This is a genomic window from Flammeovirga agarivorans (assembly GCF_012641475.1).
GTDB classification, from domain to species: domain Bacteria; phylum Bacteroidota; class Bacteroidia; order Cytophagales; family Flammeovirgaceae; genus Flammeovirga; species Flammeovirga agarivorans.
Window position 1 is genome coordinate 613,660 of the sequence record NZ_JABAIL010000003.1, and the last position, 57,671, is coordinate 671,330.

At 35.7% G+C, this 57,671-nt stretch carries 28 protein-coding genes (2 of these 28 only partly in view); 25 read left to right on the forward strand and 3 right to left on the reverse strand.

The window, feature by feature from the left end:
- Positions 1–3,570: the 5' portion of a hybrid sensor histidine kinase/response regulator transcription factor gene (locus HGP29_RS11495; RefSeq protein WP_168882551.1), read on the reverse strand. Its footprint begins 618 nt before the window's first position; the window shows 3,570 of its 4,188 coding nt (coding positions 1–3,570); the start codon lies at positions 3,568–3,570; the stop codon falls past the left edge of the window.
- 575 nt (positions 3,571–4,145) lie between these two features.
- Here HGP29_RS11495 and HGP29_RS11500 point away from each other — a divergent pair.
- From HGP29_RS11500 to HGP29_RS11515, 4 genes are all read left to right on the forward strand, one after another.
- Entirely contained in the window at positions 4,146–5,738 is a 1,593-nt protein-coding gene (locus HGP29_RS11500; protein WP_168882862.1) for an alpha-L-fucosidase, read from the forward strand.
- Positions 5,739–5,842: 104 nt separating this feature from the next.
- On the forward strand, positions 5,843–7,366 hold the full coding sequence (locus HGP29_RS11505) for an alpha-L-fucosidase (protein WP_168882552.1): 1,524 nt from the start codon (positions 5,843–5,845) through the stop codon (positions 7,364–7,366).
- A gap of 6 nt (positions 7,367–7,372) precedes the next feature.
- Positions 7,373–8,494 (forward strand): aldose epimerase family protein, encoded by a 1,122-nt coding sequence (locus tag HGP29_RS11510; protein WP_168882554.1) that lies wholly within the window; start codon positions 7,373–7,375, stop codon positions 8,492–8,494.
- 203 nt (positions 8,495–8,697) lie between these two features.
- Positions 8,698–11,754 carry an immunoglobulin-like domain-containing protein gene (locus HGP29_RS11515; RefSeq protein ID WP_168882555.1) on the forward strand — a complete coding sequence of 1,019 codons (3,057 nt, stop codon included), beginning with the start codon at positions 8,698–8,700 and terminating at the stop codon, positions 11,752–11,754.
- Between the two features lie 418 nt (positions 11,755–12,172).
- On the opposite strand, the gene HGP29_RS11520 is transcribed toward HGP29_RS11515, so the two are convergent.
- Positions 12,173–14,665, reverse strand: a complete 2,493-nt coding sequence (locus HGP29_RS11520) for a glycoside hydrolase family 2 TIM barrel-domain containing protein (protein WP_168882556.1) — start codon at positions 14,663–14,665, stop codon at positions 12,173–12,175.
- 353 nt (positions 14,666–15,018) lie between these two features.
- Here HGP29_RS11520 and HGP29_RS11525 point away from each other — a divergent pair, with 353 nt between their 5' ends.
- From HGP29_RS11525 to HGP29_RS11570, 10 genes are all read left to right on the forward strand, one after another.
- Positions 15,019–16,530 carry a sulfatase family protein gene (locus HGP29_RS11525; protein WP_168882557.1) on the forward strand — a complete coding sequence of 504 codons (1,512 nt, stop codon included), beginning with the start codon at positions 15,019–15,021 and terminating at the stop codon, positions 16,528–16,530.
- A 399-nt stretch (positions 16,531–16,929) separates the two neighbouring features.
- Positions 16,930–18,483 carry a sulfatase family protein gene (locus HGP29_RS11530; RefSeq protein ID WP_211093273.1) on the forward strand — a complete coding sequence of 518 codons (1,554 nt, stop codon included), beginning with the start codon at positions 16,930–16,932 and terminating at the stop codon, positions 18,481–18,483.
- A gap of 167 nt (positions 18,484–18,650) precedes the next feature.
- Positions 18,651–20,597: a right-handed parallel beta-helix repeat-containing protein gene (locus tag HGP29_RS11535; RefSeq protein WP_168882558.1), complete on the forward strand. Its 1,947-nt coding sequence runs from the start codon at positions 18,651–18,653 to the stop codon at positions 20,595–20,597.
- A gap of 207 nt (positions 20,598–20,804) precedes the next feature.
- Positions 20,805–21,863, forward strand: a complete 1,059-nt coding sequence (locus tag HGP29_RS11540) for an L-rhamnose/proton symporter RhaT (RefSeq protein ID WP_168882559.1) — start codon at positions 20,805–20,807, stop codon at positions 21,861–21,863.
- A gap of 86 nt (positions 21,864–21,949) precedes the next feature.
- On the forward strand, positions 21,950–23,110 hold the full coding sequence (locus HGP29_RS11545; protein WP_168882560.1) for a mandelate racemase/muconate lactonizing enzyme family protein: 1,161 nt from the start codon (positions 21,950–21,952) through the stop codon (positions 23,108–23,110).
- Positions 23,082–24,527 (forward strand): aldehyde dehydrogenase family protein, encoded by a 1,446-nt coding sequence (locus tag HGP29_RS11550; protein WP_168882561.1) that lies wholly within the window; start codon positions 23,082–23,084, stop codon positions 24,525–24,527. Before HGP29_RS11545 ends, HGP29_RS11550 begins: the two co-directional genes overlap by 29 nt.
- Positions 24,528–24,529: 2 nt before the next feature.
- Positions 24,530–25,480, forward strand: coding sequence for a 2-dehydro-3-deoxygalactonokinase (locus HGP29_RS11555; RefSeq protein ID WP_168882562.1), 951 nt, complete (start codon positions 24,530–24,532; stop codon positions 25,478–25,480).
- Positions 25,473–26,126 (forward strand): bifunctional 4-hydroxy-2-oxoglutarate aldolase/2-dehydro-3-deoxy-phosphogluconate aldolase, encoded by a 654-nt coding sequence (locus HGP29_RS11560; protein WP_168882563.1) that lies wholly within the window; start codon positions 25,473–25,475, stop codon positions 26,124–26,126. The genes HGP29_RS11555 and HGP29_RS11560 overlap by 8 nt, the downstream gene beginning before the upstream one ends.
- 4 nt (positions 26,127–26,130) lie before the next feature.
- Positions 26,131–27,309 carry an alpha/beta hydrolase family protein gene (locus HGP29_RS11565; RefSeq protein WP_168882564.1) on the forward strand — a complete coding sequence of 393 codons (1,179 nt, stop codon included), beginning with the start codon at positions 26,131–26,133 and terminating at the stop codon, positions 27,307–27,309.
- Positions 27,310–27,736: 427 nt separating this feature from the next.
- Positions 27,737–29,638 (forward strand): endo-1,3-alpha-glucanase family glycosylhydrolase, encoded by a 1,902-nt coding sequence (locus tag HGP29_RS11570; protein ID WP_168882565.1) that lies wholly within the window; start codon positions 27,737–27,739, stop codon positions 29,636–29,638.
- 172 nt (positions 29,639–29,810) lie between these two features.
- On the opposite strand, the gene HGP29_RS11575 is transcribed toward HGP29_RS11570, so the two are convergent.
- Positions 29,811–30,698 (reverse strand): AraC family transcriptional regulator, encoded by an 888-nt coding sequence (locus HGP29_RS11575; RefSeq protein WP_168882566.1) that lies wholly within the window; start codon positions 30,696–30,698, stop codon positions 29,811–29,813.
- A 293-nt stretch (positions 30,699–30,991) separates the two neighbouring features.
- Between HGP29_RS11575 and HGP29_RS11580 the strand changes: the two genes are divergently transcribed.
- From HGP29_RS11580 to HGP29_RS11630, 11 genes are all read left to right on the forward strand, one after another.
- Positions 30,992–35,110 carry a right-handed parallel beta-helix repeat-containing protein gene (locus HGP29_RS11580; protein WP_168882567.1) on the forward strand — a complete coding sequence of 1,373 codons (4,119 nt, stop codon included), beginning with the start codon at positions 30,992–30,994 and terminating at the stop codon, positions 35,108–35,110.
- Positions 35,111–35,455: 345 nt separating this feature from the next.
- Entirely contained in the window at positions 35,456–38,635 is a 3,180-nt protein-coding gene (locus HGP29_RS11585; protein ID WP_168882568.1) for a SusC/RagA family TonB-linked outer membrane protein, read from the forward strand.
- A 15-nt stretch (positions 38,636–38,650) separates the two neighbouring features.
- The gene (locus HGP29_RS11590; protein ID WP_168882569.1) at positions 38,651–40,291 is read left to right on the forward strand and encodes a RagB/SusD family nutrient uptake outer membrane protein; all 1,641 of its coding nucleotides are present in this window, start codon (positions 38,651–38,653) and stop codon (positions 40,289–40,291) included.
- Positions 40,292–40,343: 52 nt separating this feature from the next.
- A complete protein-coding gene (locus tag HGP29_RS11595; protein ID WP_168882570.1) occupies positions 40,344–42,317 on the forward strand; it encodes a hypothetical protein in 1,974 nt (657 codons plus the stop codon).
- 354 nt (positions 42,318–42,671) lie between these two features.
- Complete coding sequence (locus HGP29_RS11600) at positions 42,672–44,237, forward strand: sulfatase (RefSeq protein WP_168882571.1); 1,566 nt, start codon at positions 42,672–42,674, stop codon at positions 44,235–44,237.
- 15 nt (positions 44,238–44,252) lie between these two features.
- Positions 44,253–47,183: a glycoside hydrolase family 2 protein gene (locus tag HGP29_RS11605; RefSeq protein WP_168882572.1), complete on the forward strand. Its 2,931-nt coding sequence runs from the start codon at positions 44,253–44,255 to the stop codon at positions 47,181–47,183.
- 100 nt (positions 47,184–47,283) lie between these two features.
- Positions 47,284–51,090, forward strand: coding sequence for a GH39 family glycosyl hydrolase (locus tag HGP29_RS11610; RefSeq protein ID WP_168882573.1), 3,807 nt, complete (start codon positions 47,284–47,286; stop codon positions 51,088–51,090).
- Positions 51,091–51,218: 128 nt separating this feature from the next.
- On the forward strand, positions 51,219–52,655 hold the full coding sequence (locus HGP29_RS11615; protein ID WP_168882574.1) for a sulfatase-like hydrolase/transferase: 1,437 nt from the start codon (positions 51,219–51,221) through the stop codon (positions 52,653–52,655).
- An 85-nt stretch (positions 52,656–52,740) separates the two neighbouring features.
- Complete coding sequence (locus HGP29_RS11620) at positions 52,741–54,183, forward strand: arylsulfatase (protein WP_168882575.1); 1,443 nt, start codon at positions 52,741–52,743, stop codon at positions 54,181–54,183.
- Entirely contained in the window at positions 54,184–56,067 is a 1,884-nt protein-coding gene (locus HGP29_RS11625) for a sulfatase family protein (protein ID WP_168882576.1), read from the forward strand.
- Positions 56,068–56,071: 4 nt separating this feature from the next.
- A protein-coding gene (locus HGP29_RS11630; RefSeq protein ID WP_168882577.1) for a glycoside hydrolase family 2 protein crosses the window boundary here: on the forward strand, positions 56,072–57,671 show its 5' portion. The gene runs 1,094 nt beyond the window's last position; 1,600 of the gene's 2,694 nt are visible here — the first part of the coding sequence; it begins with the start codon at positions 56,072–56,074; its stop codon lies beyond the right edge, outside the window.

A 57,671-nucleotide genomic window follows, 5' to 3' on the forward strand; every position in this document is an offset into this window, starting at 1 on the left:
ATCCATAATCGGCATCATAATATCCGAAAGAATTAAGTTAGGCATTACCTCTTTTGCTAATTGAAAAGCCTTTTCGCCATCTTCTGCTTTATACACCTTGAAAGTATCTTTCAAAAGATCATAAAGAAGATCAAGTATTGCAGGGTTATCGTCTGCAATAACAATTTTCGGTTTTGTTGTTAGGCTTAGTTCTTCTTCTTGAGCTGTTAATTCCTCTTCTTCTTCATTTTCAATCACTACAGCTTCTTCTGAAATGCTTTCAATTTTTACATCATCTTGATAAGCAACTTCATCAAGAGGGAATTGAATTTTGAAAGTGGAACCAGCATTTTGTTTACTTTCTACCTCAATAGTACCATGGTGTAACTCCACTAAACTCTTTGTAAATGATAGGCCAATTCCAGTTCCTTCACTTTTTGATTTTGTCTGATTATCTACTTGATAGAACGGTTCGAACAAATACTTTAGATGCTCTTCAGAGATACCAAAACCTGTATCTTTTACTTCGATAACGACATGGTTATTTTCTTGCTGAATAGTCATTTTTACCTGACCTGCATAGGTAAACTTAAAGGCATTGGAAAGTAAGTTGTTCAAGATTTTCTTTAGTTTATCCTGATCAAATAACCCCTTAATAGAGTGCGTTTTGATATCCAAAGAAAAGTCTACTCTTTCATGATTGGCAAACTCTTTAAACGAATGGTAAATCTGCTCCGTAAACAATACCCAATCTCCTTGTTTTACTTGAAGTGCGGTATGCCCTTGTTCCATTTTTCGGAAGTCTAGTAGCTGATTGACCAGGTTCATTAAATGGTTCACATTTTTATGAATCAGCTTGTAATACTTTTCTTTTTCCAATGAAGAATAAGCATTCCCTTTACTCATTAATTGTTCAATTGGTGTATGAATGAGTGTCAAAGGAGTTCTTAATTCATGAGAGATATTCGTAAAGAATTGCAACTTCATTTGACTTAGGTGCTCCAGTTTTTCTCTTTCAAACTGTTCCAACTCTAATTGATGTCTCTTTTTTACAGTAATTAGAGAGAATCTAGAGAAGAGGTAAATGAAACCAACGATGGCAATCACATAGAGTACCTTTGCCCATAAAGTAGCCCACCAAGGAGCTGCTATTTCAATATCGAGATATAATGATTTAGGGTTCCAGATATTATCTCCATTAGATGCTTTTACTTCTAAAGTGTAGTTGCCGGGAGATAAGTTGGTATACTTTGCTATTCTGAAATCAGCGTTAGTTGTAATCCAGTTCTCATCAAATCCATTAAGCTTATACTTGTATTTGTTCTTGAATGGAGATCCATAATGTAAGCCTGCAAATTGTACAGCAAAGCTATTTTGATCATGGTTAAGCTGTATTTTTTGTGTGTATTGAATATTCTTTTTTAGAATAACATTCCCATCTAAAGTATCATTGACATGGATATTTTTATTCAGAACACTTAGTTCAGTAAATACTAAATCTCCAACTAGATAATCATCGACAATTTCATGAGGAGTGAAATAATTGATACCATTCACGCCGCCAAACATCAGGTCGCCATTTTTTAGTTTGCAAGCAGCCAGATCACTGAACTCATTATCTTGAAGGCCATCACTTATGTTGTAATTTTTTATTTCTCTGGAATCCAGATTTATTCTTGTGATGCCATTGTTACTTGCAATCCATAGGTTTTGGTAGTCATCTTCTAATATAGATTTGATGATATTACTAGGTAGTCCATCATCAATTTTAATATGTTCGAAAGAAATACCATCTCCATTAACTTTTTCTGGGTTGACGATATTTAGTCCTCCGCCCATTGTTCCGATCCAGATCTCACCGTTTGATGCTTCAAAAACGGGTAGTAAATAGTTGTAGGAAAGGCTGTTTTTTTGATCTTCATGATGTTGATAGATCTCAAATGCGGGTCTGTCTTTTAATTTCTCTTCTTTTGAAATAAATACTAAACCATCTGATGAACCTACCCATAAATTGCCATAACTGTCGATAAGAATATTGCGGATAAGTTTTACTTTTCCCTGTTGAAGATCTTTTTGATTGGAAATATTGGTCCATTCAATTTTACCATTATTCTTTATGCCTCTGATCAGTCCTTTACCATAAGTACCCAACCAAATCACATCATCCCCATCACTTTGAATCGTAAAAGACGGGGCATCCTCATTTTCAGTTAGAAGGAATTTAGCATCAATATCAGTTAGTGTTTCAAGGTTCGTATCAATATCCATTTGATAAACCTTTCCTTTTTTTCTGATCCCAAACATAAGTTGATCTCCCCATTCGGTAATATCAAAAGTGGTGTTTGGTTTAAGGTTTTCGATAGTGAATGATTTGTACCCTACATTCATACCTTTACTACTATTCTCTAAGACATTTAAGGCTCCCCCTTGAGTACCCACCCAAATTCGACCTTTACTGTCTTCGTAAATTGATCTTATTTTATTGTAGGAAATACTACTTGGATCATTGGTTTTATAGATGTCTTTAAAACGTTTACCGTTTGGATTGTATTTGATAACACCCCCACCTTTAGTACCTATCCAAATTACACCTAATTTATCTTTGTATACTTCAGTAATGATATTTATTTTTAAGGCATCAAAGTTTTCACTATGAATATGTTTCTTTTGAATATAGGTCCCTGAAACCTCATCGTATTCCATAAAAAGTAACCCTTTTCTAGTACCACCAATCATGTACTTATTAGGATCAATACATAAAGTGTTGAACCTTGAGGTAGATACTTTTCTTAAAGATGATTTCTCTTCATTAAATAGCTGTATGCCATGAGGTCCTGAAAAGAATACTCCATCTTCCGATTCTGTGATATCCTTTACTGGAGGAATCTTCGTATTTGATATTTCTTTAAATGTATAAGACGGTTGATTATTGGAAGGCTTGATGGCGATTTGTAACCCTTTTTTTGTCCCTACCCATAGATTTCCATTTCTGTCATTAAATAATTTAACGACACCATTGGATAAAATACTTTTAGAATTATGGTGGTTAGCGTAATATTTTTGAACCTTCAATTGGTCTTTTGTTAACTCATCAGCAGGTATTCGATTCAACCCCTTTGTGGTGCCCACCCATAGGTTGCCTTCATCATCGAGAGCTAAGGAATGCACATTGTTAGAGCTAAGTATTTTTGAGTCTTGAACGTTACGAAAGGAGGTCATTTCACCCGTCTCCAAGTTTAATCTACAGATACCAGAATTTAATAATCCTATCCAAAGGTTATTGAATTGATCTTCTTGAAAACAACTAATGATATTAGAAGTAAGCTGATGGGTATCCATGCTATAGTTGGTAAAACTATACCCATCGAATCTACTGATTCCTGCGTTGGTACCGAACCACATGAGCCCCTTACTATCTTGATAGATGCTAGTGATATCATTTTGTACTAGACCATTTTTAGTAGAGTACAATTGTATATCAAAAACAATTTCATTCTCTTGTGCATGCAACTGATGCGAAAATAAAGAGAAAAGTAATAGGGTAATTTTAGCAATTATAGTACTGTTGGTTGTGAAGTAGTAATTTTTCATAAGTTCATTTCATTGTGGTGGATATAGTATCAAAAAAATCCTCTCCAGAGTACCTTAATAGTCCCTTTTGAAGTGCTAGTGATTTAAATGAAAATCAAATAGAGTAATTATTTACTAGGGTGAAATTAGTATTATTTATCCCCATTTTTTGCCCAATAGGGTAGTTTTTCAAAAAATCACCCGCTAATAAGGACTAAAATCAAGTGGTTGTTTTTTCAAGGGTAGTAAGTGATAAGTTTAAAAAATGATTTGACTACAAAAATAACGCTTTAGTTTTAAAATTATTCATTGATGTATTGAATCAGTAGGTTGTTAAATGACAATTTATGCTAAAAACGACTACTTCTCTCGTCTCTATTTTCAAAAAGGTCAATCCCACACTAAAACCGCTTGTTTTTTCATCTATGGATTATTACCCCAATTGGTTTACTAAAATTCTCTAATCAACTCATAGTATCCCTATACATTTGTTTCAAGCAAGAAGAAATCGGTCAATAGTTACTGATCACTTTGTTGGCTTTTGAAATCAAATCTAAAAGTCTTTGACTTACATAAAATAGGATAGTATGAAATTAATGAAGACATTTTCTCTGTCTGTGATGTGTGCTCTAGGAGCTTGCCAAATGCAACCAAGACAGCAAGAACTAAAATCAACTGAAAAATACACAGAAGACTGGAAGTCGTTATCGAAGGTAAATAAATCTCCAGATTGGTTTAGAGACGCCAAGTTTGGTATCTATACTCACTGGGGACCAATTTCCGGTGCATTTGTAAATATGAAGCCAAAGCAAAAACTTGCAGGATGGCATGGTATGATGATGTATGGAAAAAATGGTATCCCTAACTGGAGAACTGGTGAGTTACCAAAGCATAAAGATGGAAGTGTCAACAACGACCCAACATCGAACTATTTACATCATGTAGAACAATTTGGTGATCCTGCCGAATTCGGTTACAAATACTTGATCGAAAACTTTAAGCCTACAGGTTTTGATCCACAGAAATGGGCAGAGCTTTTTGAAAAGTCAGGTGCTAAATATGCAGGCCCAGTGGCAATGCACCATGATAACTTTGCGATGTGGGATAGTAAAGCGACAAGATGGAACTCTGTAAATTATGGAGGAGTAGATGTTTCTAAAGAGTTAAAATCTGAAGTTGAGAAAAGAGGGATGAAGTTTATTGCTTCTTTTCACCATGCATTTACTTGGAAGTATTTTGCACCTGCTCATGAATATGGTGGAGTAGATCCAAAAGATTATGATCTATATACTGATCCTCATGATTATTACAACAATGAACCAACAGAAAGATTCTATAAAGAATGGTGGGCTAAACTAAAAGAATATATCGATACCTATCAGCCTGATATTATTTGGTTCGATTGGTGGTTGGAAAATATGAATGAAGAAAGTAGAAAGAAATTCTTAGCCTATTACTATAACAAGGGTATCGAATGGAACAAAGAAGTGGCTGTTCTTTTTAAAGAAGAGACTTTCCCCGAGATTACTGCTGTTCGTGACTATGAAAGAGGAAGACCGAACCAGCCAAAAGAAGATGTTTGGATTACTGATACGTCTCCAGGTACTTGGTTCTATAGATCGAATGCTAAGTTTGTCTCATCCGATGAGCTTGTAGATATCCTTATCGATATTGTAGCCAAAAATGGTAACATGTTATTAAATGTACCTCCAAACCCTGATGGAACAATTCCTGTTGAAATGGAAAACCTTTTATTGGATATGGGAAATTGGTTAGCAGTGAATGGTGACGCTATTTACGGGACAAGACCTTGGACTATTTTTGGAGAAGGACCTACAAGAATCCCTGCAGGTGGACATAAAATTGAAAGAAAGAAAATCAGATATAAAGCGAATGACATTCGATTTACTAAAAAGAGCAATAATGAGTTTTACGCTTTAGTAATGGACACACCAAAAGGTGATATCAAAATCAAGTCGTTAAGCTCAGCGATTGGTCTATTAAATAACAAAATCGAGAAAGTGACCTTACTAGGAAGTAGCGAAGAATTAAAATGGAAAAGAACAGATGATGGGCTAATTATTCAACGTCCGAAGTCTTTCCCAACAAAATTTGCTCATGCTTTCAGAATCTTATGTGAAGGTTACTCTGAAACTGAACTTGGAGGAGAGTTCGAGCAGGTATTATAAATAGGTGCGGTTAAGTATGAGGGGAAGGGAATAGGATTCTGATTAAAAGCATAATGATCAACCCTTCCTCATCTATTACTCCTTTACCTTAAAAGTGTGGTATAATGAGATACAATCTAATGAAGGCATTAGCTGTTAGCTTTTTATTTTTCGTCATTTATAGTTTTTCTATGATCAGCACTCATTCAGAAAAACCTCAGCATTATGCTTACGATACTAATTGGGAGTCGGTGCAAACGTATCAGGTACCTCAATGGTTTAAGGATGCAAAACTGGGGATTTTTGTAGAATGGGGTATTTATAATGTTCCTAGAATTAAAACATCTTATTATGCCCGATGGATGGATTTTGATAGTGTGCAGTACAATGCGAATGGAAAAGTAGTGAATACCAATCCTCATCCTTTGCATAATTTCCACAAGTCACACTATGGAACTTCCACCAAATACGAAGATTTTGTATCTTCTTATACCACACAATCTTTTAATGCTGATGAATGGGCAAGCCTATTTAAAAAATCAGGAGCTAAATACATTATTTCCGTAGCGGAACATCATGATGGTTTCGCTATGTATAATTCAAATCACACTTCATTTAACAGTGTACAACTTGGTCCAAAAAGAGACCTTACGAAGGAGTTAATACAGGCATCAAAAAAGCAAAATTTAAAAATAGGTTTATCCTCACATTTTGCCTACAACTGGAATTTCTATAGTCCGAATTCTTCTTTTCAAGATGAAAATAGGCAACTGGGATTGGCATCTCAGTACCCTTCACAGCCAGTGAGTCAAAATTTTATTGATCATTGGTGGGATAGAACGAAAGATATCATTGACCAATACCAACCTGATTTAATGTGGTTTGACTTCTACATGAATAAAAATGAGTTTAAGCCTTATCATGAAAAATTAGCTCTATACTATTACAATAAAGGCATTGATTGGGAGAAAGAAGTAGTCTTACAATCACAGGATAAATACAGCCATGCTCTACCCAAGGGAACCAATGTGATGAACATTAATTATTCGAAGAACAGAGAGATTAATGAAGAGCAATGGCAGGGGAATATTCCACTGGTAAAATATAACCTTGAGACAGGCGAAGAGAAACATAAAAAAACGAAAAGGGTAATTGAAGATTTTATCGATATTATCAGTAAAAATGGCAATGCTCTTTTGCATGTATTCCCTAATGCTGATGGAACGATTCCCGATAAACAAAAACAAGTATTAGAAGAAATAGGAGAGTGGGTAAACATCAACCAATCTGCAATTTTTGGAGCTTCACCTTGGACGACCCATGGTAAAGGAGCAATCAATACTTTTAAGGGTTCCTTTTCAAAACAATTAAAGGTGAATTATTCAACAAGAGACAGCTATCGTTTTACTAAAAATAACAACAGGTTGTATGTCTTTATGATGAGTAACTCGGAAGATGGTGTATTAGAAGTATCGGATATTGAAAGTAATAATCAGCAGAATAAAATCCGACATATCAATTTGTTAGGTAGTGATGAGAAAGTAGAATGGAAGCAGTCTGATCGGGGCTTATCGATTTTTATCTCTAAACATCAACCTAATAAATACGCTCGTGTTTTTGAAATCGAATTTGAAAACCAAATCATATAAATAGAAATGAAATTATACTGTATTACACTATTCTTTCTAGTGATTTCCCGAATAGGGTTTGCACAGAAAGATCAATTTACCGTCACGAAAAATGAGTGGGGTAAAGAGGGTAAGGAAAAGATTTTTTTATTGGATTTACAAAACCCAAATGGAATGCATATTCAGCTGACAAATTATGGGGCTATTTTGGTAAGGGCAGAAGTACCAGATCGCCACAATAATTTTGAAGATGTTGTATTAGGGTTTGACTCACTTGCTCAATACCAACAACCCAACCCTCTTTTTGGGGCGACAGTGGGACGTTTTGCAAATCGAATTAGAAATGGAGCATTTGAGATTGATGGAGTTCTTTACCATTTGGATACAAAAGGAGGTAAACACTCTATTCATGGAGGTGGTGAATTTAGTAGTGCACTTTGGAAAGTGGAAAAGACCTTTAAAAGAAAGGAAGAAGCAGGGGTTGTCTTTTCATATTTTTCTAAAGACGGTAGCCATGGTTTTCCTGGTAATGTACAATCCAAAGTGACGTATACGCTTACAAAAAATAATGAAATTAAAATTGATTTTGAGGCCAAAACAGACAAGGATACACATATTAGTATGACCAATCATTCTTATTTTAATTTAAATGGAATGAAAAGATCTATTGTGGATCAAGAAATAAGAATTGATGCCAATACAATTACTGCTATTGATAAAGACATTGTACCTACAGGTCAATTAGAAGAGGTAAGGAACACCGAAAAGGACCTTACTGTTCAAAAACCAATCGGTGAAAATATATTTAAGTTAGCCAATAACGGTTACCACTTTTGCTATGTTTTTAATAAAGAAATAAACAAACCTAAAAAGGTTATTGAAGTTGTAGATCCTACTTCAGGACGAACATTATCTGTAGTAACAACACAACCCTCAGTACAATTTTACACAGGTAACTCGTTAGACGGATCTATAATTGGTAAAGGAGGCAAGGCCTATGGAAAACATATTGCCTTTTGTTTAGAAACACAACATCTACCCGATACACCTAACCATCCTAACTTTCCCAGTTCAATGGTGAAAGCAGGAGAGACTTATCACGAAACAGTCATCTATCAATTTGGTGTAGATAAACAGTTGAATAATTAAAGAATGATGAATTAGGTGAAAACCATTTCTGAATTGTGTAAATTGGATTTGCTATCTAACAATCTTATAGGGTACTTTTACAAAGTATTAGGGGTAAATAACTATTATTGGTTCCTTTTCCTTGTAGACTAATTACATGATAAAGAAGTGAATAGATACTTTTGATCATTCTCATAAATGAAATGAATGTATACTTATTAAGCATGAAATTAAAAACTACTTTTTTATTAGCAAGCATACTAACGCTTTGCATTTCATCTGTATTTGCAAACTTTAATGCTTCGGTCGCAACACTTTCTTCTTCTAATAACTTAGTACCCAACTATCAGTTTAAAGATGGAGACGGTAACCCGTCATTAGACGAATGGGAGAATACTTCGGCGACAGCTCCAAATTCAATTACAGCCGTAACTGGCGTAGGAGAAAGCCATCAGGTTCTGATATCAAAAAGTGATCTTTCAGGAAATTGGAGCGATGTGAAAATGGGGTTAACATGGCAGGATTTTGATCTAAATGGTCAAGATGCAATGGCGAAGTTAACGTTATCAGCCAAAGTAAAAGCATCGAACGATGATGGTGTGAAATTCAGGTTTTATCTTCGTTATAGAACAAGAGACATCGACGATAATATTGTCAATAACAATGTTTACTCAGATGTTTTTGTAGTGACAAGCACAGAACAAGAATTTACTGTTCCCTTGGAAATTCCTAATGATGCTTTTCAATGGAATTTAGAAGTACAATTTGGGGGTACCAAAAGTGGTGCAGCTGGAGACCTCTATTTTTCAACTCCTTCTTTATCATTAGATGCAGAAGAAGAAGAGAAACCAGTAGAGCCAAGTGATCCAGAAAATATTATCCCTGATGATAAATTCGCTGACAACCTTGGTAATCCTACATTAGCAGTTTGGTCAAATACATCTAGTGCTGACCCTAATAGTATTACTGCAGTAGAAGGAACTACAAACTATAATAAAGTATTGATCAATAAAGTTGATGGAGGTTCTGGAAATTGGAGTTCATTAGTTTTAGCATTGCCTTGGCAGGATATCGATTTACCTCAGGATACTGAAATGATTACTTTTGAACTGTCAGCCAAAGTATTGGCGTCTAATGAGGACGGTGCAAAATTCAGATTCAACTTTAGATATAAAATGTTGGATGGTGAAAATAATCCACAAAATTATGATGTCAACTCCAATCAATTTGTGATTACATCATCTGAAAAAACATTTACTACAACTTTTGAGATTCCAAAAGACGCTTATCAATGGAATTTAGGAGTACAATTTGGAGGTGTTGATAGTGGAGCTTCTGCTGATATAACTTTCTCTCATCCTGTTTTAAAGATTATCCCTTCTGAGGAACCAACAGATGAGGAAATGGTAGTAGAAGCCAAAGAAAATTTAGCGATTTCTTTCGCGAGTGGTGATGATGCAATGACGGTTACTCAAAATGTAACGTTACCTATTGAAGGTGATAACGAAGTAGCTGTAAGTTGGGTATCGTCCAATACATCTGTAATTTCGAATGATGGAGTTGTCGTTCGTCAGGATGTGGATACAGAAGTGACATTAACAGCGACACTATCCAAAAATGATGCATCGGATACAAAAGATTTTGTATTGAAAGTATTGGGAGAAAGTGCACCTGCTGAGCCTGAAGTGGACAACCTAATTCCAAACTTTAAGTTTGCAGATGATTTGGGAGCACCTTCTTTTGATGGGTGGACAAAAAATACTGCAGAAGCTCCGAATACACTTGATGTTATTGCAGGTGTAGATGATCATAACATTGCCGTTGTAGATAAACAAAACAGTGATGGGAACTGGAATGTATTAATCATTGGACTGCCATGGCAAAATATTGATTATTCTGATCAAGAAGATTCTGTAGCATTTACTTTATCAGCCAAGTTAAAAGCCTCAAATGATGACGGAGCTATTTTTAGATTTTACTTTAGATACAGAACAAGAGATGAAAATGATCAGCAAGTAAATAATGATATCTATTCTGACCGTTACACATTAACTTCCAGTGAAGAAGTATACACCACTTCTTTCAAATTACCGAAAGATGCTTACCAATGGAATCTATCTGTACAATTTGGCGGTAGTGACAGTGGTGCTCCAGCCGAAATCTTATTCTCTTACCCTAAATTATTTGTAGAAGAAGCCGATCAAGGCCCTACTGACGAAGAAAAATTAGCAGAAGCAGTAGAAGCACTAGAAGTTCTATATGCTGATGGAAATGATACAAATAATGTATCACAAAATATTACTCTTGTAAATGAAGGTTTAAATAATACAACAGTTACTTGGGATGCGAGTGCTCATGCGAACATCACTAATGATGGAGAAGTGACAATTACTGACAATGAAGTAACAGCAGACATTGTAGCAACAGTTACTTTAGGTGATTTATCAGATCAAAAATCATTTACCCTTACTACTGCAGCAAGTTCTGATGATGTTATTGTAGAACGAGTGGCGGGTAAATTAGAGGTGGAATATGCAGAAGGTGATAGTCAAGATGCAGTAACAGCTTCTGTTACACTAGCTACTTCTGATGATGAATATGAAGAGGTACAAATTGAATGGAAATCGAGTAATGATGCAGTGATCACGAGTACAGGTGTTTTAACAGTACCTATGGAAGTGACAGAAGTCACGCTAACTGCTACGATTACATTAAATGAAACTTCTACAACAAAGTCATTTGTACTCACTGTACTTAACAATGAAGAAGAATTAATTCAGGAAGCATATGATGCTTTAGCCATTATTTATGCTGAAGGAGATAGTGCTGAAAGCGTTACTTCGGATCTAACATTAATTACAGCAGGGTTGCATAATTCAGGGATTTCTTGGGTCTCTGATAGAACAACGATTACGAACGAAGGAGTAGTTACTAGGTCTTTTAGAAATATCACTACAAACCTAACGGCAACAGTACAATTGGGACAAAGTACTATGATTAAAGAGTTCGAAGTAATTGTAATTGCAGAGCAGGAAGTAACCTCTATTGATCAAGATAAGGCGATACTAAATGTATACCCTAACCCTACTTTTGGTGATGTGACTTTGACTTCTTCATTACCCTTCCAAGGAGTAGATATTTACAACTTGATTGGAGTAAAAGTGAAGACGATACAATTCGTTCACCAAACACAAAAAACGACGCTTAATTTAGATGACCTACCAAGAGGTCAGTACATTTTAAGAGTAAATAACCAGCCGATAAAATTTATCAAAAAATAAGGGACGGTTATAAATAAGGAGACTAAAAACAGCCTGGGTGATTCAGTTCATTTAGGCTGTTATTTTTATATACTAATGAGTGGTTTGATTAGTATTCTAGGCTAAAGGATATACCACATTTTTGTCTCAATAAAATAAGCTAGAATATAAATACATAATGATATTTTGGTGTGATGAGTACTAAGAAATCAATACTGTGTGATTTCAATTAGACATTGTAAGTAGAATTGAATACCCGACTTTATATGAGATCATTTGCAGTTCAGTAATTAATTATGGAGACATAAGAAAAGCCTTAGAAAACAATTCTAAGGCTTTATCATCTGCTATTTGAATTAGATATTTAGTTGAGAGTATTGTAGTTTATTTAACTTGTTGAGTGAATTGTTTGTAGTTAGTTTATTACTTACAAATGTGATTACAGTGCTTTTGGATTTGCCTTTGTTTCGACAGTTATTTGAGCCTTTTTTAACCCTTTTCCCGTTGCTGAAATGATGATTTTACCACCATCACCTTTATTAGCTCTAGCGATAACTAAGGCCATACCATTAAAGAACTTTAGTTTTTTATTTTCAGGTAAGGTTAATGAAGCAGGGTCGCCATTGCCTGTAGCTTCAAAAGTGCCATCACCAGTTACTGAGAATTGAATCTGACCGTTATATGTCGCACAGAAGTTGCCTTCAGTATCCAATGCTCTCGCTGTAACAAATACTAAATCCTCTCCATTGGCAGATGAAATGATTTTTCGATCAGCTGTCAGTTCAATATTCTTAGCTTTTGAGGTCGTATTAATCACTTCCTCACTCACTACTTTATCTCCATTATAAGCGACTACTTTTAGCTCCCCTTTCTCATAAGGAACGTCCCATCTTAATCGATAGGGTGAAGGATAATTATAAGGACCTTCATAATACGAGAACTTAATAGGCACTATACCCTTATCTACACCTTTTACTTTTTTCCCTAAACTTATACCGTTAAGAAATAGCTCAGCTGATTCTGCATTGGTATAGGCAAAAACAGGAATTTCTTTTCCTTCATAACCCTTCCAGTTCCAATGAGGAAGTAAGTGTACCATTGGTGTATCTGTCCACTGACTTTGATAGAGATAAAATCTATCTTTTTTAAATCCACATAAATCTACAGGTCCAAAGAAAGACGACTTGTTCGGCCAATCATCGTTCCAATACCCATTGGTCGAGTTGTCTCTACCACCATAAGGTGTTGGCTCTCCCAAGTAGTCAAAACCCGTCCACATAAACTCACCTAGTATACTAGGGTTCTCTTCTAAGAATTTAAATTCCATATCGGGAGGGTAAGACCAAATTGGTCCAATGATATCATAACTTGTTACTTGGTGGTCTGTGTTTTTCTCATATTTCTCTAAGAATGGAGTGTGATATACTCCTCTTGAACTAGTAATAGACTCTGTTTCTGAACCATATACAATCCAGTCAGGATAGTTTTCCTTAATTTCAGCATATTTGGCTGCTTTATAATTGAAGCCAACGATATCAACATGATGTGCTAGTTTATTTTTTATCGAATTTTCATATTGATTAAAACCCGCAGTATTGGGTCTCGATGGATCTTCTCTATGACAGATTTCTCCAAGTTTTTGTGCTACTTTCCATCCATCTTTCTCTTTTTGTTCCCTGATTTCATTTCCGATACTCCACATAATAATCGAAGGGTGGTTACGATCTCTTCGAATCATATCTGTAAGGTCTCTTTCATGCCATTCATCAAAAATGGTATGGTAACCGTTCTCAATTTTCTGGATACCCCATTCATCAAAAGCTTCATCAATCACCAATATTCCCATTTCATCACACAGTTCCAGTTGTTCTCTGCTAGGCGGGTTATGAGAAGTTCTGATCGCATTTACTCCCATCTCTTTCATAATTTCCAATTGGCGTTCTGTTGCTCTTCTATTTACTGCAGTACCCAATGGGCCTAAATCATGATGTAAGCAAACCCCTTTCAACTCAGTTCGTTTTCCATTTAAGAAGAAACCATCATTTGCAGTAAACTGGATACTACGTACACCAAATTTGGTTGTATAACGGTCTAATATTTTTCCGTTTTTATCTTTTAATTCCGTTTCTAATTGATAGAGGTGTGGAGAAGTGAGTGTCCATAACTGAGGCTGAATTAAGTTAAATGATTGTTCTGAAATGATAGTCTTACTACCTTCTGCCACTGCTTTATGTTGTAATTCTTTGACGGTTTCCCCCAAGTTATTTTTGATAGTTTGTACTACGGAAACAATTTGATCAGCCGCTTTGAAATTCTGAATTTCCAATTGGATATTGACACTAGCTACTTTAGCTGATACGTTAGTCGATGTAACAAAAGTACCCCAATGTGCGACCCGAATATCATTATTGATATTTAACCAAACTTTTCTGTACATTCCTGCACCAGGATACCACCTTGAAGATAAGTCTTCTGGTTTAGCTTTTACTGCAATAATATTCATTCCTTCTTGATGAAGGTAAGGGGTTAAATCATATTCAAAGCCTAAGTACCCAAATGGTCTTTTTCCTAGATAATGCCCATTGATCCAGACCTCTGAATTTTTCATTACACCTTCAAATTCAATGGCAATATTTTTTTCTTTTTGAGTATTAGTTAAAGTAAAGCTTTTTCTATACCAGCCCTCACCATGAAAAGGTAGTCCACCACAGCGAGCATTATACTCTTTTGAAAAAGGCCCTTCAATGGCCCAATCATGAGGTATTTGTACTGTCCTCCACTTTGAATCGTCCAGTGTTGGTGATTGTCCATCTTTTACCTCACCTTTAAAGAATTTCCAATCGTTATTGAAATCTGTATGTCCCGTAGACTGTCCATATACTAAGCTCGAACAGAATAACAAAACAAAGAAATTGATCAAGTAATATTTCATTCGCTTTTCCTTTTATGATTCGTTTTGCTTCTCTTTTTATAGAAGTTAAAGCAATGTATAGAGTATGTTGGTGAGTTATCATGGAGGATTGAATAGAAAAAAATACCCCCCTTTTATTCATAGTATTATTAGGTTTATTTTTCTATTCAAAACTTAGAAAGGGAGATGGTTTCGTTTTGGTGAAGCTTAATTGTAAGGTTATCATAGAATATAAATGAGAAGTGATTTAGGTATAGAATGAAGTAATAATCCTTCAGAATAAGAGGGGATTTTATTTAATTTCTATCCTACACCCTTAACTGAAGTGAGTTTCTGATAGCTTTGATCCAAACGAATTAATCAATGCAATTGAAATGAAATTACTCTATCCAATTTTATTAAGCTCGATACTATTATTTTTTATATCGTGCAATCAAAAACAAGAACCAAAGAAGTTCAACAAGCCTAACATTATTTGGGTAATGCTTGAAGATATATCACATGACTTTGAATGTTATGGTATGCCTGCAGTAAAAACGCCGATATTTAATGCATTAGCGAAGGAAGGAACGATCTATTACAATTGTTTTGGTACAGCGTCTATCTGTTCAACCAATAGATCAGCGATGATGGTAGGAGCACATCAACGTCTTACCAATACACATCACCACAGAAGTAATAGAAACGAACCTTTAGCAGCTCCATTTAAACCTTTTACTTATCAATTAAAGAAAGAAGGGTATACGACTATTTTAGGTCATACCAAAGTAAGAGGAAGAGGAAGAAAAGTAGATGTCAATTTTAAGCACAATAAGATTGGTAATTGGGAAGAAGACTATGGTTTATTTGATAAATACGATGAGTTTACGGTAGAAGATCAACCATTCTTTGCTCAGATACAATTGAATGTTACGCATAGAGGTGATTGGTGGAATGAGGTGAGAACACAATCTGAACACCCTGTTAACCCTACTGATGTACAGCTACCACCAGAATATGCAGACCATCCAGCAATTCGTCTAGATTGGGCCAAATATCTTGATCAGGTAGAATATGCAGATGCTGAGATGCAGATGTTGATTGATGAATTGAAAGAGAAAGGGCTATATGAAAATACGGTAATCATTGTAATTGGAGACAATGGAAGATGCAACATAAAAGGTAAAGGTTACTTGTTTGATTCCGGATCAAGAATTCCTCTGATTATTAAATGGCCAGAAGGGTATGAGCATGATGAAGAGTCTCGCCAAATTATCGCAAGTACAGATATTACGGCTACTATTTTAGATATCGCTGGGGTTGACTTACCAAACTATCTAACGGGTCAATCTTTTATTGATGAAAATTTCGACCGTAAAAATGTTTATTCATTTAGAGGACTATGGGATGAAATTCCAGAACAGTCGAGTTCAATCACAAATTCAGAATTTAGGTATATCAGAAACGACAAACCAGAAATTCCATACGATGCTCATCAAGGGTATTTGGAGTGGTATCGTCCGGCAGTGCATGTGATGAGGACATTAAGCGAAGATGGAAAATTGAATGAAGTACAGCAAAAATGGTTTTCTAAATCAAAACCAAAGGAAGAGTTGTATCATATAAAAAATGATCCTTTTGAAATAGACAACTTGGCTAACAATCCAGAATACAGAGATGTATTAAAGATCATGAGAAAAGAAGCCATGCAAGCGGACCAAAGAATGGCTCCGGTAGCTTCAGTTTTTGATCCTAATCCTGTACCTGGTTTGGCGCCTATAGAATATATAAAAGAATATCATCCGGAAGCATATAAAAGAATGATTGAAGGAGAAGAAATTGGACACAGTAAGTACATGAAGTTGTACAAGGACTACTTATCAAAGCAGAATACGAATACTAAATAACAGACAAACTGACTAGTTCAAAATTGTTCAATAGCCGGCAGTTTTGTTGGCTATTGAACTTCTCATTATTTACTGACTACTCCTTCTCAATTCTTGATGAAAGTGAATAAATTGTGTTACATTTTGTCTTAAATGTTTCCCTGAAAGATATTTTCTTTAATAAATAAACGAACCAATTGCAGGCAGTTTTGCAGGTTCTGACCGTATTATGCTACTGATTTATCTTATTCTTGCCTATTTTTCCTACAACTCTTACTTTACTTGCTATCGATTATATTTTTATCCAAAAATGATTAAATAAGATACTTTTAGGTCAATATTGTGTTCATTATGCTGCTAGTGACCACCTATCTTTGTGTTATAACAAAGAAATAAACTATCTTTTTTAACATAAATGGAATGAAGAAATTATTATCATGTTTAGCATTGGCTGGAGTAATGGCTTGTCAGAAGCCTGCAACTAACCAAACTGATGTTTCAAACAACACAGACAAACCAAATATCATTATTTTTTATGTGGATGATCTTGGTTATGGCGATATCGGAAAAAACGGATTAATTGGAGCAGAAACACCGGAAATTGATAAATTGGCCGATGGAGGTATTCTCTTTACAGATGTTCACTCACCTCATGCTACTTGTACACCATCGAGGTATTCAATGCTTACAGGCGAATATGCGTTTAGAAAAAAAGCACAAATCTTACCTGGAGATGCTCCATTGCTTATCAACCCGAATACAAGAACATTACCCGATATGCTTAGAGAAGCAGGTTATGCCACGGGTGTAGTAGGAAAATGGCATTTAGGTTTAGGTAACGGTAATGTTGATTGGAATAAGGCCGTTAAACCAGGTCCATTGGAAATCGGTTTCGATTACTCGTTCTTACTTCCTTCAACTGGAGACAGAGTTCCTTCAGTATATTTAGAAAATCATAATGTGGTTAACTTGGATCCTAAAGATCCTATTACCGTTAGCTATAAGAAAAATATTTCAGATCGTCCTACAGGTAACGATCATCCAGAGTTGTTAAGACAAGGTGCAGATAAGCAACATGGGAATACGATTATTAATGGTATATCTCGTATTGGTTATATGAAAGGTGGAGAAAAGGCGCTTTGGACGGATGAAGATTTCCCTGAGAAATTAGCCGGTAAAGCTTCAGACTTTATCACAAAACATAAAGACGAGCCTTTCTTCTTATATTTTGCATTTCATGATATCCATGTTCCTCGTTTGCCTTCAGATAAATTTAAAGGTAAATCACCAATGGGTCTAAGAGGGGATGTGATTTATCAAATGGATTATACAACAGGTTTAGTAATGAAAACATTACGAGATCTAGGTATCGAAGAGAATACATTAGTAATCTTTACATCGGATAACGGGGCAGTGCTTTCAGATGGTTATGATGATAAAGCAATTGAGCTATTAGGAGATCATAAACCAACAGGTCCATATGCAGGAGGGAAGTATTCTTCATTAGAAGGAGGAACAAGAGTGCCAATGATTGCTTACTGGCCGAATAGAATTAAAGCCGGTCAGACAAATGATGCTACATTCTCACATATTGATTTTTATGCTTCTTTTGCTGAATTATTAGGAGAGGAGATTCCTCAAGGTGTAGCAATAGATTCGAAAAGCATGCTACCTGCTTTATTAGGCGAGTCTCAACAAGGTAGAGATTTTATGGTGGAAGAGGCATTTTCGTTAGGAATGCGTCATGGAAAATGGAAGTATATTCAACCTATTCCAAAAAAGAGGCGAATTCCAGATTTTATGGATAAGAAAAAGTTTATCAAAGGCGGACTTTCTCACCAACCTCAATTATTTAACTTAGAAGAAGATATCGCAGAAGATAAGAACATTGCAGAACAGCATCCTGAAATCGTTGCATTAATGCAAGGGAAATTGGATTCTATTAAAAAGGTAAACACTGTTCCTTCTAAATAATATTTGCCCCAAAGGTTTGTATACTTTATTACTCATTGAGTATACAAACCTTTTTTACCCACTAATTCAAGAACATACATCTAATCGGAACTAATAAAAATAGAGATTACTTATAGATATAGAGATGTGATTCTGTTTAATTTTTTAAAGCATTCGACAGATATAAGATGAAAAAAATAAATTTGATACTTCTACAGCTACTATTTTTTATAATATCAGCAGTAGCATCAGAAAAATACTATGTGAGTTCTTCCGTTGGAAACGATAAAAACCCAGGGACTGAAGAAGCTCCATTGCAAACTTTAAAGAAAATCTCATCCATTAAACTAAAAGCAGGAGACCAAGTATTCTTCAAAAGAGGAGATCGTTTTGATGGTCATTTTGTAGTCAACGGATCAGGAAAAAAAGGTAAAGAGATTGTCATTTCGTCGTACGGGGATGGTGCTTTACCTATTATTACCGGTGAAGTAGGAAAAGAAAACGGAGGAGATTACCAAGAAGCAATACTTATCAAAAACCAAAGTCATATTATTATTGAATACTTAGAGATTCATAATGAAAGACTGACTGAAAGAGAAAATGTAAGAAGCCAAGATGCTTTTGGAATTTACGTTTTAAACAACGGAGTAGGGAGTATAGAGAACTTTACTTTCCGTCACCTAACATTCAAAAAAGTCTATGCACCTCAACCTGTTTTGAAAGAAAAAGGAGAGAAAGCATTCAATGGTTTAGAGGTAGCAGCATTACGATTTTTTAGTACTAGAAATATGAATCCTTCCAAGATGAAAAACATCAAAGATGTACTTATGGAAGAGTGTTATTTCGAAGATGTTCAACGATTAGGTGTTCATATAAAACATGGAGGGAGTAAGCCAGAATTAAAGGATCACCCTATGAATTTTAATGAAAACTTTATTTTTAGAAATAATGAATTTCATCATACGGGAGGTACTTGTATCCTTCCAATCAGAACGAATAACGTTTTAATTGAAAAGAACTTATTCAACTACCCAGGTGATGATTCTGACCCAAGAATGCCACATAGAGGTAGTGCTGTTTGGACTTGGAGATGTAAAAATACGGTAATCCAATACAACGATTGTTTGCATATTAGAGGCTATCTAGATTCTCATGGTGTTCATATCGATCATGAAAACTTAAACACTTTTATACAATACAACTATATGGAAGATTGTGAAGGTGGATTTGTTGAAATATTGGGTGGAAATGTCAATTCTGTTTATCGTTATAATGTATCAGTTAATGACGGTTGGAGAGAAAATCCTAAATGGAAAACAAGTAACCATACGCTATGGATCAATTATAAAATACCCAACGGCGAACATTATTGTGAAAACAGTTACGTCTATAACAACTCTGTTTATGTAGATCAAGGCTTTAAAACTTCGATCGATATGAAAGGGAAAAAGACTTATATCTTCAATAATATATTTGATTATGCTAAGGGGGAAATGGGTACAAAACAAACGATGATCGATTCGAGAGGAACTACATTTTTCTTATCAAATAACGCTTATCATGGTATAGTAGCCAACCGTTTTACATCAAAAGATCTAGCTCCCATTTTCATGTCCAAAGTATATGATAAAAAAGGCAACTTTATGATGTCAGAAGACGGTAACGATCTGAGCAATGGTATTGTGAAGTTTGGCCCTAAAGTAGTAGGAGCAGGAAAAGGAGTATTTGCGGAAGTAGCTGAGTTTCCAAAAGTAGATTTCTTTGGGAATCCCATTGATTACCCTTCAGGAAAAGTGGCTGTTGGCGCTTTTGATGTTCAAATGAAAGCAGCAATAACGATTGAACTAAATAAGTTAAAGACTGCTGAAGCTACAGCATTTGTAAATAAGTATGGTCATGCAAAAATAACAGCGGATACCAAGTCGAAAGCTGTAAAAGTGGAATTCTCAAAAGAACAAAAAAATATGCCTGTTAGAGTATTTGACCATACTGGAAAAATGATCTATAGAGGTAGTTTAATCGATGCATCATCACTAGACATTGATGTGAATTTAGAGCATGTAAAAAGTATTGTGTACGTTATGTTAGGAAATGGTGTTGACCGTTTCACCAATAAGATAACCGTAAGCAAATAAGCGTAATACAGTTTAATTATTTAGAAAGTAGAATTTCAATGAGAATTGAATATTTAGGTATTGAAATTCTACTTTCATCCTATTTTGACATTTAGACTTTTAAACAATACATGTTGAAGTCAAAATACAGCTACTTTAAGTGAATTTATGTCATAAATACAATTAAAAAATAGGTGATATTTGGATTATACATAAACTGAAAAAGAAATGAATTTACTAGCAATTACATTAATCCTTCTTGCAAGTTTTTTTCAAGGAACATTTGGATTAGGAATGAAACATATCTCACCATTAAAATGGGAAAACTGGTGGGTTGTACATGCTTTAGTGGCGATGATTATTTTCCCAATAGCATGGGCAGTAATTGCTGTACCTGAGACGTTTACTATAATTGGTGAGTCAGACAGTAACGTATTAATGATGGCGATGTTGTTTGGTTTTCTTTGGGGAATTGGAGGAATCCTTTTTGGAGTAAGCGTAGAGTATACAGGGGTGTCGATTACTTATGGTATTGTGATGGGTTTAGCGGCATCTGTAGGTTCATTAATTCCTATGTTCCAAATGGAAGAATTGCCTGCTAATTTCAATACCGTAATTGCAGGAGTAGGTTTGTTATTAGTCGGAGTAGCTATCACAGCTGTGGCAGGTGTAAAAAGAGATAAAGCACAAAAAGTAGTAAGTGAAGATACAATGATTATGGAAGACGATGGAGATGTCTTAGTGGCTCCTCCGAAAGTAGAGACGACACCAAAGAAATCCATAAAAACAGGAGTGGCTATTGCGGTAGCTTGTGGTGTATTATCGGCTTTATTAAATGTAGGTTTTTCTAACGCGGCTCCAGTGGCGGAGTTGGCAGTTTCAAAATATAATGTAGACCCCAAAGATGCTAGTTTAGTAGCATGGGTTGTTGTGTTGATAGGCGCTTTTGCTATGAATGCCTTATACGCGGTTTACAAGTTAGTTGTGAATAATTCTTGGGGTGACTTTTCCACACCAAACAGTACAAAAGCATATACTTGGGCAATTCTTGCAGGTTTATTCTGGTTTGCTGCTTTAGGTGTATATGGTCAAGGTGCTGCATTGATGGGGTCTTTAGGCCCAGTGATTGGATGGCCAATGATGCTTGGTTTGGCATTGATTATTAGTAACGTTTGGGGGTATAGAGAAGGAGAATGGAAAAATGCTTCTCAGCCTTTTAAAGTACTATTAGGAGGACTTGCTGTACTTATTGTTGCCATTTGTATTCTAGGGTATTCCAACTTATAAAAATTACTAACAGTGTACTAGACTGGTGCACATAATAACTATCAGTTCCTATAGACATAGTCTTAAGGGACATAAAGCTTAATTGAATGAAGATTATTGATATACAACCTTACGTTCTCTCGCAAGACTTAGAAACACCCTTCTACTTCTCGCAATGGCACTATGCCTCAAGAAAGATCTGTTTGGTGAAGGTGACACTTGAAGATGGAACTTACGGTTGGGGCGAAGGTTATGGCCCAGCAGATATGATCAAAACTGGAATAGATTTTTTCAAACCATTTGTACTTGGCGAGAATGCTTTAGAAAATGAAAAAATCTGGCAGATTATGTATTTAAGATCAATGGATTTTGGTCGTAGTGGTATTTTCAATGCAGCAATTAGTGCAATTGATATTGCCTTATGGGATGCCAAAGGTAAACTGCTCAATCTACCGGTCAGTGTGTTATTGGGTGGGGTTAAAAACCCAGTGATTCATCCTTATGCGACAGGATTTTATTTCACAGATTCTCCAACTTTAGAGGAGGACTTAGCAAAAGAAGCAAAAATATATAAGGAACTTGGTTTCAAGGCTGCAAAAATGAAAGTAGGTTTAGGAATCGAAAAAGACGTACATTATGTTGAGTTGTTAAAGAAACACCTTGGTGATGATGTAAAACTAATGATCGATTCTAACCATGCCTACAATTATAGAGAGGCATTGAAACTTTGTAAACGAATTGAACATTTAGATATTGGCTGGTTTGAAGAGCCAGTTCACCCCGAAGATTACAAAGGTTATAGTAAACTAAGGGAGAATACAACCATTCCAATTGCTGGAGGGGAGTGTGAATATTTAAGACACGGTTTTAAGCGTTTATTTGAAACCGAAAGTGTAGATATCGCTCAACCAGATATTTGTGCATCAGGTGGACTAACGGAAGCAAAGAGAATTGCAGCGTTAGCTTCTTCTTATCACAAAGACATTGTACCACACTCATGGGGAACTTGGATTGCAATTAGTGCAGCCGTTCACTTTGTGTCTAACTTAGACCAAAACCCAGGTAGAATGTTTAGAAATGCTCCAATGATTGAATTGGACCGTACAGAAAACCCACTTAGAGATGATGTAACAAAGCATAGTATCCAAGTGAATAACGGAGAGATCCAAGTACCTACAACACCAGGTTTAGGTGTAGATGTAAATCAAGAATTCTTAGAAAAATATTCGATAGATAAAAATGCAAGTACTGAACCACTATGGTCATAAAGGCCTATATATCGACGGAGAGTTTGTAGAATCATCTTCAAAAAATATTTTTGATTTAAAATGCCCAGCAAATGAAGAGACAATTGCTACAATTTCTTGGGCAGAGAAAGAAGATACAGAACGTGCTTTAAAAGCTGCTGAAGAAGGTTTTAAAGTGTGGTCAAAAACTCCAGTTCAGGAGAGAGTAGACAAAATGATGGCTTTAAGAGCAAAGCTATTAGAAAATAAAGATTTGTTGAAAGAGGTGATTTCTCATGAAATGGGAAAAACTTTTGACGGTGCAGATGAGGATGTAGTGAGTATTACTAATTCACTAGAGTTTTATGGAAAAGAAATTTTAGCAAAAGAAGACTTCGAAATTCCAGATAGAGAAGGAACACACCGACATACAATGGTACATCAACCTTTGGGTGTAGTTGTTGCTTTCTTGGCGTATAATTTCCCATTGCTAAACCTTGGTTTTAAACTGGGTCCTGCCCTAGCGGCAGGGTGTTCTATCATTATCAAACCGTCAGAAATTTCACCACTATCGGCATTGATGGTAGCAGAATATGCTCACGAAGTTGGTTTTCCTAAAGGTGTTATCACAGTATTATGTGGTAACAGACAAAACGTGGGTATTCCATTGTGTGAGAGTACTGTACCTCGATTAATTACGATGATTGGTGCCACTTATACGGCCCAAAAATTAATTGAGCAAAGTATCAAATCTTCCATCAAAAGATACTCGATGGAGTGTGGTGGTAATGCACCGTTTATTGTATTTGATGATGCAAATATTGAAGATGCTTTAGCAGTAGGTACTGGAGTGAAATATGGCAATACGGGTCAGATTTGTGTAGCCCCTAACCGATTCTTTGTGCAGGAAGGTATCTTCGAAGAATATGTAAAACGCTTTGTAGAGATTGCCGAATCTAAAAAATTAGGTTTTGGTAGAGAAAACAACCCAGATATGGGGCCTTTAGTAAGTGAAAAAGCAAGAGATGGTGTACATCAGTTTGTACAAGATTGCTTAGGTCAAGGAGGAACGTTACTAACTGGTGGCGAGAAGGTAGAAGGCAAAGGTTTCTACTATAAGCCAACAGTGATAGTGATGGATGACCCGAAGGCTGCCGTACTTCAACATGAAGTATTTGGACCAGTAGCGGTAATTCTGAAGTTCAAGACAACGGAAGAAGTGATCCAGAAATCTAACGATGTTACTGCAGGTTTAGCTTCTTATGTATTCACTGAAGACGAGGATAAGTTAGAAGAAGTGACGATGGCTTTAGAATTTGGAGAAGTTCAACAAAACGGAGTAAAATACGACATTTATCTGCCCCACTTAGGAGTGAAAAATAGTGGTTTAAGTATGGACTGTTCAAAGTTTGCTTTGGACGATTACTTAGTGCAGAAAAGAGTGAGTAAAAAATTATAAAAATGAGTGTACCAGAAAAATTCATTAGTTGTGATTGGGGTACTTCTAATTTTAGGTTAAGAGTGATCAAAACAGATACTCTTGATGTATTAGAAGAGTTTCAAACAAACAAAGGAGTGAAAAAGGTGTACAGAGAATACTTAGAGCAAAAGAAAGTAGACCAAGGTAGGTATTTTTCAAACTACCTTGTAGAACAACTTTCTAATATCTCTACAAGTATTGATGACAAAGTGATTGTTGCATCAGGCATGATTTCTTCATCTATTGGGATGAAGGAATTAGGCTACTCTCAAATGCCCTTTGATGCTTTTGGAGAAAATCTATTTAGTAAACGACTTTCATTAGCAAGAAACCTATCTGTATTGATGGTCTCAGGGGCTAGAACGCAAGATGATGTGATGCGTGGAGAAGAGGTACAGGCAGTAGGGTTGTCTACTCTTTTACCTGTTCAGAAAGAGGGTGTACTTATACTTCCAGGTACCCATTCAAAGCATTTATCTTTTAAGGATTCCAAGTATACTGAGTTGAATACATTTATGACAGGAGAGATGTTCGACATTATCTCTAATCAAAGTATTTTACGCAATTCGGTTACTCCGGGTGAAATGAATGAAGCAGCCAAAGCACATTTTATTCAAGGGGTAAGAGTCGGTGCAGAAGAAGGGTATACCAACCAGCTTTTTAAAATTAGAGCACACGACTTAATTTCTAATGTAGATAAAACAACTGCATACTATTATCTTAGTGGCTTGTTAATCGGTGATGAGTTAAGTTACTTAAAAGAGTATGATTCATCGATTTGTATGGCAGCTTCTGGTAAAATTAATGAGTTGTATCAATTGGCGTTAAATGACCTTATTGAGAAGAAAGACAACTTAATAGTTTTTGAAGAAGATGTTATTGAAAAAGCATTATTAATAGGTCAAAGAAAGATTTTAGAACAATATGTCTAACCAAACAACTTTTTCGTGGGAGGCTTTTGAAGCAGCTCCCGTTGTAGGAATCCTAAGAGGTGTCACAGTAGATACATTAAATAGAATTATACCTGTCTATCAAAAAGCAGGATTTTCTACGATTGAAATTACGATGAATACTGAAGGAGCAACAGATTTAATCGCTCAATTAAGAGATGAATATCCATCGCTAAATGTAGGTGCAGGTACTGTTTGTTCTATGGATGACTTAGAAAAAGCATTAATGGCTGGAGCACAGTTTATTGTTACGCCAATTCTTAATGAAGAGGTTATAATAAAATGTAAAGAAATCGGTGTTCCAAGTTTTGTGGGTGCATTAACACCAACAGAGATATACAATGCTTGGACATTAGGTGCGGCAGCGGTAAAAGTTTTTCCATGTAGTCAGTTTGGTGTAGGGTATATCAAAGATGTGTTAGCTCCATTAAATACTATTAAATTATTACCTACAGGTGGTGTGACAAAAGATAATATTGCGGACTTCTTTAAAGTAGGAGCCATAGGTGTAGGTATGGGCGGTTCTTTGTTTCCCAAACCATTAATGGAAGAAGGAAAAGAAGAAGAACTAATGCAATATTTGATCAGTTTAAAAAAAGAAATACCAACAGCGACGATACTCTCTTAAATCAATGAAATTTCTAAAGCTATTTTTAGTATTTCAATTATTCCAATCTTATTCTTGGGCATATGAGGTAAAAACTGAGGTTGTAAAGACTGTAGATGGTTTTGCCTTGCCAATAACAATATTACTACCGGAAGGGGAAGGACCTTTTCCGGTAGTTTTTAATGTTCATGGTGGCGGTTGGAATGGTGGAACGACGACCCAAGTACCCGAGGCGAGTGTAGGTGATTTTGCGGCAACAATTACAGATGAAACCCAAGTAATACATGTTGGTATAGGTTATCGTTGTAAACTACAAAATGGAACTTTTGAAAAAGCAATACAGGATATCGATGCCGCTTTCAAATGGTTTTCGAAAAGAGCGAAACTATATCAAGCTGATATGAAAAGAGTGGGTTTTACGGGAGGATCTGCAGGAACACCATTGTCAAGTGTATATACGCAAACCGTTAAAGATTGCAAGTTATATATAGGTATTAATGGAGTATATGATCTTCCAAAAAGAGATCCTAAAAAATCGTCTTTCCCAGATAAAAAAACAGCACACCTTTATAAGATTGACACTGAAGAAACCATGAGAAACGCTTCGGCTGTTTATCATCTAAAGCCAAACAAAATTCCATATACGTTGCTGGTTCATGGTACTTATGATCATACCATTGACATCATACAGAGTCAAAATTTCCAGAAAGAAATTGAAAAGAAAGGAGGGAAATGTGAATTACTATCCTTTGAAAAAATACCTCATGGGTTATTACGGACTTACTATCCTCATGTTTATGAGACCACTGTAAATAGAGTCACTGAGCTGTATGTTAGTGAATTAGGGGTAGATCGAAAAGCCATAGACCTTGTAAATAAGAAATTAGCGATAGAATTAGAAAAATATAGGGATCTTAAAACGCTATCAAAAGATAAGATTTTAGGCAAATGGTCGTGTCCCAAAAAATGGTTACAAGATGCATTAGAAGTGACATTCACTACGGATAATATTGTTAGTATAAAAGTAAATAACCAACCTACCGTAACTACTGCTTATCATATGGAAAATGAGCAAGTCATTGCAAAAGTTGGAAACAGGAAGTATGCGTTTAGAATGCAAATAAACGGTGTACTGTATTATTACCGAACTGTAAAGCAAGCGGAAGGCAGGAAGGTAATGTTTGAAAAGAAAACTGAAAATTAAAATTGTATATATTCATTCAAAGAAAGTTTATGATAAAAGGATTTAACCGCTGGTTGATCCTTTTTTTATTGTACAATTATGTAAATATCAATATCGTACTACTTATGGTGTAAATAAGGAAAGAAGTGTGCAGATTATATACCTAATTTTAAAATATATTAAATAATAGAAGTCAAAAGGGGATTGATTTGGAAATATTTCATGAATTCAACGAGGAAATTATCAAAATGATTATAACATAGTATGCCTGATTTGATATCGGTGTACTACCCTTCTTCCAAGTTGAAATAAATAATCAATTACTTTTTGATCCCAAATACTTTGGAATACTAATATACCAGCACCTGTATTCTACTGTTTTATAAAAGCACTATTTCAAGTGTTTAAGTGAACGAATTACTATCTGTACTTACTAAATTTTATGACGATGAAACAAATTATTTTACTTTCTTTTCTATTAGTTTTTACTACTCTTTCAAATAGTATTGCTCAAACCTCTAATTATTTTACAGAGAAATTGGTATTTGCCACAAATCATCCAATACTCAATTATGGTAATACCACATCTTACCTTAAAGGGATGAGGTATGAAACATTAATGGCTACAGAGGAAGATAGTCTTGTAGGACGGTATAGAAGTTACCTCCCTCAAGTATCTCAAATGACCAATCCAATGCCATTAAATGAAGCTGTAGAATTCGAGATGCGTACTGCAAAAAGTATGGGGGTTGATGGCTTCAAATTTTTTGTCAACGTAGATGCCAATAAATATTACCTTAATAGGTTTATCGATGTAATTATCGAGTATGTGACTGTTGCATCACGAAAAGATATTGATTTCCAATTTTCAGTATGCATCAACTTTCCAAAATGGACCAAAAGGAGAGCAGATTATTTAAAAGAGACGACTTTCCAGAGGTTGGACCAGTTGTTTAAAAGAACGAACTACTCTAAACTGTGGTTAAGAAATAATAAAAATGAGATCGTTGTCTTTACTACAGAAAGTAGTAAGATTATTCAAGAATGTATACCAAAAAGAGATGTAAAATATTTTTTGGATAACCCAACAATCTTCAAGAAAATCGCTGGGGAATATGATGAGATAGAGAAAAGGTTAGGAACTCCGATTTCTATAGTTTACCATTCTTCATTTCCTCCTAATGTATCGTATAACCATTTAGTATTAGATCATTTTCCAGCACTATCTTGTGTAAAATACTCTCAATTTTATGACCCTGGTGTTGAAAGTATTAGAAAAATCTGTAAGCAAAGAAAAAGACCTTTTATTCAGCATGTATTTCCTGATCAGTTAAGTACACAAATGATTTTAAAGGAAAATGATAAAAAGGTCGCGGAAAAATCAAAACTCAGTTATACCTTAAAAAAGAAAGATGTGTACCTGAAATCACAAAGTTTAAAACTAACACAAGGATTCAGAGATTTATTGGGTAAAGCGGTTTCTAGAGATGCAGACTTTATAGATGTAAGTTCTTGGAATCTTTATGAAGAAGGGTCACATTTAGCACCCGAAATGCACCATGGATATGCAAATGGCTTATTGCTTAAGTACTACAAAAATATTTGGAAAACTGGCGTCGAAAAGATCGAGAAAGAATTCGTAATTACTTCTTACAAAAGCTATAACAGTACTCAAAGAGCAGATACAGATATTGAGGTAAGAACCAGTTTGTCTATGTACCCTGATAAAGATCAAGATAGTATAGAAGTGGTGACAGTTCTTAATTATCCTGCGGATGTTTACTGCAATAATAAGTATTTGGGAGAAGCAAAAAAGGGTATATCAGCTTTCTATGCTCCAAAGAAAATAGGGACAGTATCCGTTGAAGTGAAAAGAAAGAATAAAGTGGTGATCGGATATGAAACGCCAAAAGCAATTATCAGTTCTCCAAAGAGAATGGATTGGTTAACATATTCATTCTGTAACCTGGACGAAGAGTTAGCAAGAGATACGCAAAACTATATTTTGGATAACGAAATGAAACATATGAGAAAGCGTTTCTTGTTATCCAAGGAGCAACAAGGAGCGTGGAGAATCGCTGCATACACCCGATACCAAAGTGATCTATTAGCGGCACAACAATTTGGTCAATTACCAGATAAGTATTTAGCAGCTAGAGACAAGAACGAAAAGAAATATAGAGCTGATATTAATAAGATCATTAAAGATCTAGATTATGAAGTGTGGCTAGAATTGGAAGAAAAGGCAAAGTCTGTAGAAGGTATACAAGACATGATGATGCCCTCTGTACTTCCTAAAGAGCTGGATGGTTATAACATCTTGCCGGTGGCAAATCCTTTAAACAATTAGTTTTTACCTACGGATAAAGATAGTAATTCAATCAAAGGAGTGCCCCTTGGGTACTCTTTTGTCTTTATCGTTTTTTAGGTTTCAACATAAAGAAAAGGGAGATGATAAATTTAATTATCATCTCCCTTATATATTTGATTATGTTTATTTGAAATTACTTGTCAAGAGGTGATTATACCATTGACTCTAAAAGTTGCCCACTTAAGTGCATTTTTTGATAGTCTCTCGGACTTACATTTTTCAGTTTCTTAAATTGTCTATTAAAGTTGGTCTGTGAATTAAAACCACAAGAATAAGTAATCTGACTGATGGATAACTCATTTTCAATCAGTAGTTTGCAGGCGTGTCCGATTCTTACTTCATTTAAGAATTGTGAGAAAGGTTTATGTGTTCTTTTCTTAAAGAATCGACAAAAAGGAGATATTCCTAAATAAGAAAGTTCAGCAACTTCTGACAACTGAATTTCTCTATGGAAATTATCTAACACAAATTGATACACCTTATTGATACGCTCTGAATCCTTATCATTTAGTTCTTCACTAAAACCACTACTTGCAAATTGATTGATATCATCAGTAATAGATAGTTTATGAAGAATTTCCATAAGAATAAGCATTCCTGAGAAGCCTGTCGTTTTATTCAATTTCAATAAAAGTTGAAAAATCTCTTCCTTTAATGCAGTATCCCTAAATTCAAGCCCATTATTTGCTTTCTCAAAAAGCTTCTTAATAAGTACAGTTTCGTTCAACTCAAAGAAAGCTTTACCTAAGAACTCAGGCTCAAATTGTAAGATAAGTGTATCGGTTTCCAAACCGAGGTTATTGTAGTATTCTGGAGAGTTTTTCCAAAGGTGTGGAAGGTTCGAGCCGACTAATACAAGCTCTCCTTCTTGAAATTCACCAACATGATCTCCAAGAAAGCGTAGTCCAGAGCCTTTGTTTACATAAATCAATTCTAACTGTCTGTGGTAATGCCAGTCTTCATCCAAACATGGTTTTTGGTTTCGATAAATGGCAAAACTTCTGTTAGTAGGAGTAATTTTCTTTTGAAGTAATTTCATTTCGTCATTTCATAGTTACATACCAATATCTACAAATTTGCACCTATTTTGATAAAAATCAATTATTTCGATCTGTATTATGTCAAAATAGTGTTGGTATGTGTGAATACATGTCTCATTGACACTAATTATTTCATCGATATTTGACTCACTGATGAACATAACGCCCAATATTAAGTACATACAATGCTGTTTTGTATAAAGAAGTCAATATAGCATTGAAAATAGTGAAATAAGGGCCATAGATGAGTAAAGCAGCTACCATTTGCTAAATTTTAATTACGATGAATGAAATGAAAATTACCACTAATTTTTTTATCATATTTTTTGTCCATTCCCTTTTTTTTGGAAGTCAATTATATGCCACAGATTATTATATCGATGCGCAAAATGGAAATGATACCTATAATGGAACATCTGAAAAGACTCCTTGGAAATCACTTCAGAAAGTCAATACGATTACCTTATCTGCTGGAGATCATGTATATCTAAAGTCAGGACAAGAACATAAAGGACAACTCAAGCCAAAAGGCAGTGGAACAGAGGCATTACCTATTGTGATTACAAAATATGGTGGAGATATTCTTCCAGTCATTAATGGTCAAGGTTACAGAGCTAATATTTATCTGAATAATGTAGCAGGCTATGAAATCCTTGATTTAGAATTCATTAATGACGGAGGTGATGCTTTAGATGATCATGAAAAAACGGACATCAACAGGGCTGCAATATATATTACATCAACTTTAAAAATTGAAAAGTATTTTTTGCTGAAAGGATTAAAAATTCATGACATCTATCCAAAAGGACCAACAGTAGATGAAGACGGGGATCCCACTTATAACGGTCAAGCATTAACCATTTCTACTTCTTCTAAAAACCCTACATACATAGAGAAGTTGATTATGGAGGATTGTGATATCTATGATATCGGATATAGAGCTATCACAACAGGGAGATGGTCTAGAGAGAATACAGAAGCAGCCTATTTATATCATAAAGATTTTGTATTGAGAAATAACAACATCTACGATATCGGTGGAGCTGGAATAGTACCAATTCATATAGATGGTCTATTAGTAGAAGGAAATACTACAAACTTTACTGGATCCACCAAAGACCCTAGAATGATTGGTAGAGGTAGTGGTATTTGGCCACTTTACTGTAAAAATGTTGTTATTCAACATAACAATTTCATGCGAGCAAGAGGCAAAAAAGATTCTTGTGGAGCACATGTTGATATTGGGAATGAAAATACGCTTATCCAATACAATTACAGTTATGATAATGAAGGAGGATTTGTAGAAATTCTAGGGAAAAATATCAATACGATTTATCGCTATAATGTTAGTGTAAATGATGGTTGGAGAGTTAAAAATGATCGATCGCCTCAGTATGGGGTGATCTTCTGGATGTCGGGATATGCCGGAAATGGGGAACCTAATGAAGGGTCTATCAATACTCAAATTTACAATAACACCATTTATGTTGGAGAGGATATAACAACAAGAATATTAATGGATTATGGAATGGATACCCACTTTAAAAACAATATTGTAATAAACGATGGGGAATTAATCTATTATGAAAAAAGAGATATTGGTACTCACTTCGACTACAATTATTTCTATGGAAATGATATAAAATTGCAACAAAGTAATAAACCAATGCCTTATGGAAGTAATGATGTTGTTGGAGTAGATCCACAGGTATTGAATGCAGGTAGTTTATTGGATAGAGATTATAGGATCAAATCAACATCACCAACGATAGGGACAGGGGCAGTAATAGATGAAAATGGTGGTCTAGATTATTGGGGGCAAGATTTACCGAATGGTAAACCGACAATAGGTGCTTATGAATATAATGTTACCTCTTCAGGAGACTTACCGACTCAATTTTATGTTGATGCTGAAAGAGGAGATGACACGAATTCTGGGAATGACCTTAAAGCAGCGTATAAATCACTAGAAATGATAAATAAGTTATCTCTGGTGCCTGGTGATAAAGTATATTTAAAAGGAGTTTTTGAGGGTGCTCAATTGAATATCGGTAATAGTGGATCAGAAGAAAATCCAATAATCATTGCGGGAATTTCAGAAGAAGAAACTCCTACACTTGTGATGAATGCATCCACTTCAGCAATAATATTAACGAACGCTGATTATGTAACATTACGAAACCTTAAGATTGAAAAAGGAGAAGGTAATAATCTTCAACCTTCAATAAAAGGTGTTTTCAATAATGCATTGGATCATCATGATTTATCATTTGAAAACATACATATTTTTAATACAGCAGGGCATGGCTTTTCTTTTGTACCTGACAATGGAAACTTAAGTAATTTGAGCTTTAAAAATGTAAGTGTAAGTAACTCGAAAGGAAGCGGACTAGTAGCAAAGGATGTATCAAACATCACAATTGAGTCTAGTGAATTTTTAGACAATGAAGGTTATGCTTACTTTTTCGAAGGGGAAAATTCAATGGATATATACAGAAATAGAACAGTAAATAATGCATTAGGAGTGCTGTCTGCTTCTGAAGATGGTCAAAATATTGTTGCTCGATTTAATATTTCAATTAATGATGGACAATTTGATGCAGATGGAAAGCTATGGAATATTGGTTCAAGTTCAACTTTTAAAGGCTTCAATAACACGACATATATTCCAATAAATAGAAACTTAAATGTAGTTGTCGGTGATCAATCGTCTGTAGAGTTACGAAACAATTTATTTTATCATGATGGCAAAGTCACTTTTGATTTACCATCGGCTTATACAGCAGATTATAATGCGTTTTTTGGTATTTCTGAGAAACCATCATTCACTTTTGGCGAACATACAGTTTTTGAAGATCCTTTGGTAATGGATAAAACTTCTGTGGAGGCAGAAGGGTTTATTTTGTCACGAACTTCACCTTTAAATGAGGCAGGAGAGATGATTGAAAATATTGGCCCTGTGGATTATTTTGGAGATGATATTGAGAATATTTCAGCATGGAATATTGGATTCAATATGGTCGCTTCAAATGAAATTGTTGGAGACAGAGTAGACCCTGAAAAAATTTATATTGATCCTGTAAATGGAGATGATGAAAATGATGGGTTTTCCCCAGAACAAGCATTAAAATCATTAGAGCAATTATCAAATACTAGAATTATTGCAGGAGATGAAATACTGTTGTCAACAGAAAGTGTTCACCAAGGACAACTTCAAATTATCGGTTATGGAACCCTGGATAAGCCAATCAAAGTAACGAATTGGGGTGAAGGGTTAGCAACGGTGAAGGCTTCTGGTACAAATACTGTACTTCTAATTGAGGATCAAAGTAACATTGAATTTGAAAACCTATCCTTGACAGGAGCCATATATGGTGTAAATATTCAGCAGAATGATTTTCCTATTTCTGGTGTCTCATTAAAAAATATTGAACTAAAAGGACTTAGTACTGGAGTGGTAGTCAATGGTAAATCAAGTAAAGTAAAAAACGTTGAAATTGAAGGATGTACATTCGATGGGTTGTCCTCTACTGCAGTAATTTTGAGAAATACAGAAGACTTTAGTTTAACCGCTAATTCATTTATTGATATACAGGGAAATGGAATTGTTTTGGAAGAAGATAATCATGGAGCTACGATTACGGCCAATTCATTAATTCATGTAACTGCGTCGGGTATTAAAACAGAAGGGAAGCTATATCAATCAGAAGTGAGCTATAATCTATTTGTAGATAACCTTGGTGAGTTATTGATAGATGCAGCTGAAGGAACAGAGAATGCCTTTCTTCACAATACGTATTATACCAGCCAAGGAAAGAAACAGAGTATTCAATTTACAGAAAACAGTGAGTGGGATGTGATCAATAATATCTTCCAATTTGATGGCAGTGTTGAGGTGGTTATTGCAGAGAAAATCAATTTTGTCAATAACAATATTTACGGAGTTGGCATTGAGTTTTCAGGTTATCCAATAGACGATAAAAACACCTATGATAATCCTTATTTATTAGATGCTGGAAGTAGTGATAAAGAAGAATATATGGTCTTTGCAAATTCTAGTATGATAGGTGCAGCGACACCGATCGTTACAAGAGCGACATTAGATGTTTTAGGAAATGAAATATCAAAAGTTGGTAGTGATCTAATGGGTTGTATTCAAGTCTATTCAGAGGATGAAGTAACGAGTATTTCTGAGGATATTAAGCACTCTAAATGGATAGTGTACCCCAACCCCTCTATTGGAAAAGTACAAGTTAACCTTGAGGAGGGAGCTGTAGTCGAAGTCATAGCTTTCAATGGTAATAAATTTATAAGAAAGGTAGTTAATGGATCGATTGATCTTGAGGATTTACCTAGAGGTGCTTATATTCTATGTTATCAACATAATAGAACAAAATTGATCTTGCGTTAGTATTGAGGTGAAATGTTAAAAAACGGGCTAATCAGAGAGTTTAGTCCGTTTTTTTATGATTAATAGTATGTGTATTTGTGAAGAAATTTAAATTTTTTTAAGATTGTATAGAATACCAATTCTATTTTACAATTCTTTTAAACACGATTTTGTTCCAGCTACCAAAAGGTAAAGTCAATAAAGTACTACTTTATGTATAAAGGTGTAATGAATACGCTAATAATATATATGATATTTGAAGTGTAGGCTAGTTATAAGAATCCATTCAATATCTGACAACAATGACTATTCTTTCTACCTACTTTATGAGGCTTCCCTCTTTTTGAAAAATGATGATTAGATGAAATGAACACTAACTTATTTACTATTTTAACAGCATTCTTGTGTTTTGTAAGTATGTCCATTACAGCACAGGATGAATTCACACTGAAAGGTGTGGTAAAAGATGCCAACAATGAATCTTTACCTGGGGTAAGTGTCATTGTAAAAGGCACCAACTCTGGAGGTATCACCAATTTTAACGGTGAATTTTCCCTTCAAGCAAAATCTGGCGATACTTTAGTTTGCTCATTTATTGGCATGAAAACTAAAGAAGTAGCGGTAAACAACGAAAGCTTTATCACAGTGACTTTACAAGAAAATGTAGAGCAACTAGAGGAAGTTGTAGTTACTGGCTACGGTGAGATGAGAAAAAGAGACTTAACAGGTTCCTTAACCCAAATTGATGAATCGACAGATGTAAAAACTCAATTCTCTACCGTAGACGGACTTTTACAAGGTCGTTCTGCAGGTGTACAAGTGATTGGTAACGATGGTAGCGCAGGTGGTGCTACTTCCGTTAAAATCCGAGGAACCAACTCATTAAGAGGTAATAACGAACCACTTTATGTTGTAGATGGTGTAATTGTATCTACTGCAGGTGAAGGTATGAGTAGCCCTTTTGAAGGTGGTGAAGGATATGCCATGGGTGCACAGAATGGACTGGCAGGTATCAACCCAAGAGATATTGAATCGATGGAGGTGTTGAAAGATGCTTCTGCAACAGCGATCTATGGTTCTCGTGGAGCCAACGGTGTTATCCTAATAACTACTAAAAAAGGTGAGAAGGGAACAGAGAAAGTAACTGCTTATGCCAATACTTCTATCTCCCAATTCCAAAGAGAAATTGATGTTTTAGATGGACATGAGTATGCTGCGTTTATCAATGAGATCAAATTACAACAAGGGACTCGTCCGATGTATAACATTGATCCAGTAACCAAAGAAGTTTCTAGTTTTAATAATGGAGACGTATTTAAGTCTGTAAATTGGCAAGATGAAGTATATCAACAAGCCGTTAGCTACAATGCGGGAGCAACACTAAGTGGTGGATCTAAGAAGTCAAACTATTACATAGCGGCAAACTATAGAAATAATCAAGGTCTTCAATCTATTGCTAGTGTTAACGGTGGTGACTTAAGAATTAACTACAGTAGAAATGTAAGTGATAAGTTTAATTTCAATATTAAATCATCACTATATTATTCAAGTGGTTCTTACTCTCAGTCTGGTTTATCAGCAGGTGGTAATGCTTCTATTGTAACACAGGCGATCATGTCTAGACCATTAGAAGGAGGTTCACTAGCAGATGGTGATACTGAAAATGAGGATACGAATAATACACCTCTAACTAGAATGTTAAGTACCGATGATCTTACAGAAGAACTTCGCTCTCAGTTATCGTTGAACATGAAATACAAGTTCAATAAATACCTTACTTATAACTTAAGAGCCGGTGCAGATATTCGTCTTAAAGATAGAGAAGTTTGGTACGGACCAGGTACTACAAGGGGTGACAGATCAAATGGTACGTACAATCAATCGTCACAAGATCGTAGAGCATTTACTATCGATAATTTATTGATGTATAATCGTACTTTCAATAAGAAGCATAGAATCAATACTACTATTGGTGCTACTTACGATGGTGTACTTCAAGATAATCAGGTTTATGGTGTCGCTGACTTCGGAAACAAGACATACAGAACTGAATTCCCTCAATTAGGTAGAACAGTGATTATGCCTTTCTCAAAAACAAGATCTGATTATACAGTATTATCAGGTTTAGCTAGAGCAAATTACTCTTTTAAAAATAGATATATTCTTACTGCTTCAGTAAGAGCAGATGGTTCTTCAAAATTTAGACCTGACAGACAATGGGGTTACTTCCCTTCATTATCTACAGCATGGTACATCTCAGACGAACCTTGGATGAAAGGCCTAAAGACATTATCTAACTTAAAATTAAGAGCAGGATGGGGTCAAACAGGTAACCAATCTGTTCCTCCTTACAGATCGTGGCAAAGTTATACAACAGGTAGATATGTAGATATCAATGGTAATACAATTACTACAACAAATCCTATCAACTTTGAAAACCCTAATATTACTTGGGAAACAACGGCACAAACAAACGTTGGTATCGATTTAGGTTTCTTTGATGATAGAATCACATTAGTAACAGATATCTATTACAAACAAACAGATGATCTTTTACAGCAAGTACAGATTCCTAACTCTTCAGGATTCGGAAATTACTTAACCAATAGAGGTTCTTTAGAAAGTAAAGGTATTGAGTTTGCACTAAGCACAGTAGCATACGACAAAAACGACTTTAAATTAGAAGTAGGTGGTAATATCTCTTTCAATAGAACAGTGATTACTGACTTAGGTGTTCCTCCTTCAACATTCTTCTTGAATGGTAAAGAAGTAACAGAACAAATGATCCAAGGTTCTAATATTGCAACAGGTTATGTATTAAAGGCGCCAGCTAACATTTTCGTAGTAGGTGAGCAGTTAGGATTAATCTATGGATATGAGACAAATGGTATTTATAAGTCAGCAGAAGAAGCTGCAGCAGGTGCTCCTATCAATGATAAACCAGTAAAAGCAGGTGATGTACGTTTTGTTGATCAGAACGGTGATGGTAAAATCACTCCAGATGATAGGACGACAATCGGTAATCCAAACCCTAAATTCAACTATGGTATCAACCTTAACGCATCGTATAAAAACTTAAGTTTAGCGGTACTATTTACAGGAGTTTATGGCAACGATTTATTAAATTCTGGAATGGCATTCTATGGTTACCCAGATCCGATGTGGAACAGTAACAACGTTAGAAGAGACGTTTATCAAGACAATTGGTCAGAATCTAATACAAACGGTAATAACCCAAGAGTGGGTTATGGTTACACAGACGGTTACAATAACCTAATTAATGATAGAGTGATTGAGGATGGCAGTTACTTAAGATTATCTACAGTAACATTATCGTATAATGTACCTACTGCTAAATTAGGGATGAAGAAGGTGAAATACTTAAATGTATACGCGACGGGTAGAAACTTATTCTTACTAACGAACTACACAGGTTATGACCCTGAAATCACTTCTTACTTATACGACGGTACTATTCTAGGTGTAGATTGGCAAACAATGCCTAACCCAAGAACGTTCATCTTCGGTTTCAACTTAACATTCTAAAATCTACCTACTAACATGAAAAATAATCAGATCTTAAAATATATAATTCTTCCACTTTTAATATTGTCATCTTGTACAATTAAGGAAGAACCACCATTGGCAGATAAAGACCTTATTTACCAAGATGTTACAGCAAAAAAAGCAGTACTGGATGGTGTGTACGCTTTAATGATTGATTTTCCAGCATACAAGCAAGGGTATCATGATACCAAACAAACACACTCAGGTATTTTAAACTCGAAACAGTCTGCACAAAGAACAACTTTCGGTTCATTAAACATGGACCCAACGTTCAGTGGATTAGACAACAGCTGGAACAGTTATTATTCGGCAGTATTTAGATTGAATCAATTTTTATATGATGTGCCTTTAACAGAAGAGTCTACAGATTCGGAAAGAGATTTAATTGGTAATGCACATTTCTTAAGAGCTTTTCAGTATTTCCATATTGTAAGATCTTGGGGTGATGTACCTTTAGTAACATCTCCGACTTCAGAAGAGACAATACACAATGCGAAATCTTCTAAAAGTGATGTATACAAGCAAATTATTGCCGATCTGAATGTTGCTATCGATAACATGAGTGAAGCAGGTATTGCTCCAGGATACCCAAGTGTACATGCTGCAGAGTTCTTATTAGCGAAAGTATACATGTGGATCGCTTCTGCAGAAGATAGTGGAGAAGAAGAGATGTTAATCAGTGGTATTCCTTTTGAAACAGATACGACTACGAATGTAGAATTAACGTACTGGCAAAGTGCAAAAGCACATGCAGATAAAGTATATGGTATGTATTCATTAGTACCTAACTATAATACATTATTTGATGCAAAAGAAGGAAACCAGACTTCAGAAAGTATTTTCGAATTAAACTTTAACAGTGAAGTAGCTCAAGTATCTTATACTGCGATTTTCACTCCTAATAACTACACAAAAGGATTGAATAACTACGGTAGAATCGTAGTGAATCCAGAGGTATATACAAAACATATCAATACGCACCCTACAGATCCAAGGTTTATCAATAACTATTTATCAGAATACATCGGTTATGCTAGAGATCAAGCAACGGGAGAGGTAGTTGAATCTCAGTGGCCAACAGTGATGAGAATTCATACTGAAAATAGATTGACACTAAGAGAGAATCAAGTGGGTAGTGGTTATGGTAATTTAACGAAGCATATTATCAAGGATAGAGACCAAACTACATTGGACTCACCACAAGGATTTATCATATATAGATATGCAGACTTACTATTAATGCTTGCCGAAATAGAAAACGAACTAGGCAACTCTAGCCAAGGTGAAGTATACTTAAATGAAGTTCTTGAAAGAGCAAGAAACTCAGCAGAAACACCATCATTTGAGCCAGAAGGTGTAAACGGTCTTTCTCAAGAAGAGTTAAGAGAGCGTATTTACAACGAAAGAGAATTTGAGTTGATAGGTGAAGGAGAAGACTGGTATGAAGCAAGAAGAAGAGGGTTTGCTTTCTTCACTTCTCATGTCATCGAACCACATAACAACTTTATATATTTCAATGAAAACATTGATGTTCTGTTTAATACAACAAGAAAAGGGATGTTACTTCCTATTCCATTAAACGAGATAACAAACAATCAAAAAATGACATCTGCAGATCAGAATTTCGGTTACTAAACCAGAAATAACTCAGAGTCATAGAAATTGAAATAAGTAAGAGATTACAATTATGAAAAAGATATTTTTATATAGTGTTATTGCTCTTTTAGCGGCATTAGCATCTTGTACAAAAGAAAAAGAGGTACTGGAAGATGTGGAGACAGACATCTCTAACCCTCCAAGTCAGGTGCAATACGATGGTGTGATCACTGGTTATGCAGATACTATCGCATCGGCCTTACCTTCGATGAACGGAACAACCAATGTCATCTTTGGTATTGAAAAACCGGTAAGAATCTACATCGATGGTGAAATGTATGATTACGCTACTGGAGTTTATGATAGTGCACAAATTCAAACGCTTTTTTCTACAGCAGAGAAAGATGGAAATGTTTTGATTTCCAATTCCCTTCAGATGGATGTAGCAGAACTTCCTTATGGAGATTATGTGGTGGATGTTTACACTGACTACAGAGGTGGTACAGTGGTACATGACTCGGCCATTACATTCCATTTAATTAATCTAGCAGTAGCTTTGGAAAAAGACTTGTATGAGTCCGAATTAAAAACTTCTGACTTAGGAGTGTTTCAAACTGTAAAAGGTATGATTACTGATCCGGAAGAAACAGAATTAGAGATCACTTCTTATAAATTAATGGACAATGCACCTGAATGGTTAAGTATTGATTCATTATCTGGTGAAATTTCTAAAAATACAGTGTATCTAGATACAGGGGACTATCAGTTTGGAGTGATGGTAAATACAAATATTGGTGGTAAATATTTCGATAGTACAGTAGCTGTGACTGTTGATCCATTGGATATTACAGTGAACTACCCAGAAGTAGATCTAGCATTCTTACATTTAGGAGAAGTATCTTCACCAACAGTTGTTGGAGGAGAACTTTCGGATGCCGATCCTAGTTCATTTAGATACAGTTTTGTCGATGAAGTAATAGGCTTTTCTATAGACTCATTAACGGGTGTGATCTCTAGACCAAACTTATCTAATTCTCAATCAACGAATAATATTAGAGTTGTATTGAAAACGGATATTGGTAATACATTGGTATCAACAGCTGTAGTGAATATTGCTCCTAAACCTGTAATGTCATTTACATCGGGAGGTAATGCAACTACGAAAGTGACAATGTCTCCTTGGACTGGGTTCACTGACTTACAAATTGTATTAGACCAGTTAAGTGCAAATAGTCAAACATATAGCATTACTTCAGACATTGAAGGTTTAACTGTTGATGCAAATACAGGTGTTATTTCGATGGCAGAAGAGCAAGCGGTAGATGTTGGAGAATACTTAATTTCTGTTGATGTTTATGTAGATGGTATCGATGAACCTGTTCCATATAGTGATGTGTATACTGTTGTTGTAGAAGTGAAATCATTCGATTATACAGGCGGAATTGAGAACATCAACCAAGATATACTTACTGCAGAGTACAACGGTGTGAGAGCATATGAATACTCTGGTTTGGTACAACCGGCATGGGCTCAGACAAAAATGTATGCGAACTCTGTAGATGCATCGGCTTCTATTCCACATGTGAAAACAGTATTTGGAGATGCAGCAGCATTTGAATTAGGTAGAATTGGTGTAGTACAAAGAATTCCATTGGACGGTACAAATGGTAGAATTAAGTCGATTCAATTTAGTTACCTAGAAGCAGCATCTGTATTGTATGGAGCAGGTGTGAACTACACTAGAACAGTAGAATTATCTTACAAAGAAGTAGATGCTTCTAACTATGTTGCAGATGATTGGACAACAATAATAACAGAAGGAGATGAAAACGGATGGAGTTCTGGTTATTTTGATGGTATCCAATGGGGAATTACAAATGCTAGACCTTATTTATTACCGTCTGAAGCAACGAAGATTGAAAGACCAATTGATGTAAGTGAATCTGATAGCGATCATTTATTCGTAGGTATGTTCTTTGATATGCATATCAAAATGTGGGTAAACTTTGGTATCGCAGACATCAAATACACAACTATCGAAGCTTACAATGCGATCTTTGAATAGGTCTCTCTTGACTTTATAGTTAAATTCATAGAATTGTTATATATCTTAAGGCTATTCCTTTATTGGAGTAGCCTTTTTTGTGTTGTATAGTACTATTTTTTCTAAGGGAATTAATGGAAAGTCATGATTAAATTACATCCACTTTGATCTATTCTGTGCTACAATTATCTTAGATCATAGAAAATCAGTCAGATTTTTTCAAAATCAACAGACATTTAATAGCTCAAAGTCAATAATGTGCTACTTATAGTGAATTAGTGTTGAATACTTACGTTCCAAACCTCCGATATTTACAATATTAATTGTGGAACTTACAATTCTGACAACTATACAAATAACAGATAGCTTATTGAAATGAAATTACTTTTTTTATTACTTACTCTAACTTCCTGTTTTGCAGTACTTGCAAAGGATAAAAAACCGAAGACACAACCTAATGTTCTTCTGATTATGGTCGATGATTTAAACGACTATGTTGGTTTTCTTGGTGGTCATCCACAGACAAAAACTCCAGGAATGGATGCTTTGGCAAGTGAGTCTGTAGTTTTCACTAATGCATTTTCTAATAACCCTATCTGTGCTCCTTCTAGAGCAAGCTTTTTTTCTGGGTTGTATCCACATACATCAAAAAACTTTGGGTTTAAGAAATTTCAGAAAAATCCAACTTTGATGGGTTCAAAGACAATGATGGAAATGTTCAGAAGTAATGGATATACTGTAGTTGGTGCAGGAAAACTGATGCATCATCACGATAAAAAATTATTTGATGAATATGGTGATAAATCAGATTTCGGTCCTTTCCCATGGAATGGGGAGAAAATATCGGGACACCCAAGTGTTCCTGAAGCTTTCAGAAATGTAGGAACGCTAGATGGTAGCTTTGCTCCATTAACGGATATTCCAGAAGTGAACGGCTATAAAGGTTGGTACGACAAACAAAATGGATGGCCAATTACGGTAAAGCCATTTAAATATATAAATGATGATAATAGAGATAAGATGCCTGACGAAGTTAAGGCTGCTAACATCAAGAACTATATAAAGAAATTTGAGAAAAGTAATTCAGACAAACCCTTCTTTATGGCAGTAGGTTTTAACCGACCTCATACACCATTGTATGTGCCTCAGAAATATTATGACATGTTTCCATTGGAGTCAGTTCAATTGCCTCAAATGCTTTCTGATGTAAAGAAAATCAATTATTACACACAGAAACAAGGAAATAATGGACACAAAGGGACGGAACATTTTACCAAACTTATTGAAGGTTTTGATGGTAAAAAAGAATATGCATTAAAGAAATACATTCAGGCTTACTTGGCATGTATTGCCTTTGTTGATGATCAGATTAATGATGTGCTGACTACTTTAAAAGAATCTGAATTCGCAGAGAATACAATTGTTGTATTAGTATCTGACCATGCTTATGAAATGGGAGACAAGGACTACTTATACAAAAATGCACTTTGGGATAATGCAACAAGAATTCCAATGATCATTCATGAGCCAGGCATGAAGAAAACACAAAAGGTAGATCAACCTGTCTCTTTAATTGACATCTATCCTACGTTGGTAGACTTGTGTGGACTAAAAGGATCTACAATAAAAAATGAAGAAGGTCGACCATTGGATGGAAATAGTATGCAACCTTTATACAACAATAAGGCAGGAAGTTGGGAAGGTAAAGAATATGCACTCAGTGCAGTAACAGGAGGCCAAGGAGATGTGGTGAAAAGAAATCACTTCTCAATTCGTACAAAAGAATATAGATATATCCGTTATGCCAATAAGACTGAGGAGCTTTATGATCATACAAAAGACCCTAATGAATTTAATAATGTGGTAGATGATCCGGCATATGCGAAGGTCAAAGAACAATTATCAAATCAGCTTCTACAAGAAATAGGGTTGGCAAACTAAGAGAATTATAAAAAAATGGACTACAATTATATAAAGAGTTTATTATTAGGAGGGATACTTTTGTTGTTAGCAAATTGTCTCTATGCTCAAGACGAAATGTCTTTGAATGGTCAATGGAAAATTATTTATGATGATAATAATGAAGGGAGAGAAAAAAACTGGATCTATGGAGAAGGTTTTGATCAGAGTAACCTTCAAGAAGATATTTCAGTGCCAAGTTGTTGGGAAGAGTTCAAACAAGACTACGAAGGAGTAGCTATTTATAAGACAGAGTTTGAAGTTCCTGCAGATTGGAAAGGTAAGAACATTGCTATTCAGTTTGGTGCAGTAAACTATATCTCAGAAGTTTACCTTAATGATGAAGTAGTTGGTTACCACAAAGGTGGTTTTACTCCTTTTGAGTTTAGAGTAAACAAAACAATTAAAGCAGGTGAAAAAAATACGCTGATTGTAAGAGTAGTTTCTCCAGTATTGTACTCCGATAAGGTGATTGACGGTATTGGACCACACCAAACACCCATGTGGAGAGGTGCATTAACGGGTGGTATCTGGCAAGATGTATCACTAAGAGCTACAGATGCTTATGTTGTAGATGATGTATTTATCCAAACAGATTACAAATCAGGTGATGTATCGTTTGATTTGGGTATTGAAAACACAACGACAGCGAATCAGGATGCTGAAGTGATTGTCAACATTCTTGATAAAGACAAAAAAGTAATCCTTTCTAAAAAAGAAAACGTGGCTTTAACACCAGGTGTAAATGATTTAGATTGGAAACTGAATATTGAAAACCATCAGAACTGGGGACCTAAAAATCCATACTTATACACTGCTCAAGTACAGGTAGTGAAAGATGGAAAAGTATCTGATCAGAACGATATCCGTTTTGGTATCAGAGAGTTCACAATTAAAGACAAAAAATACTACCTAAACGGTGAGGAGTTTTATTTAAAAGGAGCATTCTTTGAAGGCTTGTACCCAACAAAATTGGCGTACATGGATTCTGAAGAAATGGCCAGAAAAGAGATTCAATTGGCTTTGGATGCTGGGTTCAATATGATCCGTCCTTGGAGAAAACCTCCTCCAAGAAAGTGGTTAGACCTTTGTGATGAAATGGGTGTGTTAACTGTAGGTTCTTTAGCTATTGAATGTATGCACCGCCCTATCGCATCGCCAATGTTACCAGATATGGTAGAGACAGAAGTAAGAGAATCGATCTTAAGAGATAGAAACCGAACTTGTGTGATCCAATGGGAATTGTTCAATGAATTATGGCAACCTGTTTTAATTCAGATGTTACACCCAATGGCATTATTGGCAAGAGATTTAGACCCTACGCGTCTTATTTTAGATGAATCTGGTGGATTTGCCAACGGTGCTAACATCTACCAGCCTTATGAAAAAGTAGCGATCAAATTCTCAGATATTCATACTTACCCTGGATACAATTTCAATGACAATGCGTTCCAGAAAATGAGACAGGTATCTTGGACAAAAGAGGAGAAAAAGGCAGCGGGATATCCAAAACTAAAATCTCCTGGTCATAAGAATAAGCCGGGTGCTATGGTGTTTGTTTCAGAAATTGGTTATGGTTCACTGCCAGATTTAGAAGCAAACAATAAAGAGTTTGCTGCAAAAGGAAATGCGTTGGCTCCAATGTACAGAGAACACAAGCGTTTGGAAGAAGACTTCAACAAAGTATTGGATGCATCAGGTATGCGTTCGGTCTTTCCAACACTTCATGATTTAATAGTTGCTCAGCAAAATTACCATGGTACGTTGAATAAAAGAATGCTAGAAGCGTCTCGCTCTAACTACCTAACTGCAGGATACTGTATCCATGCATTGTCTGATGGCGATTGGATTATTGGTGGTGGTATCATTGACTTGTGGAGAAACCCTAAAGGAAATGTATACGAGTACACTAAAATGGCCAACCAACCTCAATTAGTGATTTCAAGAATCAAAAACAGAAACTTATTTGAAGGAAAGACTTCTAAGTTATCATTGGTAGGTATCAATGAGTATGCGGATGAAAAAGTGACTGTTGAAATGAATATCACAGACGAAGAAGGGAAGTTAGTATCACAAGATAAGGTGAAAGCAGACCTTACGCATGGGGTTTCTGACCTTCATATTGGTACTTTACAGACAAAAGGATTAAATGGTAATTACACTCTTTCTACTGTGATGAAAAATAAGAAAGGAGAAGTGATTGCATCAAACAAAGAAACATTCTCAGTATTTAATGAGGCTACATTGGCTGTATCTTCAAAGAAGGTATTGTTATTAGAAGCTGATAATAAATTGTCGACTTACTTCACTGCTAAGGGGATTCCTTTTGAGAAATTCACAGGCAAAAACAAGAAAGGCCAATTGGTTATAGTGGGTAAATTGGGAACGGATGACGCTTTCAAAGCACAAGTAAAAGCGGCAAAAGCATATGCTGAAAAAGGCGGAACAGTCTTCTTTACTGAAGTAAAAGGTAAAAAAATCAATGAGACTAAGCACAGAGAAATTCCTGATGAGTTACAATCTTCTGACAATTTCCCTTACAATGCTACACTAATTCCTGCTAATGGTTTATGGCATAATGCGGCACCAATTGTAACGGACCATCCTGTATTTGCAGGACTACCCACGAATCAATTTATGGGATTGGAATACACTGCTATTGGTACAACAACAGCAATGGTAATGCCAGAAGGGAAGAATATTGTAGGTGTGATAACTCATGACCGTTTTCCTAAGCAAGATAAAATGTTGAGAAACTATATTGGAGTAGGTAAGGTATATTTTGATTCACACATGTTGGAAATAGAACATGGTAAGGGTAAAGTGATTTACTCTACACTAAACCTAAGAAATGGTTTGTCATTTGATCCTGTATCACAAAAGATCATGAACAATATCTTAAGCCATTACGGTGAAAATATGCAATAAGAAACAATTGGAATCATGTACTTTAATTTATAGAGTACATGGTTCTTTTTCTATTTTTTATCTCCTATTTTTTACCAGCCATCACTATAAAATTGATTAGATGAAAAGATTACTTATACTATTACTATCAATCTGTACTTATTCTTTGGTATATGCACAACGACCATTACGTTTTAAAAGTCCAACTTTAATAACGAATGGAGCGACTGTGATCAAATTAAAAAATGACGGTACGCTAGGTGAAATCACTCACAATGGAGTGAAGATCATTCAAGGTGCTACAGTAGAAATAATGAAAGGAGAAACTTTACTGAAGGGAGTGAAGTTTAATGAAAAATCAGAATATGCCATTGTTGGTCAGACATTGACGATTACCAATGCTTTTATGTACAAAAAGGCAGAGCTAAAACTGATTTCTAAAGTGGGGATCGAAGGTCAAGGGTTGGTTGTTGAACATACACTCGAAGGGAAAAAAGGATACTCAGTAAGTGCGGCTCAAGTGTATTTTACTTCAGAAACTTTTGATGGACAAACTTATGCGATCAACGATAACAAAGCGCCTCTTTTATCGAAAGCAGATGCAAAAGGAACTTGGAATGTTTTTAAGAACCCAACACCGTCGATTAAAGTGACAATGGGTGAAAATGTAGGTACACAGACAGACGTTTACTTTAGAATGATGACAGGTAAAGTCTCTATGATTCTCCCTACTGTTAGTGAATATTTCGACGATTATATCGTAAAGTTAATTCCAACTACTCCAGGAAAAGTGGCCTACTATATTGCATTACCAAAAGGAGGACCATCACAAGCAACGGCTAAAACGGAAACTAAAAAGAATACAAGTGTAGCACCACTAAAAGTGGTGAATTCTCAGATGATCAAGAACAATAAATCATTGGTGAGAATGAAAGACATTGGCATAATGGGAGACGTTATGCATGTTGGCAATAGCTTAGTCAATGGAGCTTCTTTATCGATTAAAAAAGACGGTAAGATTGTCAATATTCCTTTTGCGATTACAAAAAATGCGAAAGTAGAAGGGAATAAATTAGTGATCAAAAATGATTTCAAATACCAAGGTGATTTATTTGAATTGACAACTACTGCCATCGCTGGAAATGGATATGTGGATTTCAACTACAAACTAAACGCACCAAGTGAGTATACATTTGCTGGTATCACCTTCTTTATGGACTATAATACTTACAAAGGATTACCATTTAAGTTGGATGGTGCAAGTTTTAAATACACTCCAAAAGAGCAAGCCAAAGATTGGCATTATGTTGTTTTTGGTAAGCAGGCAAAAGTATTTAAAGCTTCAAATCAAGAGGGAACAGATGCCAAAATTGAATACACTAACGGTTCAGCAGGCAAGATGGATGTGATTGTTCAAAGAGATGGTTTCTTTAAGGATTACATGCTAAAACTATGGACAACGGATACAAGTAATGGCTTGAATGTTAGAATAACAATGCCTGTTGGAGGTGAATTGAAACTGCCTGAAGGTGTTAGAATGAACGAAAACCAAGTCGTTAACGGTGGTTTTGAGACAGGTACTCGCGATTGGGGGGTAACTTTCGATGCTTTTGATGCCAACTCTACATTTACATTGGATGATCAAGACAAGACAGAGGGGAATAACTCTTTATTATTGGATGTAAAGCAGATTGAAAAACCGATCCAAAAAGAGCAACAAAAAGTATCTGTGACCTCAGAGTTTATCAAATTGGCAGGGTCAATGGAAATGACCTATTCATTGGATATGAAGTCTTCTGTTGCAGGATTGCCTGTGAAAATGAGAGTAAACTACCAACAAACGGATGGTGTTGCCAACAAGGGTACTATCTTTTTGGAAAAACCTGTGAAGTTAACTTCTGAATGGAAACGATATACATTTAAAGTACAATTACCAAAAGGTTTGTACGATGCTTTTTCTGTAAGCATTGTTGCACCAAAGGTGAAACCCGATACTAAAATCTGGATGGATGCAGTTCAGTTTACACCAGGAGAAAAGACAACATACGCAGCAACAAAGAAGGTTGAAATTGGTGGTGACACTCCCAACGAATTCAATTTATACTCTCCAGGTGAAGATGTAAAATTGATCACAAAAGTTAAAAACAATACAAAAGGAGAAAAGGCCCTTAAAGTGAAAATGACAGTCTTAGATCCTGATTATTATAACGTACTTCAACTAGAAGAAAATGTAACTGTAAAAGGGAATACATTATTAAATCAACCTTTCTCTAAAGAGATTTTCACATCACAAAAACAAGGAGCATACAGAGTTTATGTTTCTGTGTTGGAAGGTGATAAAGAAATAGATAACTACTATTATTCATTTGGTATTTTAAAACAGGTGGAAAATAGATCAGTGAATACTGCCTCAAAATTTGGTCTTCATATGGGAGGTCATCATTATTTGGATGCCGTTAAATTGGCAAGTAAGGCAGGTTACACTTGGTTAAGAAACGGTTCTTTCTACAATAACTGGAGTATGATCGAACGTAACAAAGGCCAATACAATAGCTATATGATCCGTTGGAATATGGGTGTTATTGATATCTTGGAAGGTTACGGATTAACTCCACTTGGACAGTTAGGTGTACAAGTACCTCAATGGGCTTCTTCTGCACCAAAAGGAAGTAATGAGTGGAAATTATACCCTCCAAAGCCAGAGTTTTTACCTGATTATGCGGCCTATATTAAGAAGATGGCGGAAACCTTCAAAGGAAAAGTACATGCCTACGAAATATGGAACGAACCTAACGGTACACCGTTCTATAGAGGTACTGCACAAGAATTTGCTCCTTTACTAAAAGAGGCTTTTGTAGAAGTAAAGAAGGTAGATCCTGATGCTGAAATATTGGCATTCGGTCTAACTCACTACGGTAAAACAGCGAAGAATTTCTTAAATGATGTGTTTACAGAAATCGGATCAGACTATTGCGATGTGGTATCGTTTCACCCTTATACCGACGGAAGGTTAAGTCCTGATAAAACACATGTTGCCCATCAGTTCGAAGACATCAATAAAGACATTAAGAAGTTTGGTAAAGAGAAGCCACTTTGGGCAACGGAATACGGTTTCTTCAACCCTCAAAAAGGTTCTCATACGTTCACTCCATTCAAAAATAAAGATGTACCGAAGCGTTTAGTTTCTGAAGAGGAAGCGGCAAGATTCTATGTTCAAGAAACAGCTACAGCCTTTGCAAACGGTACAGAAAAAGCCTTTTACTTTATCTTCCAGGAAGGAGACATTGCCAACCGTTGGTTCCATGGTTTTGTGGGTGTAAACGGTACTCGATTAAAGTCGATTTACTTCTCGGGTGCAGCCATGGTAGACAATCTTGATTTTACGAACTGTCTTGGTTTGGAAAAAATCTATGAAGATGTATCAGTTTCAAGATTTGAAAAAGACGGTCAGTTTACTACTCTTTTATGGAAAACAGATGGAGGCAAAGATGTCGAAATCAAGACTTCAAAAGCATTAGAACTAGAAGATATCAACGGTAATGCATATACATTATCACCTAGAAATGGTGTTGTATATGTGACCATTTCTGAAGACCCATTGTACATCAAAGATGATATCACAAAAGATAAAATCTCGCCAGCCAAATTCAATTTGGGAGAGTATGTTCGTCGAGTAAACCCATCACAGGAAGCAGGTTTGAAAGTAGAAGGAAAATTCCCAACTACCTTGGAGGCTTCACTACAGTCGGGTATCCTAGATAAAGTAGAATCAACTCCTCTAAAGTCATCAATCAATTTCAAAACATCTAAAAATGTACTTAAAAATGAACGCTATAAAATGCATGTAGAATTGATAGAAAATGATAAGGTTGTAGGTAGGTTCGAAAGAATTTACTCTACAGAAATGAACAATAAAAAAGTCTTATAACACTACAAGAGAAGCAACCTCAATTTTATGTCAATATAGGTTTGTTTTGTGCTCATCTGTTCTGCTAATTAGTTTGTATCATTACATAAATTAAACAGAGCAGAAGAACTATTTTTTGAGAATTGAATATGAAAAAATTATTACTGGGTGGTATGATCATTTCGATGTGTGGAGTGATGGCTGCCTTTAAAACTTCTGAAGTTAAAAAGAAACGTAGTAAGCCCAATGTCATTGTGATCATGTGTGATGATCTTGGTTACAGAGATGTAGGTTTCAACGGTTGTAAAGATATTCCAACACCTAATATAGATCGTATTGCAAACAATGGTATTCGTTTCACCAATGCCTATGTTTCCTACTCGGTTTGTGGTCCATCTAGGGCAGGGTTTATAACAGGTAGATACCAGCAGCGTTTTGGTTTTGAAAGGAACCCACAATATAAAGCGGACGATCCGAATATGGGTTTGCCAAAATCTGAAAAAACGTTGGCAACAGTCTTGAAGACTCAAGGTTATCATTCGGGAATCATCGGTAAGTGGCACTTGGGAGCACATGAGTCGAACCACCCCATGAACCGAGGTTTTGATGAGTTCTATGGTCACCTTGGTGGCGGTCATTCGTATTATCCTGAGCTGTTGACAATCGAAGATAGTTATGGTAAAGATTTGAATGAGCCAGACAGCTACAAGACTTGGATTATGAAAAACCATAAGCCTGTAAAAACGGATAAATACCTAACGTATGAATTTTCTGATGAAGCGGTTTCTTTCGTAAAACGCAATGCAGACGAACCGTTTTTCTTGTATTTGTCGTACAATGCACCGCATACACCAATGCATGCTCCAAAAGATAGATTGCCTCAGTTTGATCATATCAAAGATCCGAAAAGAAAGAAATATGCAGCCATGGTTTCTGCAGTTGATGAAGGTGTGGGTAGAGTTTTAGATCAACTAAAAGCATCGGGAATTGAAGAGAATACTATCATTTATTTCTTGTCTGATAACGGTGGACCTGAGCCAAAAAATAAATCAAACAACGGGGAACTTAGAGATGGAAAGGGCAGTGTTTACGAAGGTGGTTTTAGAGTGCCTTTTGCGATGTCATGGCCGGGTCACATCAAGCCAGCTACATACGATAACATGATTTCTTCTTTAGATATTTTTGCTACTTCAGTAACACTTGCAGATGCAAAAATGGATGTAGAAAGACCATTGGATGGAGTGAATCTTGTACCTTATGTGACAGGAAAGGATACTGGAATGCCACATGAAACGATCTACTTAAGAAAGTATGATCAGAAGAAATATGCGGTGAGACATAAAGATTATAAAATCGTTAGAAGTTTTGCAGATGGAAAAAATGTAACAGAGCTTTATGATTTATCTGCAGATATTTCGGAGAAAACCAATGTAAAAAGTCAGCATCCAGATCAAGTGAAATTGATAGAAGACCTGAGAGTACAATGGGATAAAGAACTGATCGATCCAATCTTTTTAGGGCTTATTCATTCTGATTATTGGAAAGCCAAAGCAGCTAAAAAAGCAAATAAAAAGAAAGCACAATAACCTTATATATTTTAGAAAAGAGGAGTGATTGAAATTGTTCCTCTTTTCTACTTTTAATGAATGATTACTTATACCAACTAACAGTATGAAATATATTTTAACTACAATATTTCTGACGACTTTTATTATAGGTGTATCAACCCAAAGTTATGGTCAGAAAAGAAAACCTAATGTAATTTATATCTTGTGTGATGACTTAGGATATGGTGAAGTAGGTTACAACGGACAGCAAAAAATACAAACTCCCGAACTGGATAAACTCGCCAATTCAGGGATGATATTCACCGATCATTATTGCGGGAATGCCGTTTGTGCCCCTAGTAGAGCCTCATTAATGACGGGTAAACATCCTGGACATGCATACATTAGAGCCAACAGCCCGGGTTACCCTAAAGGACAAACTCCAATAAAAGAAGATGCCGAAACATTAGGAAAGCTGATGAAGAGAGCTGGATACAGTACGGCTTGTATTGGTAAATGGGGTTTGGGTAGTTTTCATGATTCAGGTAATCCCAATGATCAAGGTTTCGACCTTTTTTATGGTTATACTGACCAACGAAAAGCACACAATTATTATCCCGAATATTTATGGTTGAATGGTGAAAAACAGATGTTGGATAATGGTAAAGGCAAGCAAAATGATTACAGCCATGACCTGTTTACAGCAAAAGCCATCAATTATATCAAAGAGAAAAAAGACGTACCGTTTTTCTTATATCTCGCCTATACTATTCCACATGTAAAATGGCAAGTGCCAGATTTGGCTCAATACAAAGAGAAAGATTGGCCAGAAAGAATGAAGATTCAAGCAGCTATGGTTTCAAGAATGAGTAAGGATGTAGGTGCGATCATCAATCTTTTGGAAGAGTTGGGCATCGACAAAAATACACTTGTGATGTTTAACAGCGACAATGGAGCACATGGAAAAGGAGGAACAACAGAATTCTTTAAAACTTCAGGTGATTTAAGAGGTATAAAACGATCAATGTATGATGGTGGAGTACGCTCCCCAATGTTTGCTTATTGGCCTGGAAAAATCAAAGCAGGATCAACCAGTGATCACATTTCTGCATTTTGGGATGTATTACCTACTTTATCGGACATCACCAATGAACCTTTGAAAGGTGAAACAGATGGTATTTCTATGCTGCCAACGCTTTTAGGTAAAGACAAAAAGCAAAAACAACATAAGTATTTGTATTGGGAGCTTTACGAAGGAAAACCAAATTGTGCTGTGCGATACGGAAAATGGAAAGCCGTTGTTACAGACAGAAGAAAAGGATTGAATATAGAATTATATGATGTGAAAGCAGATGAAGGCGAAGGAAAAAATGTGGCAACAGAATATCCCGATGTGGTAAAAGAAATTGCTATGATGATGAAAGACGCTCACATCAAAAGTCCTTATTGGGACAAAGATTTTAAGCCGTTATTTAATGCAGCCGCAGCTTGTGAATTTAATGGTGTAGAAGTAGACGAATCTACCATTTGGCCGAAACCTAAACAGAAATCAAAAAACTTAAAATAGATGAATACATTAATCAAATCACTATTCACTTTTTTATGCGTAATGAGTGGATGGTCTTCGTTCGGGCAAGATAAACCAAACATTATCTGGATATATGCCGAAGATACCTCACCTTGGATGGGGTGCTATGGCGATGAAATCAATAAAGATGCAACACCTAACATTGATAAAATTGCCAATAGTGGTGTGCGTTTCAATAGAGCTTATGTACCCGCCCCTGTCTGTTCGGCAACAAGATCAGCCATGATGGTCGGTCAAAGTGCCATTCGTTTTGGAGGTCAGGAACATAGATCATCTAGAACGGAAGAGACTAGAATTTACTTACCAGAAGGGTATAAATTGCTACCTCAGATCATGAAGGAAAACGGGTACGCTACATACAATCATGGTAAGACAGATTACAATTATGCTTGGGATAATGAAATGTATACAACTCAACTCAAGAAAAAAGTAGATTTCTCAGAGTTGGTAAATCAGCAACCGTTCTTTGGTCAGATTCAGACAAAAGGTGGTAAAAACAATACGACAAAGTTTCCTCAAAATAGAAAAGTAAATCCATCGGAAGTTACTGTTGCTGCAGATTATCCAAACAATGAAGTATTCCAGAAATGGTTTGCTCAGCATTATGATGCTATACGTAAAGATGACTACTTGATTGGTGAAATTTTAAAAGGATTAAAAGAAGCAGGATTAGATAAAAATACGATTGTCGTTTATTTCTCTGATCATGGAGCAAACAACCTTTTGAGACATAAACAAATGACAACAGAAGGGGGACTACATGTTCCCTTTATGGTGATGGGACCTGAACAATACGTACCAAAAGGAGAAGTAAGAAACGACTTGGTGAGTATGCTGGACTTAACAGCGACAACCTTGGCTTGGGCAGGCATCACACAGCCTGAATGGTACGAAGGACAAAACCTTTTTGCCAAAGAATTTACCCCTAGAACATTAGTAGGAGGTCATAAAGACCGTTTAGATCAGACTATCGATCAGGTAAGATCTATCAGAACAGAAGATTATAGATATGTGAGAAATTACCATTTGGATAGAATCTTTTTACAACCTCAATACAGAGATAAAAAGGAGTACACAAAGAATATTCGAACACTATATGCTAATGGTGAATTGTCTCCACTTCACAAAGACATTTATTTTGGAGAGCGCCAACCTGAGGAATTGTACAATGTGACAAAAGACCCTGAGATGATTCATAATTTGGTCAAAGATCCAAAATTCAAAAAAGAGCTTAAAAAGCACCGTAAATTAATGGACGAATGGTTAGCAAAAGGCGATATGGGAGAAGGTGATGAGTCTATCGCTGAGCTAAAAGCTAACGGAGAAAATAAGCCTTGGGGAGAAGGGATGAACCCTGAATATGAGGTATACAGAGAAGATTCAGACGGTGATGGCATTTCTGATAAATTGGAAACACTATTGAAAAGGGATCCAAAAGATGGTCTTCTTCTTTTCACTTTTGATAACGGAGGATGGCAGACTGAAGGTTGGAAATCTGATGATATCTCTTCGAACCTTGCAGGTTATTTAGGCTACCTTGATTTTACTTTGGATAAGAAAGAAGGTAGCATCACAAGAGATGGTTTGAAAGTAACAGCTTCTAAAAAAGACCAATCCTATGATATTAAATTAAAAGCCGATCAACCTTTAGAAGTGACTCTGTTGGCGAATAACAAAGTCATCGGAATGCAACATTTATCAAAAGAGAATACTACACAAACATTATCATTCAAACTGGATAATGCAAAATGGGAAGGTGAAATCAATTCATTGACTATAGTATTTAAAGGTAAAAAAGGAACTACCGTCGAGATGGATTTTATGTCTGTAAAAAGAGAATCATCATCTGCCTTAACGAATTAATATTATGGATTTCAGAAAACACTTATTAAAGATACTACTCCTACTTTTTGGGCTTCAGTTATCAGCTTATGCACAAGAATTTTCAACGGCTGGGTTCTATCAAACAGACCCAAAAGTTAGAGAGGCCATCAACTTTAATGTCGGTTGGCGTTTTATCAAACAAGATGTAGAAGGAGCCGAAGCAATAGATTTTGACGATAGCAATTGGAAGGTAGTCAACTTGCCAGATGGGATGGAATTGTTACCTCTTAATGCTAGTGGTGGTGTAAATTATCAAGGCCCATCTTGGTACAGAAAACATTTTACACCGAATGAGCAACTGAAAGGCAAAAAAGTGATGATACACTTTGAGGGTATCATGGGGAAATCAAAAATCTGGATCAATGGTCAGTTGGTGCGAGAAAATTTTGGTAGTTATTATCCCATTCATGTAGACCTTTCTGATTATCTGAAATTTGGTGAAGAAAATGTCATTGCAGTTCGTCCAGACAATAGTAACGATCATAGCTACCCTCCTGGTAAACCTCAAGAAACATTGGATTTCACTTACTTTGGAGGTATTTATAGAGACGTATGGCTCATTACTCATAATGATGTTTATGTGACACACCCACTTGCTGTGGATAAAGTAGCTGGAGGTGGTGTATTCGTTCATTTTGATGATCTAACAGAAGAATCTGTAAAGGTTTTTGTTGATGTAGATATTGCCAATGAAGGGAAAGCAAAAGACCTTCAAGTACATCTTTCATTAAAAGATAAAGCAGGAAATGAAGTCGCAAAACTGAAAGAAAAGGTTAACATTTCATCGGATGATTCAGAGCAGGTAAAAATGAGTTTTACGGTGAAAAATCCTAAGTTATGGTCACCTAATCATCCACATTTGCATCAACTTTATGTGACAATAAAAGACAAAAAAGGGAATGTATTGGACACCTTCAGAAATAGAGTAGGTATTCGTACTATCGAATTGAAAGGACCCGAAGGCCTATTCCTAAATGGCAAGAAATATCCTAAATTATTGGGAGCAAACAGACATCAAGATTTTGCCCATATTGGTCATGCTTTACCCAATAATTTGCATTATAGAGATGCCTTGAAATTGCGTCAGGTGGGAATGAATGTCATCCGTTCAGCTCACTATATTCAAGATCCAGCTTTTATGGATGCTTGTGATGAGCTTGGGATGTTCTTGGTAGCAGCCATTCCAGGTTGGCAATATTGGAATAAAAAGGAACCAATTTTCCAAGAGCGTATGTTAAAAGACGTTCGTAATATGGTGCGTTTAGAAAGAAATAGACCCTCTATTTTACTGTGGGAAGTCGTTCCTAATGAAACTCATTTTCCAGAAGAGTATGCTATAAAAGCCACTCAGTTTACAAAAGAAGAATACCCATATCCAGGTAAATATACGGTTACTGATGCTCGAACACACCGATCGAAAGCACAGAAATACTTTGATGTTTTGTATGCCAATGACCAAGTGGAAGCACACAAACAGAAATCTATTTTTAAAAGAGAATGGGGCGATTTTGTAGACAATTGGGTAGACCATAATTCTGTCAGTCGAGTAGCCAAGCAATGGGGTGAAGCACCTCAGGTAAAAC

Excerpts from the sequence above, each read along its gene's own strand:
- HGP29_RS11500 (WP_168882862.1), top strand. The coding sequence starts at position 4,146 with ATGAAGACATTTTCTCTGTCTGTGATGTGTGCTCTAGGAGCTTGCCAA.
- HGP29_RS11505 (WP_168882552.1), top strand. The coding sequence starts at position 5,843 with ATGAGATACAATCTAATGAAGGCATTAGCTGTTAGCTTTTTATTTTTC.
- HGP29_RS11510 (WP_168882554.1), top strand. The coding sequence starts at position 7,373 with ATGAAATTATACTGTATTACACTATTCTTTCTAGTGATTTCCCGAATA.
- HGP29_RS11515 (WP_168882555.1), top strand. The coding sequence starts at position 8,698 with ATGAAATTAAAAACTACTTTTTTATTAGCAAGCATACTAACGCTTTGC.
- HGP29_RS11520 (WP_168882556.1), bottom strand. The coding sequence starts at position 14,665 with ATGAAATATTACTTGATCAATTTCTTTGTTTTGTTATTCTGTTCGAGC.
- HGP29_RS11525 (WP_168882557.1), top strand. The coding sequence starts at position 15,019 with ATGAAATTACTCTATCCAATTTTATTAAGCTCGATACTATTATTTTTT.
- HGP29_RS11530 (WP_211093273.1), top strand. The coding sequence starts at position 16,930 with ATGAAGAAATTATTATCATGTTTAGCATTGGCTGGAGTAATGGCTTGT.
- HGP29_RS11535 (WP_168882558.1), top strand. The coding sequence starts at position 18,651 with ATGAAAAAAATAAATTTGATACTTCTACAGCTACTATTTTTTATAATA.
- HGP29_RS11540 (WP_168882559.1), top strand. The coding sequence starts at position 20,805 with ATGAATTTACTAGCAATTACATTAATCCTTCTTGCAAGTTTTTTTCAA.
- HGP29_RS11545 (WP_168882560.1), top strand. The coding sequence starts at position 21,950 with ATGAAGATTATTGATATACAACCTTACGTTCTCTCGCAAGACTTAGAA.
- HGP29_RS11550 (WP_168882561.1), top strand. The coding sequence starts at position 23,082 with ATGCAAGTACTGAACCACTATGGTCATAAAGGCCTATATATCGACGGA.
- HGP29_RS11555 (WP_168882562.1), top strand. The coding sequence starts at position 24,530 with ATGAGTGTACCAGAAAAATTCATTAGTTGTGATTGGGGTACTTCTAAT.
- HGP29_RS11560 (WP_168882563.1), top strand. The coding sequence starts at position 25,473 with ATGTCTAACCAAACAACTTTTTCGTGGGAGGCTTTTGAAGCAGCTCCC.
- HGP29_RS11565 (WP_168882564.1), top strand. The coding sequence starts at position 26,131 with ATGAAATTTCTAAAGCTATTTTTAGTATTTCAATTATTCCAATCTTAT.
- HGP29_RS11570 (WP_168882565.1), top strand. The coding sequence starts at position 27,737 with ATGAAACAAATTATTTTACTTTCTTTTCTATTAGTTTTTACTACTCTT.
- HGP29_RS11575 (WP_168882566.1), bottom strand. The coding sequence starts at position 30,698 with ATGAAATTACTTCAAAAGAAAATTACTCCTACTAACAGAAGTTTTGCC.
- HGP29_RS11580 (WP_168882567.1), top strand. The coding sequence starts at position 30,992 with ATGAAAATTACCACTAATTTTTTTATCATATTTTTTGTCCATTCCCTT.
- HGP29_RS11585 (WP_168882568.1), top strand. The coding sequence starts at position 35,456 with ATGAACACTAACTTATTTACTATTTTAACAGCATTCTTGTGTTTTGTA.
- HGP29_RS11590 (WP_168882569.1), top strand. The coding sequence starts at position 38,651 with ATGAAAAATAATCAGATCTTAAAATATATAATTCTTCCACTTTTAATA.
- HGP29_RS11595 (WP_168882570.1), top strand. The coding sequence starts at position 40,344 with ATGAAAAAGATATTTTTATATAGTGTTATTGCTCTTTTAGCGGCATTA.
- HGP29_RS11600 (WP_168882571.1), top strand. The coding sequence starts at position 42,672 with ATGAAATTACTTTTTTTATTACTTACTCTAACTTCCTGTTTTGCAGTA.
- HGP29_RS11605 (WP_168882572.1), top strand. The coding sequence starts at position 44,253 with ATGGACTACAATTATATAAAGAGTTTATTATTAGGAGGGATACTTTTG.
- HGP29_RS11610 (WP_168882573.1), top strand. The coding sequence starts at position 47,284 with ATGAAAAGATTACTTATACTATTACTATCAATCTGTACTTATTCTTTG.
- HGP29_RS11615 (WP_168882574.1), top strand. The coding sequence starts at position 51,219 with ATGAAAAAATTATTACTGGGTGGTATGATCATTTCGATGTGTGGAGTG.
- HGP29_RS11620 (WP_168882575.1), top strand. The coding sequence starts at position 52,741 with ATGAAATATATTTTAACTACAATATTTCTGACGACTTTTATTATAGGT.
- HGP29_RS11625 (WP_168882576.1), top strand. The coding sequence starts at position 54,184 with ATGAATACATTAATCAAATCACTATTCACTTTTTTATGCGTAATGAGT.